The 56,576-nt window shown below is 63.8% G+C and carries 55 protein-coding genes and 3 tRNA genes (1 of these 58 only partly in view); 22 read left to right on the top strand and 36 right to left on the bottom strand.

The window, feature by feature from the left end; all coding sequences use genetic code 11:
- The 3 genes from CUTER_RS08200 to CUTER_RS08210 form a co-directional block, all read left to right on the top strand.
- Positions 1–1,102, top strand: the 3' portion of a protein-coding gene (locus CUTER_RS08200; protein ID WP_047260022.1) for an ABC transporter substrate-binding protein. The gene continues 176 nt to the left of window position 1, outside the view; only the last 1,102 of its 1,278 coding nucleotides appear in the window; the start codon falls outside the window, past its left edge; it ends in the stop codon at positions 1,100–1,102.
- 72 nt (positions 1,103–1,174) lie between these two features.
- Positions 1,175–2,176: a carbohydrate ABC transporter permease gene (locus tag CUTER_RS08205; RefSeq protein WP_047260716.1), complete on the top strand. Its 1,002-nt coding sequence runs from the start codon at positions 1,175–1,177 to the stop codon at positions 2,174–2,176.
- Entirely contained in the window at positions 2,173–3,009 is an 837-nt protein-coding gene (locus tag CUTER_RS08210; protein ID WP_047260023.1) for a carbohydrate ABC transporter permease, read from the top strand. Before CUTER_RS08205 ends, CUTER_RS08210 begins: the two co-directional genes overlap by 4 nt.
- On the opposite strand, the gene CUTER_RS08215 is transcribed toward CUTER_RS08210, so the two are convergent.
- The gene (locus tag CUTER_RS08215; protein ID WP_047260717.1) at positions 3,006–3,431 is read right to left on the bottom strand and encodes a pyridoxamine 5'-phosphate oxidase family protein; all 426 of its coding nucleotides are present in this window, start codon (positions 3,429–3,431) and stop codon (positions 3,006–3,008) included. The two genes, CUTER_RS08210 and CUTER_RS08215, sit on opposite strands and share 4 nt — an antisense overlap.
- Positions 3,432–3,600: 169 nt before the next feature.
- Here CUTER_RS08215 and uriH point away from each other — a divergent pair, with 169 nt between their 5' ends.
- Positions 3,601–4,539: a uridine-preferring nucleoside hydrolase UriH gene (uriH, locus tag CUTER_RS08220; RefSeq protein ID WP_047260024.1), complete on the top strand. Its 939-nt coding sequence runs from the start codon at positions 3,601–3,603 to the stop codon at positions 4,537–4,539.
- A 10-nt stretch (positions 4,540–4,549) separates the two neighbouring features.
- Here the strand turns inward: uriH and CUTER_RS08225 are convergent, their stop codons facing one another.
- Positions 4,550–5,203 carry a GntR family transcriptional regulator gene (locus tag CUTER_RS08225; protein ID WP_047260025.1) on the bottom strand — a complete coding sequence of 218 codons (654 nt, stop codon included), beginning with the start codon at positions 5,201–5,203 and terminating at the stop codon, positions 4,550–4,552.
- 118 nt (positions 5,204–5,321) lie between these two features.
- On the opposite strand from CUTER_RS08225, the gene CUTER_RS08230 reads away from it, so the two are divergent.
- Positions 5,322–6,758: an MFS transporter gene (locus CUTER_RS08230; RefSeq protein WP_082121322.1), complete on the top strand. Its 1,437-nt coding sequence runs from the start codon at positions 5,322–5,324 to the stop codon at positions 6,756–6,758.
- Positions 6,759–6,948: 190 nt separating this feature from the next.
- Entirely contained in the window at positions 6,949–8,247 is a 1,299-nt protein-coding gene (locus CUTER_RS08235) for an MFS transporter (protein WP_047260026.1), read from the top strand.
- 101 nt (positions 8,248–8,348) lie between these two features.
- Here CUTER_RS08235 and CUTER_RS08240 read toward each other — a convergent pair whose 3' ends face one another.
- The 11 genes from CUTER_RS08240 to CUTER_RS08290 form a co-directional block, all read right to left on the bottom strand.
- Complete coding sequence (locus CUTER_RS08240; protein WP_047260027.1) at positions 8,349–10,124, bottom strand: hypothetical protein; 1,776 nt, start codon at positions 10,122–10,124, stop codon at positions 8,349–8,351.
- Complete coding sequence (locus CUTER_RS11365) at positions 10,121–10,777, bottom strand: DUF3558 family protein (RefSeq protein WP_082121323.1); 657 nt, start codon at positions 10,775–10,777, stop codon at positions 10,121–10,123. Before CUTER_RS11365 ends, CUTER_RS08240 begins: the two co-directional genes overlap by 4 nt.
- A 928-nt stretch (positions 10,778–11,705) precedes the next feature.
- A complete protein-coding gene (locus CUTER_RS08250) occupies positions 11,706–11,999 on the bottom strand; it encodes a muconolactone Delta-isomerase (RefSeq protein WP_047260029.1) in 294 nt (97 codons plus the stop codon).
- An 86-nt stretch (positions 12,000–12,085) separates the two neighbouring features.
- Positions 12,086–12,709 carry an ATP-dependent Clp protease proteolytic subunit gene (locus CUTER_RS08255; protein ID WP_047260030.1) on the bottom strand — a complete coding sequence of 208 codons (624 nt, stop codon included), beginning with the start codon at positions 12,707–12,709 and terminating at the stop codon, positions 12,086–12,088.
- Positions 12,710–12,730: 21 nt separating this feature from the next.
- The gene (locus CUTER_RS08260) at positions 12,731–13,330 is read right to left on the bottom strand and encodes an ATP-dependent Clp protease proteolytic subunit (RefSeq protein WP_047260031.1); all 600 of its coding nucleotides are present in this window, start codon (positions 13,328–13,330) and stop codon (positions 12,731–12,733) included.
- A gap of 245 nt (positions 13,331–13,575) precedes the next feature.
- Complete coding sequence (gene tig / locus CUTER_RS08265) at positions 13,576–14,925, bottom strand: trigger factor (protein ID WP_047260032.1); 1,350 nt, start codon at positions 14,923–14,925, stop codon at positions 13,576–13,578.
- Between the two features lie 81 nt (positions 14,926–15,006).
- Positions 15,007–15,080: transfer RNA gene (locus CUTER_RS08270), tRNA-Pro, on the bottom strand.
- Between the two features lie 134 nt (positions 15,081–15,214).
- On the bottom strand, positions 15,215–16,000 hold the full coding sequence (locus tag CUTER_RS08275; RefSeq protein ID WP_082121324.1) for a heme ABC transporter ATP-binding protein: 786 nt from the start codon (positions 15,998–16,000) through the stop codon (positions 15,215–15,217).
- Positions 15,997–17,106, bottom strand: a complete 1,110-nt coding sequence (locus tag CUTER_RS08280; RefSeq protein WP_201775031.1) for a FecCD family ABC transporter permease — start codon at positions 17,104–17,106, stop codon at positions 15,997–15,999. The genes CUTER_RS08275 and CUTER_RS08280 overlap by 4 nt, the downstream gene beginning before the upstream one ends.
- 58 nt (positions 17,107–17,164) lie before the next feature.
- On the bottom strand, positions 17,165–18,148 hold the full coding sequence (locus tag CUTER_RS08285) for an ABC transporter substrate-binding protein (protein WP_047260033.1): 984 nt from the start codon (positions 18,146–18,148) through the stop codon (positions 17,165–17,167).
- A gap of 156 nt (positions 18,149–18,304) precedes the next feature.
- Positions 18,305–18,379 (bottom strand) — tRNA-Gly (locus CUTER_RS08290).
- Between the two features lie 152 nt (positions 18,380–18,531).
- Between CUTER_RS08290 and CUTER_RS08295 the strand changes: the two genes are divergently transcribed.
- Both CUTER_RS08295 and CUTER_RS08300 read left to right on the top strand, forming a co-directional pair.
- The gene (locus CUTER_RS08295; RefSeq protein WP_047260034.1) at positions 18,532–19,374 is read left to right on the top strand and encodes a hypothetical protein; all 843 of its coding nucleotides are present in this window, start codon (positions 18,532–18,534) and stop codon (positions 19,372–19,374) included.
- Positions 19,375–19,431: 57 nt separating this feature from the next.
- Positions 19,432–19,929, top strand: coding sequence for a hypothetical protein (locus CUTER_RS08300; protein WP_144412292.1), 498 nt, complete (start codon positions 19,432–19,434; stop codon positions 19,927–19,929).
- 12 nt (positions 19,930–19,941) lie between these two features.
- Here the strand turns inward: CUTER_RS08300 and CUTER_RS08305 are convergent, their stop codons facing one another.
- Positions 19,942–20,424 carry a ribose-5-phosphate isomerase gene (locus tag CUTER_RS08305; RefSeq protein ID WP_047260036.1) on the bottom strand — a complete coding sequence of 161 codons (483 nt, stop codon included), beginning with the start codon at positions 20,422–20,424 and terminating at the stop codon, positions 19,942–19,944.
- A 32-nt stretch (positions 20,425–20,456) separates the two neighbouring features.
- Here CUTER_RS08305 and CUTER_RS08310 point away from each other — a divergent pair, with 32 nt between their 5' ends.
- Entirely contained in the window at positions 20,457–21,881 is a 1,425-nt protein-coding gene (locus tag CUTER_RS08310; RefSeq protein WP_236684701.1) for an MFS transporter, read from the top strand.
- Here the strand turns inward: CUTER_RS08310 and CUTER_RS08315 are convergent.
- The gene (locus CUTER_RS08315; protein WP_047260037.1) at positions 21,865–22,119 is read right to left on the bottom strand and encodes a hypothetical protein; all 255 of its coding nucleotides are present in this window, start codon (positions 22,117–22,119) and stop codon (positions 21,865–21,867) included. The genes CUTER_RS08310 and CUTER_RS08315 overlap by 17 nt on opposite strands.
- Positions 22,120–22,156: 37 nt before the next feature.
- Positions 22,157–22,783 (bottom strand): mycothiol-dependent nitroreductase Rv2466c family protein, encoded by a 627-nt coding sequence (locus CUTER_RS08320; RefSeq protein WP_047260038.1) that lies wholly within the window; start codon positions 22,781–22,783, stop codon positions 22,157–22,159.
- Positions 22,784–22,871: 88 nt separating this feature from the next.
- On the opposite strand from CUTER_RS08320, the gene pepN reads away from it, so the two are divergent.
- The 4 genes from pepN (at position 22,872) to CUTER_RS08340 (ending at position 28,190) form a co-directional block, all read left to right on the top strand.
- Entirely contained in the window at positions 22,872–25,418 is a 2,547-nt protein-coding gene (pepN, locus tag CUTER_RS08325; RefSeq protein ID WP_047260039.1) for an aminopeptidase N, read from the top strand.
- A gap of 108 nt (positions 25,419–25,526) precedes the next feature.
- Complete coding sequence (locus CUTER_RS11750; RefSeq protein WP_047260040.1) at positions 25,527–25,994, top strand: hypothetical protein; 468 nt, start codon at positions 25,527–25,529, stop codon at positions 25,992–25,994.
- 70 nt (positions 25,995–26,064) lie between these two features.
- The gene (locus CUTER_RS08335) at positions 26,065–27,516 is read left to right on the top strand and encodes a sensor histidine kinase (RefSeq protein ID WP_047260722.1); all 1,452 of its coding nucleotides are present in this window, start codon (positions 26,065–26,067) and stop codon (positions 27,514–27,516) included.
- A complete protein-coding gene (locus CUTER_RS08340; RefSeq protein ID WP_047260041.1) occupies positions 27,513–28,190 on the top strand; it encodes a response regulator transcription factor in 678 nt (225 codons plus the stop codon). The genes CUTER_RS08335 and CUTER_RS08340 overlap by 4 nt, the downstream gene beginning before the upstream one ends.
- Here CUTER_RS08340 and CUTER_RS08345 read toward each other — a convergent pair.
- Positions 28,187–28,861: an ATP-binding cassette domain-containing protein gene (locus CUTER_RS08345; RefSeq protein WP_052844090.1), complete on the bottom strand. Its 675-nt coding sequence runs from the start codon at positions 28,859–28,861 to the stop codon at positions 28,187–28,189. The two genes, CUTER_RS08340 and CUTER_RS08345, sit on opposite strands and share 4 nt — an antisense overlap.
- Before the next feature lie 572 nt (positions 28,862–29,433).
- Complete coding sequence (locus tag CUTER_RS08350; protein ID WP_047260042.1) at positions 29,434–30,600, bottom strand: cystathionine gamma-synthase; 1,167 nt, start codon at positions 30,598–30,600, stop codon at positions 29,434–29,436.
- A 137-nt stretch (positions 30,601–30,737) separates the two neighbouring features.
- Between CUTER_RS08350 and CUTER_RS08355 the strand changes: the two genes are divergently transcribed.
- Positions 30,738–31,772, top strand: a complete 1,035-nt coding sequence (locus tag CUTER_RS08355; protein WP_047260043.1) for a mechanosensitive ion channel family protein — start codon at positions 30,738–30,740, stop codon at positions 31,770–31,772.
- A 21-nt stretch (positions 31,773–31,793) separates the two neighbouring features.
- Complete coding sequence (locus tag CUTER_RS08360; RefSeq protein WP_047260044.1) at positions 31,794–32,195, top strand: globin domain-containing protein; 402 nt, start codon at positions 31,794–31,796, stop codon at positions 32,193–32,195.
- Here the strand turns inward: CUTER_RS08360 and CUTER_RS08365 are convergent.
- From CUTER_RS08365 to CUTER_RS08385, 5 genes are all read right to left on the bottom strand, one after another.
- A complete protein-coding gene (locus tag CUTER_RS08365; protein WP_047260045.1) occupies positions 32,192–32,863 on the bottom strand; it encodes a hypothetical protein in 672 nt (223 codons plus the stop codon). The genes CUTER_RS08360 and CUTER_RS08365 overlap by 4 nt on opposite strands.
- Positions 32,864–32,871: 8 nt before the next feature.
- A complete protein-coding gene (locus CUTER_RS08370; RefSeq protein WP_236684702.1) occupies positions 32,872–33,321 on the bottom strand; it encodes an acyl-CoA thioesterase in 450 nt (149 codons plus the stop codon).
- 117 nt (positions 33,322–33,438) lie between these two features.
- Positions 33,439–35,109, bottom strand: coding sequence for an energy-dependent translational throttle protein EttA (gene ettA / locus CUTER_RS08375; RefSeq protein ID WP_047260047.1), 1,671 nt, complete (start codon positions 35,107–35,109; stop codon positions 33,439–33,441).
- A gap of 143 nt (positions 35,110–35,252) precedes the next feature.
- Entirely contained in the window at positions 35,253–35,762 is a 510-nt protein-coding gene (locus CUTER_RS08380; RefSeq protein WP_052844092.1) for a single-stranded DNA-binding protein, read from the bottom strand.
- Positions 35,763–35,975: 213 nt separating this feature from the next.
- Complete coding sequence (locus CUTER_RS08385) at positions 35,976–38,138, bottom strand: cytochrome c oxidase assembly protein (RefSeq protein WP_047260048.1); 2,163 nt, start codon at positions 38,136–38,138, stop codon at positions 35,976–35,978.
- A gap of 113 nt (positions 38,139–38,251) precedes the next feature.
- On the opposite strand from CUTER_RS08385, the gene CUTER_RS08390 reads away from it, so the two are divergent.
- Together CUTER_RS08390 and CUTER_RS11965 are read left to right on the top strand one after the other, a co-directional pair.
- Positions 38,252–38,325, top strand: a tRNA-Arg gene (locus CUTER_RS08390).
- Between the two features lie 408 nt (positions 38,326–38,733).
- Entirely contained in the window at positions 38,734–38,868 is a 135-nt protein-coding gene (locus CUTER_RS11965; protein WP_269079409.1) for a hypothetical protein, read from the top strand.
- A gap of 312 nt (positions 38,869–39,180) precedes the next feature.
- Here the strand turns inward: CUTER_RS11965 and CUTER_RS08395 are convergent, their stop codons facing one another.
- The 13 genes from CUTER_RS08395 to CUTER_RS08455 form a co-directional block, all read right to left on the bottom strand.
- Entirely contained in the window at positions 39,181–39,504 is a 324-nt protein-coding gene (locus tag CUTER_RS08395; protein WP_047260049.1) for a hypothetical protein, read from the bottom strand.
- Positions 39,485–39,934 carry a hypothetical protein gene (locus CUTER_RS11105; protein WP_144412294.1) on the bottom strand — a complete coding sequence of 150 codons (450 nt, stop codon included), beginning with the start codon at positions 39,932–39,934 and terminating at the stop codon, positions 39,485–39,487. Before CUTER_RS11105 ends, CUTER_RS08395 begins: the two co-directional genes overlap by 20 nt.
- A 336-nt stretch (positions 39,935–40,270) precedes the next feature.
- A complete protein-coding gene (locus CUTER_RS08405) occupies positions 40,271–40,801 on the bottom strand; it encodes a hypothetical protein (protein ID WP_047260050.1) in 531 nt (176 codons plus the stop codon).
- A gap of 242 nt (positions 40,802–41,043) precedes the next feature.
- The gene (locus CUTER_RS08410; protein WP_047260051.1) at positions 41,044–41,421 is read right to left on the bottom strand and encodes a hypothetical protein; all 378 of its coding nucleotides are present in this window, start codon (positions 41,419–41,421) and stop codon (positions 41,044–41,046) included.
- A gap of 314 nt (positions 41,422–41,735) precedes the next feature.
- Complete coding sequence (locus CUTER_RS08415; protein WP_047260052.1) at positions 41,736–41,993, bottom strand: hypothetical protein; 258 nt, start codon at positions 41,991–41,993, stop codon at positions 41,736–41,738.
- Positions 41,977–42,330: an EndoU domain-containing protein gene (locus tag CUTER_RS08420; protein WP_047260053.1), complete on the bottom strand. Its 354-nt coding sequence runs from the start codon at positions 42,328–42,330 to the stop codon at positions 41,977–41,979. The genes CUTER_RS08415 and CUTER_RS08420 overlap by 17 nt, the downstream gene beginning before the upstream one ends.
- A gap of 336 nt (positions 42,331–42,666) precedes the next feature.
- Positions 42,667–44,214: a polyamine aminopropyltransferase gene (locus tag CUTER_RS08425; RefSeq protein WP_047260054.1), complete on the bottom strand. Its 1,548-nt coding sequence runs from the start codon at positions 44,212–44,214 to the stop codon at positions 42,667–42,669.
- Positions 44,202–44,627 carry a DUF350 domain-containing protein gene (locus tag CUTER_RS08430; protein WP_047260726.1) on the bottom strand — a complete coding sequence of 142 codons (426 nt, stop codon included), beginning with the start codon at positions 44,625–44,627 and terminating at the stop codon, positions 44,202–44,204. The genes CUTER_RS08425 and CUTER_RS08430 overlap by 13 nt, the downstream gene beginning before the upstream one ends.
- A 44-nt stretch (positions 44,628–44,671) precedes the next feature.
- Positions 44,672–45,091 (bottom strand): DUF4247 domain-containing protein, encoded by a 420-nt coding sequence (locus tag CUTER_RS08435; protein WP_052844094.1) that lies wholly within the window; start codon positions 45,089–45,091, stop codon positions 44,672–44,674.
- A 41-nt stretch (positions 45,092–45,132) separates the two neighbouring features.
- Positions 45,133–45,684 (bottom strand): DUF2617 family protein, encoded by a 552-nt coding sequence (locus CUTER_RS08440; RefSeq protein ID WP_052844095.1) that lies wholly within the window; start codon positions 45,682–45,684, stop codon positions 45,133–45,135.
- Between the two features lie 2 nt (positions 45,685–45,686).
- The gene (locus CUTER_RS08445; RefSeq protein ID WP_082121327.1) at positions 45,687–46,322 is read right to left on the bottom strand and encodes a DUF4178 domain-containing protein; all 636 of its coding nucleotides are present in this window, start codon (positions 46,320–46,322) and stop codon (positions 45,687–45,689) included.
- A gap of 96 nt (positions 46,323–46,418) precedes the next feature.
- Entirely contained in the window at positions 46,419–47,204 is a 786-nt protein-coding gene (locus tag CUTER_RS08450) for a sulfite exporter TauE/SafE family protein (RefSeq protein ID WP_047260057.1), read from the bottom strand.
- 2 nt (positions 47,205–47,206) lie between these two features.
- Complete coding sequence (locus CUTER_RS08455; protein ID WP_047260058.1) at positions 47,207–48,166, bottom strand: sugar-binding transcriptional regulator; 960 nt, start codon at positions 48,164–48,166, stop codon at positions 47,207–47,209.
- Positions 48,167–48,348: 182 nt separating this feature from the next.
- Between CUTER_RS08455 and glpA the strand changes: the two genes are divergently transcribed.
- The 5 genes from glpA (at position 48,349) to glpK (ending at position 55,107) form a co-directional block, all read left to right on the top strand.
- Positions 48,349–49,968, top strand: coding sequence for an anaerobic glycerol-3-phosphate dehydrogenase subunit GlpA (gene glpA / locus CUTER_RS08460; RefSeq protein WP_047260059.1), 1,620 nt, complete (start codon positions 48,349–48,351; stop codon positions 49,966–49,968).
- Positions 49,965–51,203 carry a glycerol-3-phosphate dehydrogenase subunit GlpB gene (glpB, locus tag CUTER_RS08465; protein ID WP_047260060.1) on the top strand — a complete coding sequence of 413 codons (1,239 nt, stop codon included), beginning with the start codon at positions 49,965–49,967 and terminating at the stop codon, positions 51,201–51,203. The genes glpA and glpB overlap by 4 nt, the downstream gene beginning before the upstream one ends.
- Positions 51,196–52,437: an anaerobic glycerol-3-phosphate dehydrogenase subunit C gene (locus tag CUTER_RS08470; protein WP_047260061.1), complete on the top strand. Its 1,242-nt coding sequence runs from the start codon at positions 51,196–51,198 to the stop codon at positions 52,435–52,437. The genes glpB and CUTER_RS08470 overlap by 8 nt, the downstream gene beginning before the upstream one ends.
- Before the next feature lie 308 nt (positions 52,438–52,745).
- Positions 52,746–53,492 (top strand): MIP/aquaporin family protein, encoded by a 747-nt coding sequence (locus tag CUTER_RS08475; protein WP_047260062.1) that lies wholly within the window; start codon positions 52,746–52,748, stop codon positions 53,490–53,492.
- 67 nt (positions 53,493–53,559) lie between these two features.
- On the top strand, positions 53,560–55,107 hold the full coding sequence (gene glpK / locus CUTER_RS08480) for a glycerol kinase GlpK (RefSeq protein WP_047260063.1): 1,548 nt from the start codon (positions 53,560–53,562) through the stop codon (positions 55,105–55,107).
- The last annotated feature ends 1,469 nt before the right edge of the window (positions 55,108–56,576 follow it).

Raw genomic sequence — 56,576 nt, forward strand, 5'->3', positions numbered from 1 at the left:
CAAGCTGGAACCCGTCGTCGACGCGTGGAACGCTGAGCACCCCGAGGAAGTTGTCACCATCAAGGAGCTGCCCCAGGAGGCTGACGCCCAGCGGGAGATCCTCGTGCAATCCCTGCAGGCCGGCTCGGGCGACTACGACGTCATGGCGCTCGACGTGGTGTGGACCGCGGACTTCGCCGCCAATCAGTTCCTCGCCCCGCTCACCGAGGACCTCGCCGTCGACACCGAGGGCTTGCTCGACGCGACCGTCGAATCCGCCACCTACCGTGACACCCTCTACGCCCTGCCGCAGAACACCAACGGCCAGCTGCTCTTCCGCAACACGGAGATCATGCCCGAGGCCCCGGAGAACTTCGCGGACCTGGCACAGTCCTGCTCCGCGGCCGAGGCCGCCGGCGTTGGCTGCCTCACGACCCAGCTCAAGCAGTACGAGGGCCTCACCGTCAACACCGTCGGCTTCATCGAGGGCTGGGGTGGTAGCGTCCTCGGCGACGACGGCGCCGTGACCGTCGACTCCCCCGAGGCCCAGGAGGGACTGCAGGCGCTGGTCGACGCCTACGCCGACGGAGTCATCACCCCGGAGTCCACCGCCGCCACCGAGGAGGAGACCAACCAGGCCTTCACGCAAGGCGAGACCGCCTACGCCATCAACTGGCCGTACATGTACACGACCTCGCAGGACGACGCGTCGAAGGTGGCCGGCAAGGTGGAAGTCTCCCCGCTGGTAGGCAAGGACGGCGTGGGCGTATCCACGCTCGGTGGCTACAACAACGCCATCAACGCGTTCTCCGAGAATAAGGCGACTGCCCGGGATTTCATCCAGTTCATCGTCAGTGAGGATGTCCAGCGCGGCTTCGCCGAGGAGTCCTTCCCACCGGTGCTCGCCTCCCTCTACGAGGACGAGAAGCTCGTCGAACAATTCCCCTACCTGCCCGCGCTGAAGGAGTCGCTGGACAACGCCGCGCCGCGCCCCGTCACCCCCTTCTACACGGCCCTGTCCAAGGCGATCCAGGACAACGCCGCCGCCGCACTGTCCGGCAGCGTCAGCGTCGATGAGGCGAGCAGCAACATGAAGGCCGCCATCGAGGCCGCTTCTAATTAACTAGGAACTCGACCGCACCTACCGCTCGCCACCTCAAACCGGTAGGTGCCGTTGTGCGTCCAGGAGATGTACATGCTCACTAAAGCCCAACAAACGAAACGCGCGGTGCTACTTCTTGCCCCCGCGCTTAGTGTCCTCGCCATCGTCATCGGCTACCCGGTGATCCGGGCGATCGTACTGTCCTTCCAGGCTGGGCGTCGCCTCGATCCCGCCACCGGAGTCTTCGTCAACGGCGGGTTCGGCGGTTTCCAGCATTACCTGACCTGGCTGTCGCAGCGATGCATGACCCCCTCCGGCGAGGTGGGGGTGTGCCCACCCGGGACCCTACCCACCGACTTCTGGCCCGCGGTCGGCAATACCGTGTTCTTCGCCGTAACCAGCGTCGGCCTGGAAACGCTGCTGGGTCTGCTCATGGCGCTGATTATGGCCGGCGACTACCGAGGCCGCGGCCTCGTGCGCGCCGCCGTACTTATCCCCTGGGCCATCCCCACGGCCGTGACCGCCAAACTGTGGCAGTTCATGTTCGCCCCGCAGGGGATCGTGAACTCGCTGCTGGGGGCGAACATTATGTGGACAACGGACCCGTGGGCGGCCCGCTTCGCCGTCGTCATCGCCGACGTCTGGAAAACCGCTCCCTTCATGGCCCTACTCATTCTGGCCGGGCTGCAAATGATCCCCAAGGACACCTACGAAGCCGCCCGAGTGGACGGGGCCTCGCGGTGGCAGCAGTTTTGGCTAATCACCCTCCCCCTGGTCAAGCCGGCGTTGATGGTGGCTGTACTGTTTCGCACGCTCGACGCGCTACGTATGTATGACCTGCCGGTCATCATGATCTCGGCATCGTCGAACGCCCCCACAGCGGTCATCAGCCAGCTCGTCGTGGAGGACATGCGCCAGGGCAACTTCAGCTCCGCTTCGGCACTGTCCACGCTCATCTTCCTCTTTATCTTCCTCGTGGCGTTCCTGCTTATTCGCTTCCTCGGCGCCGACGTCACCGGCCGCGCCGAACAACGCGCAGAGCGTCGAGCCGCCCGTCGTCGTCACCGCGCCCAGCAACCGGAGGTATCCCGATGAGAAAGTCCCGCACCGAGACGATCCTGCACTACGTTGGTGTCGCCTTCATCCTCCTGTGGGGACTAGCCCCCTTCTACTGGATGCTCGTGGTGGCCTTCCGTGATCCCACCTTCACCTTTGACACCACGTTGTGGCCGACGCACGTCACCTTGGATAACTTCCGGGAGGCGATCGCCACCGACCGCGGCAACAACTTCTTGCGAGCCATCGCCAACTCGCTCATCATTTCCCTGACGACGACGGCGATTGCGGTGGTCATCGGCGTCGGCGCCGGCTATGCCCTGGCCCGATTCCGTTTCCCCGGTAAAGGCGTGGTCACAGCGATCATTCTGGCCGCCTCAATGTTCCCCAGCATCGCTTTGGTCACCCCGCTGTTCCAGCTGTTCAGCGAGATCGGGTGGATCGGCAGCTACCAGGCGATGGTGATCCCCAACATTTCGTTTGTGCTGCCGCTGACCATCTACACCCTCATATCGTTCTTCCAGCAACTGCCCTGGGATCTGGAGGAGGCGGCGCGCGTCGACGGGGCCACCCGCGGGCAGGCCTTCCGTCTCATCATGATGCCGCTGGCTATGCCGGCGCTATTCACGACGGCGATCCTCGCGTTCATCGCCGCGTGGAATGAGTACATGCTCGCCCAGCAGCTGTCGACCACCGCCACCGAGCCGGTGACGGTGGCCATCGCCCGTTTCGCCGGGCCGAGTTCCTTCCAATACCCCTACGCCGCCACCATGGCGGCCGGCGCCTTGGTCACCGTTCCGCTGATCCTCATGGTCCTGGCGTTCCAAAAGCGCATCGTCGCCGGGCTGACGGCCGGAGGCGTCAAGGGCTAGAAGCGGTCCGGCTCCTCGCCGAGCTGGAAGGACCGCCCGGAGACCACCTCCGGGGTGACCTCCACGAAGTTGTACTTCTGGGTGGGCAGCCACGGCTTGAGGGGGAAATCTTCGGCAGCGATGGCTTCGCCGTCGGAGAGGACTCGCGCCTCGCCCTTGATGACGACGGACCAGGCGGTCTGCGCATCGAGGTCGACGCTGTCGGCCTCGAAAAGAACGCGGCGGTTGAGGGTGACGCTGAAGAGCTTGGTGCCCTCGGCGGTGCGGAAGTAGACCTTGCCGTTGTTGACGATGTAGTTGACGGGGAAGAGGTCAATGTCGTCGGTGCGCCGCACCACCAGGCGGCCGAAGCTCGAGGAGGCCAGCAGCTCCAGGGATTCTTCGCGGTTTAGCTCTTGAATGTATTCAGTATTAGCGGACATGCTCACCATTGTGTCAGGATTTCTTTTCGCTTGCACCCTCCCTTTCCAGGGCGGTCGCGCCTTCGCGCTCACGGTGCGCGCCTTTCGGCCATGGGGTGGATCTCGGGCGCCGCCCACCCCTGGAATACAGTGGATATAACAAGTCTTTCCCTGCAACCTGGAGGTTCCCGTGCCATCCACCATCATTCTCGACTGCGACCCCGGGCACGACGACGCCGTCGCCATCCTCCTCGCCGCCGGCAATCCGGAGATCGACCTGGCAGGCATCACCACGGTGGGTGGTAACCACACCATCGACAAGGTGACCCACAACGCTCAGGTCATCGCCACCATCGCCGGCCTCGATGTCCCCATTTACCCCGGCGCCACCCGGCCGCTGGTCCGCCCCGTCGAGGTCGCCGACGCCGTCCACGGCGATACCGGCATGGAGATCCACAACTTCGAGTTGCCGGAACCCACCGTGGCAACCGAGGCCACCCACGCCGTCGATTTCATCATCGACACGATCATGACCCGCGATCCCCACACCGTTACCCTTGTGCCCACGGGTCCGCTGACTAACATCGCCCTCGCTGTGCGCAAGGAGCCTCGTATCGCCGAGCGGGTCAAGGAAGTTGTGCTCATGGGCGGCGGCTACCACGTGGGCAACTGGTCGGCGGTCGCCGAGTTCAACATCAAGATCGACCCGGAGGCGGCGCACATCGTGTTCCACGAGCCCTGGCCGCTGACGATGGTCGGGTTGGATCTCACTCACCAGGCGCTGGCCACTCCCGCCGTCGAGCGCCGCCTGGCCGAGCTCGGTACAACGACCGCCGATCTCGTCGTCGCCCTCTTCGACGCCTTCCGCACCAACTACCGGGACAACCAAGGCTTCGACAATCCGCCGGTCCACGATCCCTGCGCGGTCGCCTACGTCATCGACAACACCGTGATGAGCACCCGGCGGGTGCCGCTCGACGTCGAGCTCCACGGCGGCATCACGACGGGCATGACGGTGGCCGACTTCCGCTTCCCGGCACCGCCAGACTGCCGCACCCAGGTGGCAGTCGATCTCGATGTGGAGAAGTTCTGGGGTCTCGTCGTCGACGCCGTCGAGCGCCTCGGCTAGGGCCGGGACGCTACGCCCCCGGATTGCGGTGCGCGTTCGAGAAACCGTGCCGGTGACGCCGGACGAGCAGCTCCAGATAGTCCTCCCCGGCACCGGCCTCGATGAGATTGAGGATCCGATCATGCTCCGCCACGGAGATCGACGCCTGCGCCGGCAGCTTGCCGACGATCGTTTCGCGAAAGTATTCCAGGCGGTTGAACTCGTCGACGACCAGGTCACGTAGGCGTCGGTTGGGACAGCGCCGGCACAGCACACGATGGAACCGGTCGTTGAGGGCCGCCATTTCGGCGGCGTCGCCTCCGTCGAGCAGGGCACGCATCCGCTCGTTAATCTCCCGGGCCTCGGCGAGGTCCTCCGGCTTGAGATGCGCCGCGGAAGCCGCCGTCGCCCGCCCCTCTAGCAGGGCCTGGGTCTCCATGGCGTCGAAGTAGTCGCTGCGGTCCCGGGTGGACACCCGGGCGCCGACGTTCCTTTCGTACGTCACATACTCTTCCGCCTCCAGCTGGCGGATTGCCTCCCGGACCGGCACCGGCGACATGCCTAGTTCCTCCGCGATGGCGGCCAGGACGAGCCGGTGGCCAGGGGCGTATTCCCGCGAGTGGATCTTGGAAAGTAGGTGCTCATAGGCGCGCGCGGCCTTGCTGGGGGTGGGGTGAGTGCTCATGGCCGGCGCTCCTGGTTCATACCTTCTGTTATCTCATGTGGCGCCAGAAAAGGCTTATCGTATATGATCCCTGAGGTTGCACAATCAGTGCCGACGATCTCGACCAGGAGTTACCCCCATGACCCACTCCCCCAGCAGTACGAAATACCGCGCCGAACAGCGAAGAGTCATTGCTGGCACCACCATCGGTACCGCCATCGAGTGGTACGATTTTTTCCTCTACGCACAGGTCGCCGGGATCGTATTCAATACGATCATGTTCAGCGAGGACATGCCTGCCGGGGTTCGCACCATCATCGCCTTCCTCACCGTCGGCATCTCCTTCCTCTTCCGCCCGCTCGGCGCCTTCCTCGCCGGTCACTTCGCTGACCGCCTCGGCCGCCGCGTCGTACTCATGATCACGCTTATGACCATGGGTCTGGCCACCACGCTCATCGGCCTGCTACCGACCTACGAAACGATCGGCATCGGCGCTCCGATCCTGCTGCTGGCGCTGCGCATCATCCAAGGCATCTCCGCCGGCGGCGAGTGGGGCTCCGCTGTTCTCCTCGCCGTCGAACACGCCCCGGCTCACCGACGCGGCCTTTTTGGCGCCGGGCCGCAGATCGGTACCCCGGCCGGACTGCTGCTCGCCTCGGGTGCGATGACCATCATGAACCTCATTGCCCCCGGCGATGCGTTCGTCGAATGGGGTTGGCGCGTGCCCTTCCTCTTCTCCTTCGTGCTCGTCCTCGTCGGCGTCTTCATTCGCCACGGTGTAGAGGAATCCCCCATCTACGCTGAGATGACCGACCGGCCCGACGTCGTCAAGGATCCCCGTCCCGTCGCCACCCTCTTTGGCCGCTACGGCGCCGTCCTCGTCGCCGCCGCCTTCATCATTGCCGGTAACGGCGCTGTGGGATACATGACCGTCGGCGGCTTTATCCAAGCCCACGCCATCCAGCCCGAAGGCCTGGCAATGGACCGTGGCCAGGTCCTCGCCGCCGTCACCCTGTCCGCCTTCACCTGGCTGATGACGACCCTGGCCACCGGCTGGTTCTCTGACCTATTTGGGCGACGAAACGTCACCATCGTCGGCTTCCTCGTCCAGGCCATCGGCGTCGTCGCCCTGTTCCCCCTCGTCGACACCGGCTCGCTGCGCTGGCTCACCGTCGCCCTCGTCTTCCTCACCTTGGGGTTGGGCATGACCTACGGCCAGCTGTCTTCGCTGTACGCCGAGGTCTTCCCCGCATCGATCCGCGGCTCCGGTACCTCTATCACCTACGCCGTGGGCTCCATCCTCGGCGGTGCCTTCGCCCCCATGATCGCCGCTGCCCTCGTCAACGCCACCGGCGGTACCCGCGCCGTGACTGCCTACCTCCTCGGCATGACCTTCCTGGGACTTATCGGTGCGACGGTCCTTCGCGACCGCACCCGCATCCCCTTAGGCTCCGACTACGAAGCCATCCAACGCGGCAGCCACTTCCTGTGGCAGCCGGACTGGCGCCCCGCCGCCGCCCAGCTCGCGGCGGAGCTCGACGAGAAGAACAAGGTCCTCGTCGGCGACCGAGCCTAAGGAGCATCACCGCGCGGGTGAATAAAATACCGGTGGCCCGGCACGCACCTGTGTTAGCTTCGAACCTCGACGCCGCAGCGCACGAGAGCCCTCACATCCTCGGCGTCTGAGATCCCCCGTTCGACGTTTCTGCGCTGCTCCGGAGCCCCGGAAAGCTGGCTAGCAGGAATCCACCGAGAGAAAGTTCCTGATGGATATCCGAAGCCGCATCGATTCCTCCCCCATGTCCACCCGCCAATGGCTCATCATCGCCGTCGCTGCCTTCGTCAACGCCCTCGACGGATATGACATCGTAGCCATGGCCTTTAGCTCCACAGCCGTGGTCGAAGAATTTGGTCTCAGCGGGACCCACCTCGGCTGGCTTCTGTCCTCAGCGCTGGTCAGTATCGGCGTCGGCTCCGTGGCACTGGCGCCACTCGCTGACCGTTTCGGCCGCCGACGCTTGGTCCTCATCTCCCTAACGCTCACCCTGGCAGGTCTTCTGCTCACCGCTGTTGCGTCCTCGACAGCCGCGCTCTTCGCCTACCGACTGCTCACTGGCGTCGGCGTCGGCGGCATTCTCACGTGCATGACCGTTGTCGCCAGCGAATACTCAAACCGCCGCTACCGCGGCCTGGCCGTCGCCATCTACGCTTCCGGCTACGGGCTTGGCGCTACCCTCTGCGGCCTCATCGCTGCCCGCTTCATCCCCCGCTTCGGCTGGGAGGCGGTCTTTTACTCCGGGGCATTGCTCACGCTGGCGGCCATGATCCTCGTCGCCCTTGTTATGCCGGCCTCCCCGGCCTCACTTATCGCAAACGGTCAGGAAAGCGACGCGACGGCACCACTCACCACCCCGACGCGCTCGGCCGCCTCCTCACCTGCTGCCATTCTCACGCCACAATTCCGCCGAACCACCCTGCTGCTGTGGCTCGGGTTCGCCGTCATCACCTTCGCCTTCAACTTCGCCAACCAATGGACTCCCAAGCTGCTCACCGAAGCAGGCCTATCCGCTCAGCAAGGAATCCTCGGCGGCATCATGCTCAGCTTTGGCGGCACCCTCGGCTCTCTCATCTTCGGCGCGTTGACGATCCGATTCAGCGCCCGCACCGTGCTCTTCTCCTACGCACTCGCCGGTGCGGGAATGCTCGTGGCCTTCATCTCCACGGCCGGAACATCGGTGCTCATGTTCGCCGCCGGAGTGGCGGTGGGAATGCTCCTGAACGGCTGCGTCACCGGAATGTACACCGTCACGCCGCTCGCTTACCCCGAAAACTTGCGGGCGACGGGTGTGGGTACCGCAATTGGTATCTCCCGGGCCGGAGCTATCCTTGGCCCAGTTCTCGTAGGGTATCTCGTCGATGCCGGATGGAGCCCGGCCGCGCTCTACGGTGGAGCATCCACCGTGTTGCTCCTCGCCGCCGCAGCCGCCTTCGCCCTACCGGCACCATTCTCCGCGGCCACAACTCCGGCAGCGAAGCGTGCTGATTCTTCGGTCCTCGTCGGCTAAAAGCGCAGCTGAGTGAGGGCCTTTCCGGTTCTGTGCCCACCTGCTCGCCGCGATGCCTCATCAGAGCGCAGGGCGCTGCTAGGTGCTTGGGGGCTTACTGGTTAGATCTTGTTGGGATACGTGCCGTTCGGGTCATCCGGATCCTCATAAATCCACTCCCCAATCACCCCAGGCAACACCTTGCGCGGCTCACCCAACAACGCCAACCGATTCGCATCCCGCTCCACCTCAGTAATCATGATCTTCGGCGGACGCTTCTTACGCCCCTGCCCACGACCCGCGCCGGCGCCGGCGCCCATGCCACCAAACATGGGTGAAGAAGACTGTGAGGCCGGGGAGGCTGATGCCGGGGACCCGGATAGCGACGAGCCACCCGGGCCAGCAGGAGCACCGTACCCGGAACCGCCCGAAGAATACGGGGCAGACGGGGCGCGCCCCGACCCCACACCACGGCTAGTGCCATCAAGCGACGCCCACGACCCACCAGCCCGACCGGCGGCACCTTTAGCAGCAGCGCCGCCGCCGGCACCACTGGCGCCTCTTACCCTGGTCACCCCACGACCAATCACACCCGTACCATCCGTCAACGGCCCACCCACACGAGGAACACCACTCGTTAGCATCCTCGCCGCCGGAGACAACCCACCAGCATCAATACTGCGCCCATTGACCAACACCCCACCCGGCGAAGTCATCGACGCGCCGTGTCCCGTGGTGGCCGCTGGGGTGGTCGTGGCCGTGACCGGGGCGGGTGGGTCCCACACAGACACTGTTGACGGATGCGTCCCCAACACCTCCGGGGTAACAAGCCCCGCATTATCGCCGAGCCCTGCGTGGCGGGCCATCTCCCTACTAATCGCATTCACCCCCGCCACCTTCTCAGGGTGAGCATCAGCAAAACCCAACACCGCATCCACCAATCCCTGCGGAGCGAGAAACCTCGTGCCATCAAACCCCACCCCAGCCCCATCAGCACTCGTAAACGACGTTGTCGGGGACGGCATGCTCGACCACACCGGAGAGGTGAGACTTATCACCCTCGGGGTGATCGCTGACAGGGTTGCCTGGGTGGTCACCGCATTATGTGCCAGTGCGACTCGTTCGATCATGTCCGCAACCCCAGCGGCCTCCGGGCCACCGGCGGCCATAGCCGTCAGCTCTGCCTTCAGTGCTTGCATGGCTGTGAGGTTGGCTAGACGTGCTGGCTCTAGCTCGGCGAGGGTGGTTTCAAAGTGAGTGGCGTTGGTAGCAATCGTTGTGCTCGCTGTGGCGGAGCGTTGGAGGCGGTTGATGATCGCATCGGTGGTCTCGCCGTAGTTGTTGGCGCCGATGTAGTTGGAGACGTCGATGAGGCCTTCACCGATGTTGGTAGCTGCCAGGGTGATGTCCGCCCAGATGGGTAGCGATTGGGCAACCGCGCCAGCATTCGACGCGGCCAAGGCGGCAATCAACTGATCGAGGCTGGCGGCGGGGGTGACGAGTACTTCTTGGTGGTGCATGCCCGCCACCTGCTCTAGCCCGCCGTGGGTGAAAGAACCCAGGGTGGCAGTACCAGCATCGCCGGTGTCTGCTCTGCGCAGGATACGGGCGAAGAGGTCGTCTTGGTCTTCGTAAGCACGACGGGTGGTGATGAGATCGTCGGCGAGGGCTGATAATTCTTGAGCTACCTGGTTCATGACCATCTGTGCGGACCCGGGTGCGGTGTTCAGCGATAGGCCGTGGATGGTGCCGAGTTGGTCGTAACCCGAGGCGGTGGAGTAGGTCGAATTGATCGAGGCAAATCGTGCGTTTGTGGAGGTTCGCTCAGCAAACGGGATGTTGCCGTCAACTCCTCGGGCTGCGGCGTTGAATGATTCGGGTTCGATGATGAAGTTCATTTCTGCTCCCTGAGCTCGTTGTAGAGGCGGTAAAAGCTCTTGGTTGCGACCTCACAAAGCTCATCACCAGAGAAAACCCCGAGACGACTGCTAGCGTTCACCACAAATAGTCCACGCTTAGTATCAACAGACAGACCGCATTCCTCTTCGTTCCTGAGGACAAGAACTCCTGGAACGTCCTCGAGAAAGTCATCGCTGGTAAATTCTGGATGAGCCAAAAATTGCTGATTTAAAGTCGGTCCGGCCGTCATGCTTTGAACAATCCTACTTACCGGATATTCCTTGCCATCCGTTAGTTTCTTGCTGACGGGGCCCGAGCATCCATTCATACCGAAGGACGTGCCGCCTGACCTTGTGCCTCGTTTCATGCCGATGTCTTCGAGGATCTCTTCGGGGATTTCGTTGCAGGGGTCGATCCATTCTGGGTCTGGGGCGTTGGGGTCGCGTGGGCCGAGTTCGACGAATTCGCCGCTGAGGTAGAACCCTGGTGGCAGCTCGGTGTTGGTGACTCTGGTGTAGGACGCGTTTGAACAGCTAGAAAGCGGCAGCAGGGACGCTGCCAACAGGACACCGAAAACTCGTCGGCGTAGTCGTCGGCCTTGCTGCCATGAAGCAGTGCTGCCTGGTCGTGGCATGGTCATTGGTGCTGTCATAATTTCCCCCGGGTGAGTATGGTTGGCACACTCTCTTAGACTCGCTTCGCTCCCGATCGGTTCCCGCCTCGTGGAGTTTCCGCCGTACAGCTACTGCGAGCTAGAAACCATTATCGCACCTAGGCTGCTTCGCCGCTGAGTAACTCGATCACTCGGCCGGGGATCCGCGGGGCGGCACCCCTTGTGGTGGCTACACGTGTAGCCGGTGGATTTCGCCCTTCGCTGTCACCGAAAACCCAGTGCTGCGCCAGGCGATGCTCCCGGTGAGCGTGAAGGGCGAATCGCACCCCGTCAGACCCCAATGCCAGGTCCCCAGCCCGAGCACGTCGCATTCGCCACCATCCCGGGCCGCAACCCAAAGCCACACCGCCCGCTATGCTCCGCATAGTCACTCACAGGAACTACCCAGCACGCAGCGAGGATCAGCGGATCCATAAGGCTACGGCAATAGTGGCTACACGTGTAGCCGGCGGATTTCGCCCTTCGCTGTCACCGAAGACCCAGTGCTGCGCCAGGCGATACTCCCGGTGAGCCTGAAGGGCGAATCGCACCCCGCCAGACCCCAATGCCAGGCTCCAGCCCGGCCCCTTCCCCCTACGCTCGGCATAGTCTCTCGTTGGAATCGCCCAGCCGGCTGCAGCGCCATCGGATCCATAAGGCCACGGCAATAGTGGCTACGGCAATAGTGGCTACGGCAATAGTGGCTACACGTGTAGCCGCTCACCCCTCTCGGAGCAATGACACTCAGCCATCCTGCGGGCAAGGAGCCGAACCGGCTTCTGTATCAAACACAAATCCACGAAACCCAACTGCGATTACCTCGGAGCACACACCACACACCGCCCCAAACATGATCCAGCCTTCGAGGCATCCTATGCGCCTCACCCCTTATGCGGACTCGGGGCCCCAAGGCGCTACCTCACTCTGCCTATTCGTTGAGGTAATACGCCAAAGCGTCCGGATGTTGCGCCAGCGGCGTAAGTGTGTGAGCCAGGAAGGCAAACATCGGGCTGCCTTCGAGAATGGAATGCAAGCGGTCGAGATCGTCGGTGTCATAGATCGAGTACTGGGATCGTTCACCAACGACTTGCCACAGCGCTTTAATGACACCCGTATGTTGGAGGTTTGTCACATAGTCGCGTTCGCGTTGAAGAAAATCGGCGCGGATTTCCGGGTCCATGTCGGCGGGCAGAGCCACGTCGGTTCGGATGAGAAACAGCATTGAATTCCTTTCCGAGGATCGCTCGACGCCGCCGCGGGCGTCGCCGAGCGACACGGACGGCGACGCCCCCTCAGTGCTATAAGCAGTTACCCGCGCAGCTTGCGGTACTCGTAGACCTGGTCCACGATGCCGTATTCCACGGCTTCCTCCGCGGTGAGGATCTTGTCGCGGTCGGTGTCTTCGCGAACCTGCTCCGCGGTGCGATTGGTGTGCTTTGCCAGCGTGGTTTCCATCAGCCGGCGCATACGTTCAATTTCCTTAGCCTGGATTTCCAGGTCAGAGACCTGGCCCTGGGTGCCCTGAGTGGCGGGCTGGTGAATGAGCACGCGGCTGTTGGGCAGCACGCCTCGCTTGCCGGGGGCGCCGGCGGCGAGCAGCACAGCTGCGGCAGAGGCGGCCTGGCCCAGGCAGACGGTCTGGACATCGGGCCGCACGTACTGCATGGTGTCGTAGATCGCCATGAGTGCGGTGAAGGACCCGCCCGGGGAGTTGATGTACATGGTGATGTCACGGTCCGGGTCCTGGGACTCCAGAACCAGCAGCTGGGCCATGATGTCATTGGCCGACGTGTCGTCCACCTGGGTGCCCAGGAAGATGATGCGCTCTTCGAAGAGCTTCGAGTACGGGTTCGTTTCCTTGGTGCCGTAGCTGGAGTGCTCGATAAAGGACGGCAGAACGTAACGGGACTGCGGAAGTGCAAAGTTGTTCATCGTGAAAGTCCTCCCCTGATGCTAGTTAGTGATCTGGCCGTTGCTGGCGTGGGTAATGACGTGGTCGACGATGCCGTATTCCTTTGCCTCGGCGGCGGTGAACCAGCGGTCGCGGTCGGAGTCCTTCGTAATCTGTTCGAAGGTCTGCCCGGTGTGTTCCGCAATGAGCTGGGCCATCTCTCGCTTCGTCTGGGCGAATTGCTCAGCCTGGATGGAGATGTCCGCCGCAGTACCGCCGATGCCGGCGGAGGGCTGGTGCATCATGATGCGGGCGTGGGGAAGGGCGAAGCGCTTGCCCTTCGTGCCGCCGGACAGCAGGAACTGCCCCATGGAGGCCGCCAGTCCCATGCCGTAGGTGGCGATGTCGCAGGGCGAGTACTTCATGGTGTCGTAAATCGCCATGCCGGCGGTCACCGATCCGCCGGGAGAGTTGATGTAGAGCGAGATGTCCCGGGTCGGGTCTTCGGCGCTGAGGAGCAGGATCTGTGCGCACAGCTTGTTGGCGATGTCGTCGTCGACCTGCTGGCCCAGGAAAATGATGCGCTCGCGCAGGAGGCGCTCATATACCGAGTCGCCGAGGTTCATTCCGCCGGGTGCGGACATGGTGAGCTTGTCAGTCATGAAAAAGCCACTCCTTAGATATCTGTTGTGGTCACCTCATCGGCTACCACCCTACTAGCCGGGTTGCTTCATCCACCGCCGTGTTCGCTGAGAGCGTTGCCGAAGCTCCGCAGCAGCCGGACAGCGGCATCAACGCGGCCCCGCAGCGGCCCCACGACGGCGACGAAAGGCATGAAAAGGCCGTGAAAGGTATAGCAAGGCCCTCCCCACTATCTCGCGGGGAGGGCTCGCACGAAGGCTAGGTGTTAGGCCTCGGCCTCGTCGGTCTTGTCTTCCTCATCCTCACCGAAGAACTCGGACGGATCGATGGAGTTGCCGTCCTCATCCTTGACGGTGACGCGGCAGATCGCGGCGGCGAGGGCCTTGCCGCGGCGGACGTCGGCGAAGAGGTTACCGAGCTGACCAGCCTGCTGCAGCTGCTGGACGAACTGGTTCGGGTCCATGCCGTAGGAGCTGGCGGTGAACAGGATCTGATCCGACAGCTCCTGCTGGGTGACCTGCGGGTTCTCCTGGTCGGCCACGGCGTCGAGGAAGAGCTGAGTGCGCACGGACTCCTCGGCCTGCTGACGGGTCTGGGCGTCGAACTCCTCGCGGGTGGTGCCCTGGGCTTCCAGGATCTTGGCGAAGACGGTCTCATCGTGGGCGAGCTGACCCATGAGGGCGTGCAGCTGCTGGTGGGCCTGCTCCTCCACCACGGACTCCGGCAGGGAGAACTCGGTGGCCTCGAGGGCCTTCTTGAGCACCTCGTCGCGAATGGCGGTGGCCTGGGTGGTCTTGGCGGCCTCGGCGAGCTTCTCGCGGGTGGAGTTGCGCAGCTCCTCGATGCTGTCGAACTCGCTGGCCTCCTGGGCGAACTCATCGGTGAGTTCGGGAAGGACCCGCTCCTTTACCTGGTGGACGTGGACCTTCACGTTCATGACCGGGTCATCCTCAGCCGGCCCTTGATGGGACTCGAACTGGGCATCGTCGCCGGCCTTGAGACCGATGAGGGCCTCATCCAGGCCCGGAACCATGTCGTCGGTGCCCACCGTGTAGGACAGGCCTTCGGCGGTGGCGTAGTCGATGACCTCGCCGTCCTCTTCGCCTTCGATATCGATGATGGCGACGTCGCCGTCGGCCAGCTCACGATCGGTGTCCTTGAGCTCCGCGAAGCGGCGCTGCAGGTCCTCAAGGTCGGCGTCGACCGCGGCGTCTTCGATCTTGATGGCCGGGACGGTGACCTCGAAGGTGGAGAAGTCCGGGACCTCGATCTCCGGGCGGACGTCCACCTCGGCCTCGAACTCGACGAACTCCTTGTCTTCGATCTTCTTAATATCGACCTGCGGCTGGCCGATGACCTTCAGCTCGTTTTCCTCGCAGGCCTGCTGATACTTCACGGGCAGCATATCGTTAATGACCTGCTCGAGGATCGGACCACGGCCAAAGCGCGCGTCGATCAGCTGCCGCGGGGCCTTGCCCTTGCGGAAGCCCGGGATGCTCACCTGCGAGGCGATCGCATGGTACGCGTTGTCGATCTCAGTGCTGAGTTCGTCAAAGGGAACAACAACGTTCAGCTTGACGCGGGTGTCGCTGAGCTTCTCGACGGAAGTCTTCACGCTTTAGTCTCCTGTGTCATCAAAGTCTGTGTCAGTAATTATTGTGAGTGCTGGTACCCGGCTTACCCGGGTACCGCCACGTCGGGGCGACAGGATTTGAACCTGCGACCCCCTGCTCCCAAAGCAGGTGCGCTACCAAGCTGCGCCACGCCCCGTGTGAATTTCTCTGGACGAATCCAACGCCATGCAGTCTAGCCGGACGCGTTCATAGCCGGCGGCATCGGGGGCGGTTATTCCGCTCCCCGGTCGACGCCGACCCGGCGCGCGACGCGCCCGAGCCTAGAAGCAGCTAGGCAGCGTCGGTGGGAAGTACCAGGCACGTACCGCGGGTGGGATGCTTGGTGACGATGACCGCCTGGCGATAGACCTCACTGACGCGCTGCGAGGTCAGCACGTCGTCCGGCCGACCGTCGGCGACGAGGCGCCCGGCAGCCATCATGACGATGCGGTCCGCGTAGGCCGCAGCCAGGTTAAGGTCGTGAACCACCACGATGACGGTGGCGCCAGCGTCGCGCAGTGCCCGAGCCTGCCCCATAACCAGCTCCTGGTGGCGCAGGTCCAACGCCGCGGTGGGTTCATCCAAGAAGACGACGGGCGTGGTTTGGGCCAGGACACGAGCGAAGGCTACGCGAGCCATTTCACCGCCGGAGAGGGTTTGAACGTCGCGTCGCCGAAACGCCACCATCTCGGCGGCGGTGAGGGCGTCGTTGATGATGACCTTGTCCTCATCGGGTGAGGTGGTATGCGCGAGCCGTGCCAGTTCGACGACTTCCTCGACCGCGTAGCTGAAGCGGACGATGTGGTCCTGCGGAAGCACTGCTCGACGCGTCGCGAGCTCTTTTGCCTTATACGAGCGGACGTCACGGCCATCGAGGGTGACCTCGCCGCTAGTAGCCGGCTGGTCTCCTGACAAGACGCTGAAGAGCGTTGACTTGCCAGCACCGTTGGGACCGACGAGGGCAGTCATCTCGCCGGGGCGGAATTCGACATTCATACCGGCGATGATGGTGCGGCCGCCGAGTACGACGTCGACGTCGCGGGCGCTGAGCACCGTCTGGTTGTTGGGCGGGGTCATGAACGTGCCTTTCCGCTGCGGTACAGCAGCCAGAGGAAGAACGGGCCGCCAACCATGCCGGTGAACAGGCCGATGGGAACCTCCGAGGGAGGATTCGCTATTCGAGCGCCGATGTCGGCGGCGACGAGCATGAAGGCGCCGCCGACGAGGCTGATCGGCAGGAGCCACCGGTGCCCCGGGCCCACCACGGTGCGGACGATGTGCGGAACCACGAGGCCGACGAAACCAATGGATCCCGATGCCGCGACGGCGGCGGCCACAACCACGGCGGTGGACACCACGAGCAGGATGCGTGTCCGCCCGATATTGAGGCCGACGTGGTGAGCCTGCTTCTCGCCGAGTGAGAGCACGTCGAGCGCTTTGGCCAGGCTGAGCATGATTGCCGTTCCGACGACGAAGAAGGGAAGAGACACCGCGACGGTCTCCCAGCTGGCGCGGTTGAGCGAACCCATGGACCAGAACACGGCCGTTTCCAGCTCCGTGGAGTCCGCGAGGTAGGTAAAGAAGCCATTGATCGAGCCGGTGATGGCGGTGATCGCGATGCCCACCAGCAACAGCTGAGCCGTTCCGCACCTACTACCGGGGCGGGCCAGCACGTAGATCAGAGCCGTTGTTCCCGTGCCAAAGAAGAAGCTCATCAAGGGGACGGTCCAGGTGCCAAAGGTGGTCAGCCCGAGCACGATGGCCATGATGGCACCAAGCGACGCGCCGGAGGACACGCCAACGATGCCGGGATCGGCAAGCGGGTTTCCGAACAACCCCTGCAAAGCGGCGCCGGCGACGGCCAGTGATGCTCCTACGATCGCCGCCTGGAGGACGCGAGGGATGCGCAGTTCCCACACCACGTGCACGTGAGTGGCTGCCACGGTATCCGGGTGGACGACCGCGGCTAGCACCTCCGCCGGGGATAGCCGAAGAGGGCCGAGCCCGATGGCGAGGACCATGAGGACGGTGAGCACGACCGTGAGCACCGTAAAGACCACCTGACCAGGCGGGCGGGAGACGGTGAACCGGCGATCATTGTCCGTGGTGGTCCGGGCGTCGTCGACGCCTGATGATGGCGGGGCGGGGGGTTGGTTGGGGGTGGAGGTGGCGACTGTACTCACGAGGGTCCTAGGAGGTGGTTTAAGGGGTGCTGCTCACTACAAGGTGCGCTCGACGGTGTTAGAACGCGTCCGGGTACATGGTTTCTGCCAGGGCCGCGGCACCGTCGACGGCACTGAGCCCGCCGATGCGGATGGCGCTATTGGGCAGCACGAGCAGCGACTTAGAGGCAGCAGCCGGGGTGGCAGCCAGACCAGGAACCTTCTCCCAGATGCCTTCCTCGCCACCGAGGCCTTCCAGTTCCGTGTCGGCAACGACGATGAGGTCCGGCTGAGCGGCGGCGACGCCTTCCGGGGTCAGCGCCGAGAAGCGCTTGATGCCGGCTTCGGCACCGGCGTTGATGCCGCCGGCGGCCTTAATAATGAAGTCAGCCGGGGTCTGGGTGCCGCCGCCGGAGATGTTGCCGCCGGCGCCGCTCGTAGAGACCACGAGGACGCGCTGGCGATCTGCTTCGGGGACGTCGGCAACGGCCGCGGAGATGCGATCGAAGCTGGCGCGGATGTCCTTAGCCATCGCCTCACCATCGGACTTCACGCCGAAGACGGTGGCGACATTGGCGACGATGTCGGCGGGGTGCTGGTCCCGGTCAATGAGGGTGGCGGGGATACCGGCAGCTTGCAGGCCCTTGACGATCTCCTCGTGACGACGGTTGGTCGCCACCACCAAGTCCGGGTTGAGCGCGATGACGCCCTCAACGGTCAACGATCCCTTTCCGGCGGTATTCACACCCTCAGCCTTGGGCGCCAGCTCCGGCACGTCGGAGGACTTGGGAATGAAGGCGATGCGATCCGCCACGCCGAGGGCATCGGCGATCTCGATGACCGAGTCTTCCAGGGCGAAGATCTTCTGGGGATTATCGACGGTGATCTCCGCTCCGTCGTCACCGGTGAACGTGATCGGTTCCGCGGCGGCGTTGGTCGCTTCGGCGGAGCTGCTGGCGCCGGAGGTGGTGTTCTCGGAATCAGACGTGGCCGGGTTGCAGGCGGTGAGCAGTGCGACGCAGGCCAGGGTGGCGATGGCGGTGACACGGCGGCGGTGGATCATGGGATCTCCTTAACGTAGGCGAGGCTTACAAAAGGTTAGCCTGTCCTTAAATTAGCGTGGGTGGGGTCAAATCACCAACCTCACCACGCGCCGATCCCCCTAGCCCACATCGGCAACAAAAACGCCGCCGATCTTTCGACCGGCGGCGCTGTCACATGGAGGGGATGACGGGAATCGAACCCGCGTCTTCAGCTTGGAAGGCTGAGGTATTAGCCACTATACGACATCCCCAGAGCCTGCTTCGAGGCACTGACGTTGAGCGTACCCGAAACCCGCCAGGGCGCCCAAACCACGAAGCACACGGCGGGTATCACCGGTTTGGGTACGATGTTTTCCAAGAAACCCCTAACCGACCTCGGTCGAGAAAGCAGACACGTCCTGTCATGGGAGCACTTCTCCTCATCCTCGTTGTGGTCGTCGCCGCGGTGGTCGTCGCCGTCGGCGTGTCCCAGTCCAACAAGAAGAAAGCGGCCGTGCTGGAGCAACAGCGCGCCCACGACGCGCAGGTCGACGCCGAGCGCTGGACCCAACGCCTCGGCAGCCAGGTATTGAGCATCTCCGGAACCGACGTCGCCTCCACCCAGGCCATGGCCGACGCTTCCGAGCGTTTCACCGCCGCAAACGGCGCTCTCTCCACAGCCCGCACCACCAAGGAATTCCTGGCGGCCCGCGAGTCGGCCCTCGAGGGCCTTCATTATGTCAATGCCGCCCGTGAAATCATGGGCATGCCCGCCGGTCCCGCCCTCCCCGAGCTGGAAGGTCAACGCCGTGCCGGCAAGGTGACCGAACAACGCACTATCGAGCACGACGGGCAGACCATCACCGCCTCCCCGCACGCCACCAACGCCGCGCCTCACTACTATCCCGGCGGTACCGTTGCGGGCCGGCCGGTCCCCGCCGGGTGGTATTCCTCCCCGTGGTGGGCCGACGCTTTGTCCACCGGCTTGTGGTCGGTGACCTCAATGATGCTGTTCTCCTCTATGTTCTCTGGCATGTCCGGCGTGCCCAGTGCCGAGGCATTCGAGGCTGGTTACGCGGAGGGCCTGGCCGACGCCGGTCAGGACGCCGACGCCGTCGATGCTGCCGACACTGATTCGGGTGACGCGGGTGACGCTGGTGACGCGGGCATGGACAGCGGGGACGGCGACGGCGGCGGGTTCTTCGACGGCCTCTTCGGTGGAGATGGTGGCGACGGCGGCGGGTTCGACTTCGATTTCGACTTCTAAATAAATTCTCACCCTCGCTTCATCACCTCTTCATCCAGGGCGCACACACTGGAAATCATGAAACGAGTGACGGAGCGCATCACGGCGGTGTGGCTGATTGCCGGCTTGTTGCTCGGCACCGTGACGTGCATCTTCTGGGCCGTCCGCACGATCGACGCCTACGCCCGCGTCGAAGAACGGGTCTCTGAGGTGACATGGCTGGCCCGCCACAGCCCCGGGAAGGACGTCCATAGCGTCGTCGAAGCCTACCTGAGCAGCCACGTTCCCAATTCGGATGAGCTCCTCGCAGGAATGATCGACGGCGAGGTCATCCATATGACGGGCGCCGGCCTGGAGTACCCGCCCCCGCCCTCGACGTTGCTTCACGTGGAACGGGTGGCCGTGGTCGCGTCGGATGGTTCCCGCGGTGAGATCCTCGCCGGTGTGGACATGGAGCACCAGGCACAAAAAGATCGCCTAGCGCTGGCGGCGCTGGCGATCATCGTGGTGTTGGTGGCCGGCACGCTCACATGCGCGCTGGCGGCAGGTGCCGGGACAGGATCCCGGGACGAGTAGGTCTCGGTCCGCTTAAGCCTCAGGCGCGACGGGCGGCTCCGGCGGAACGCCGGTCTCTTCGAAGGCCGAGAGGATGTCGATGCGCCGCTGGTGGCGCTCCTCCTCCGACCATTCCTGCTCAACGAAAGCATCGACGATGGCCAGCACTTCGTCAATGTCGTGCATCCGGCCACCGATAGCGATGAGCTGGGCGTTGTTGTGCTCACGGGCCAGGCGGGCAGTATCGACGTTCCAGGCCAGGCCGCACCGAGCGCCCTTGACCTTATTCACAGCAATCTGCTCGCCGTTGCCGGAACCGCCGAGCACAATGCCCAGCGAGCCCTCGTCGGCAAGGGTCCGCAGAGCGGCGTCGATGCAGACGGCCGGGTAATCGTCGGAGGGATCGTATTCATAAGCTCCGCAGTCAACGGGCTCGTGGCCTTCACGGTCAAGGTGCTCGATGATGGCATTCTTGGTTTCGAATCCGGCGTGATCCGCCGCAAGGTAAACGCGCATGCTCACGACTTTACTAGAGCTCAGCGAAGGACATGCCCGATTCCGCTGGTCAACACCCCACTAACGGGGTATCGATCACCGCCTACAATGGCGCGCACACCGTCGCGGCCTCCCCGCGGCTCCCCAACCCAGGGAAGGACCTCTCCGTGTCCCCTGTTCTCACCCGTCGTCACCGCTCCATGGCTATCGCCGCCTTCGGAACCATCGTTGAGTGGTATGACTTTTCCATCTTCTTCTACGTCGCTACCTCGTTAACCACGGTGTACTTCGGCGGCGACTCCACTAACCTGCTGTTTACCCTCGGCATAGCGGCCGTCGGCTTTCTCTTTCGCCCCATCGGGGCCATGGTCTTCGGGCACCTCGGAGACCGGATTGGGCGAAGAAACTCGCTGGTCATCTCTACTTCGCTCATGGCTTTAGCCATGATCGGCATCGCCGCTGTTCCCGGGGCGGACACCATCGGCGCCTGGGGCGGCGTAGCGGTGATCCTGCTGCGCTGCCTGGCCGGATTCTCGGTGGGGGCGGAGTACACGGGGATCATGGTCTATCTCATGGAATCAGCCACCGCCCGCAATCGAGGCTTCGCCGCCTCCTTAGCGGTCGTCTCCTCCGAAGTGGGATCGTTACTCGCTGTCGGCCTCGGAGCGGGGATGTCTCGCTCGTTGTCTCCCGAGCAGATGGATGCGTGGGGATGGCGGGTGCTGTTCCTCGTCGGCGGACTCATGGCACTGAGCATGATCCCGTTGCGTGGGCAGATGGAGGAGACCCACACCTTCGAACGTTCCCGAAACATCCAGCGACGAACGGGACGCTCACCACTGGTGGCGGTGCTCACCGAGCATCCGAGATCGGTCCTGCTCGCCTTTCTCATCTCCGCCACCGGGTCGGTGACCTACTTCCTCAACATCACCCACGTGCCCACCTACCTGGAGATCACGATGGGGCTGGACAGCGCCGTGTCGCTGTGGCTCGGCACTGTCGCAGCCCTCGCGGCGATCATCGCCACTCCCCTCGTCGGGCTCGCGGCGGACCGGGTGGGGCGACGGCGACTGTTCGTCCTCATCCTCGCGGTGGTGGTGTTAGGGACGGTTCCCGCCTATCAGGTGCTCGCGGCCCACGGCTCGACCGTGGCACTCATCGGTGTGACGGCGCTGGCCGTGCCGGCCGCTGCGTGGTCGGCGGTGGCGGCGTCGGCGGTGCCAGAGCAATTCACCGCAGTGGGCCGATTCTCCGGCATGGCGATCGGTTATAACGCGGCCACCGCGGTCTTCGGCGGCGGCGCCCCCTTAATCGCCACCTGGCTGCAAAATGTCAGCGGTTCCCCCCTTGCGCCCGCGCTCTTCGCCACCGTAGTGGCGGTCTGTGCCGGCGGCGCGGCGGTCGTGCTCATGCGAGACATGACCGGCCGCCCGCTCGTCGAACTAGACGAGGAAACCTCCGCTACTGCTTCGGAGTAGAGCTGTGTGAGCGGAACATCGTGTACACCCACCACGCTCCGAGGATCATGAGGAGGATGGGCAACAGCTTGAAGATGAGCCCCAGGGCGTGGAAGAACGCCCCGACGGCGCCCACGGTGCCAGCGAGCATGGTGACGATGCCCAGGATCATAGACAGCGGCTTGTTGTTATTCCAGGAGTAGTAGCTGCCGATGCCGGCCAGCACGGCCACGACGATGGAAGTAGCGGTGATTCCCATGATGACGATGTCCTTCCTTGAGACTTCCGCGTAGATACTAAGCCTGGGCGGGCAGCTGCGGCATCTCGAAGCGGTTGCGCTTGAGCTCGAAGAAGTAGGGGTATGCCGCGAGGGTCTCGTAGGCGTCGAACAGCTTTCCGGCGTCCTCGCCGGCCGGGTAGCGGGTGATGACCGGCCCGAAGAAGGCGTTGTCGCCGATCTGGACGATGGGGGTTCCGGAGTCGGAGCCCACGGCATCCTGCCCGGCCTGGTGGTAGACGCGCAGCTGCGCATCGACGTCCTCGTTGTGGGCGGCGGCCGCGTAGTCGGCGTCGAGGCCGGCGGCGTCGAGCGCCTGAGCGATAATGGCGTCGTACGCGCCGAAGCCCTCCTTGCCGCCGTTGCCCTGCTCATGGATGAGCTCACCCATGATGGTGTAAAGCTCGCCGACCTTCTCGGGGGCCTCCTGCTTGACCTTGGCAAAGACGCGGGCCGGGCCCCAGTTGGCTTCCATCTTCCGGGCGTAGGCGGCGGGGATGTCCGCGCCCTCGTTGAGAATGGACAAAGACATCGGAGTCCACTCGATGGCGAGGTCTCGGACCGTCGCGACTTCCTTAATCCAGCGCGAGGTCTTCCAGGCGAAGGGGCACGAGACGTCGAAGTAGAAGGTCACGGCAGTGGCCATGATTGTTGAGCCTTTCGTTGATATTTCACTGACTCCCCCACTGTAACCGAAGTGAGCGCGGCGATGACCGGTGTCTACGCTGGGGACCATGACTTCTTTGAACCTCACCGAGGCGGAGGCCGCCGCCCGCTCCGCCCTCGTCTATGGGGTGCATTACCGCATCCACGTGGACCTCACCCGCTCCGAGGAGCGCTTCCCCGCTGAGACCGTCGTCACCTTTAGCACCCGCGAGCCGGGCACGACCTTCATCGACTTGAGCACTGACGTCGCGCCGATCGTGGTCCTCGACGGCGCTTTGCTGGACACCTCGGGATACGTCGCCGAGCGTGGCATCGAGCTTCCCGAGCTCGCCGCCGGTGAGCACCGCCTCGAGGTCAAGGCGGACATTCCCTTCTCCCGGACGGGCCAAGGCCTGCACCGGGCCGTCGATCACGCCGACGGGCGCCCGTACTTCTATACGCAGTTCGAAACCGCGGATGCCAAGCGGATGTTTGCCTGCTTTGACCAGCCGGATATTAAGGCGACGTACGACCTCAGCGTCGTCGCCCGACCGGAGTGGAAGGTGATCCTCAACGAGGTTGCTGAGGTCACCCACGACGGCGACCGGGCCGTTCACCGCACCCAGATCGGCTATCCGCTGTCCACGTACCTGGTGGCAGTATGCGCCGGCGAGTACGCCGAGTTCCGTGACGTATGGCGCGGTCAGCTCACCCACCACCCCGAGACCCCGGAAGGTCAACCCACCGACATGGAGGTGCCGTTGGGGTTGTACTGCCGGGCGTCGCTCGCCGAGCACCTCGACGTCGACCGCCTCATGACGGAGACGAAACAGGGCTTCGATTTCTATCATCGACACTTCGGCTACGCGTACCCCTTCGGCAAGTATGACCAGATTTTTGTCCCTGAGTTCAACGCCGGAGCCATGGAAAATGCCGGCTGTGTCACCATCCGCGACGAGTACGTCTTCCGCTCCAAAGAGACCCACTACAAGTACGAACGTCGGGCCGAGACCATCCTCCACGAGCTCGCCCACATGTGGTTCGGCGACCTGGTGACGATGCGCTGGTGGGGAGACCTGTGGCTCAACGAGTCCTTCGCGACGTTCTCCGCCGCCATCTCCCAGTCTGAGGAAACCGCCTACGACACCGCCTGGGTCACGTTCGCCAACGTCGAGAAGGCCTGGGCGTACGGCCAGGATCAGTTGCCCACTACGCACCCGATCTCGACCGCGGCAGATGACATCGAGACAGTGGAGCAGAACTTCGACGGCATCACGTACGCGAAGGGAGCCAGCGTCCTAAAGCAGCTCCAGGCCTACGTGGGCCGGGACGCGTTCTTCGCCGGGGTGCGCGCCCACTTCGCCCAGCACGCGTTCGGCAACGCTACGTTCGACGATCTGCTCGCCGCCCTTGAGCAGGCCTCCGGCCGGGATTTGAGTTTCTGGGCGGATCAGTGGCTCAAGACCACCGGCATCAACCGCCTTGAGGTGGAGGCGGAAGTGTCCGAGGACGGGACGTACTCGCGCCTCGACATCGTGCAATCCGAACAGCCACTGCGCACGCACCGGGCGGCGGTAGGCGTCTACGACCTGCGCGATGGCCGCGTAACGCGCATTTCCCGCGCGGAATTGGACCTCACCGGCGAACGTACTGCCGTCGACGAGCTTGTTGGCACGCCCGCCGGCCGGCTCATCCTGCCCAACGACGACGACCTCACCTACGCCCTGTTCAGCCTGCACCCGGACGAGATCGACTTCGTCATCGCCAACATCGCCGCCTTCGACGATCCGATGGCACGCACGTTGTGCTGGTCGGCGGCGTGGCAGATGACCCGCGACGGTAAGCTGCGGGCACGCGACTTCATCGAGCTCGTGGCCCGCGGTGCCGAGTATGAGACGGAACTGGCGGTCACCGAACGCGTCTTGAACCAGGCCGCCACTGCCTGGCGACGCTTCGCCGATCCGGCCTGGGCCGAAAGCTCCACGGTGCTCGTCGACGCCCTGCTGCGGGGCGCACAGTCCGCCGACCCCGACGTGGCCATCATCTTCGAGCGGGTGTTGGCTGAGGTCGAACTCACTGATGCTGCGGCCGACCACTTGCGTAGTCTGCTGGATAGTGACGACGCCGATCAGCGGTGGCGCGCCCTCATCGCCCTCGTCGCCCGCGGGGAACTCAGCGAGGAGGATATCGCAGCCCATGCCGACCGCGATCACTCCTCCACGGGCGTACTCCAGGCGCTCAAGGCCCGCGCCGCCCGCCCTGACCCGGAGGTCAAGGCAAAGGTGTGGCAGAGGCTGTGCGCCCCGGGCCTGAGCAATCTGGAAACCCGGTACCTGCTCGAAGGTCTGGTCGCTCCGGGCGCCAAGCCGCACCTGGAGCAGTTCTCCGAGAGCTACTACGACACGGTACGCGGCGTCTGGGATGCACTGCCGCCGGAGTCCGCCCGCACCGTCGTGGCGGACACCTTCCCGCGCTGGGACCTCACCGAGGAAGGCCTTGCCCGAGGTCAGCGATTCCTGGACACGGATCTACCCGCGGCCCTCCGGCGCTTGCTGGCCGAGGAGGTCGATGCTCAAGCGCGGGCACTTCGGCTGCGCGCCGTCGATGCCGGGGCTACGGTAGAGACAATGAGATGATGAAAGAACTCTCATGGCGGCTTCATCAGGGATTCACTGCCCGGATCCATACTGAGTGAGTACCCCAGTATTCAATTCTGCGCCGCGAACGACCCAGAGGGATTGCACATGAGCTCCTTAAAGTCCGCCGCTCCGATCATCGCCATCGGGGCACTGATCGTCATCATTGGCTTGGGCGGCCTGGCTCTGGCCAATAACACGTCGAGCCCGGAGGTATCCGGGCCCGACGCGACCGTGAGCATCGCCCCAGCCACCGAGACGACCACGCCGTCTACGTCATCCTCCGAGGAGACGACGACCACGTCTTCGTCCTCGTCGCCATCCACCGAGCCCTCGGCTAGCAAGGATGCGAAGGCCACCACAGGTGAGAAGGCCAGCGGGCGCGCAGGCTCGGCAGGCTCGGCCTCTGGCGGCTCCGGCGGTTCAGGCTCTGGCGGCTCCGGCGGTTCAGGCTCGGGTGGCGGCGCCGTCCGGCCCGCCCCGGCACCGGCACCAGCACCAGCCCCGCAGATCAACCACCAGCCCTATGTCGACGACGACTACGACGATTGGGACGACGACTACGACGATGACTAAAACCTCTTCCCCGGCACCCTCGGGCGCTACCGCTGCGTCGGCCAGCACATCTCGACTGCGCCCGGCCTCCCTGGCAGAGTTCCTCCCACACCGTTCGCTGCGTTGGCGCATCGTGTGGTGGATCGTCGCCGTGGTCACGGTCGCGCTCTTTTCGGTGATTTTCATGTCCCGCTCGCTGCTGATCTCCGAGGTCAGCGACAACGCCAACGCCGCCGTCGAGCAGGAGTTGGAGGAGTTCCGCCGCTTCGCCACGGAGGGCATCGACCCGGCGACGCAGCAGCCGTTCACCTCGTCGGCGCGGCTCATCGAGACCTTCATGTCCCGGCAGTGGCCCGACGACGACGAGCTGTTCATCGGCCGGGCCGAAGGAAACCTCATCACCTTCGACTACACCGGTTGGTCCGGGTCCGTGCCGCCGCCGGTGGATACCCGTGGGGTGTTCGCCCGCGAGATCTTCGAGGCACCTCACGACTCGGGCGTTTTCCACGATCCTGACTTCGGTGACATCCACTGGGGTCGCGTGTCGGTGGCCGACGACCAACCGGCCAGTCTCGTGGTGGCCTACTTCACCGAGGAAGACCGCGGGGAGGTGGCCAGCCAGGTGCGGGTGATTGTCCTGGTGGGGTTGGCCGCTCTCATCGCCTCGGTGCTCATCGCCTATTTCATCGCCGGCCCCATCATCGCGCCGCTGCGCTCGGTACGCCACGTGGCACACAGCATCACCAACGCCGACCTGAGTCAGCGCGTGCCGGTGACGGGCAACGATGAGATCACCAAGCTGGCATTGACGTTCAACGAGATGCTCGACCGCTTGGAAAAGGCGTACCGGGAACAGCGTCAGTTCGTCGACGACGCCGGCCACGAGCTACGCACGCCCATCACCGTGGTGCGAGGTCAGCTGGAGTTGCTCGAATCCACGCCGCCGGAGCAGCGAGCTCGTTCCATTCAGCTCGCCATCGCCGAATTGGACCGGATGTCGCGCATGGTGACGGACATGCTCACTCTGGCGTTGGCCGACTCGGGCAATCTGGTGTCTACCGCCCCGCACGACGTCGCCGAGCTCATGATCGACATTGAGGACAAGGCCACGACGCTATCGGATCGGGTGTCCCTCGTCGACGTCGCCGAGGGCGTCGTTAACCTGGATGAAAACCGCGTCACCGAGGCCATCCTCGAACTCTATGGCAATGCTCTGCGCTACAGCGACGACGAGATTGTCATCGGCTCCGAGTACATCGGAGAGGGCGCGGACCGGATGCTGCAGATCTGGGTCCGGGACCGTGGGCCGGGCATCAGCTGGGACAAGCAGTCGACCATCTTCGATCGCTTCACCCGCGCGGAACGCAATGGCAACGCCCGCCCCACCGGCGGGGCCGGGCTGGGCCTCTCCATTGTCGCCGCCATCGCCGAGGGCCACGGCGGCCGGGCGTTTGTCGACTCGACAAGGGGCCTGGGCTCTATCTTCGGCATCGAGATCCCGGCCCTGGTCACCCACCGTGAGCCCCGAGAGGATCACGCATGAGCCGCGTCTTGATCGCTGAGGATGACCCCGGAATCGCCGACTTCATCGAACGTGGACTCACCGCGGCCGGCTACGCCTGCGATGTCGTCGATTCCGGCCCCGGCGCATACGCCATGGCCCGCACCGGGGATTTTGACCTCATGATCCTCGATCTGGGGCTACCGCACATGGACGGCGCGCAGGTACTAGAGGAATTGCGGGCCGTCGGCTCCGCTATGCCTGTCATCGTGCTCAGCGCCCGGACGAGCGTTGCGGATCGGGTGCGTTCCCTCGAAGGCGGCGCCGACGACTACATGCCCAAGCCCTTCCAATTCGCCGAGCTCTTGGCCCGGGTGCGCCTGCGCCTGGCGGCCAGTGCGGCGTCGAAGCAGGCTAGTTCAGCCGTCGACGCCGCGCGCCTCACCCACCGCGGCCTGGTGCTCGACCTGCGGGAGCACCGGGTGCGTGTGGGCGAGAAGTGGAAGGACCTGTCCCGGCGCGAGATGGGCTTGTTGGAGACGTTCATGCGCCACCCGGGGCAAATCCTGTCGAGAGTCCAGCTTCTCAGCATGGTGTGGGGCATGGATTTCGACCCGGGTTCCAACGTGGTTGACGTCTACATCCGCACTCTGCGCAAGAAGATCGGAGCCGACAAGATCGAAACGATCCGCGGCTCCGGGTACCGGCTGGTCTAGCCGCGCGTCGCCTGTAGTGTCTCCCAGGTGTCCTTCTCGACGTCGCCGACAGCGTCGATGACGGTGTCATTGCGACCCACCGACAGCGATACCAGAGTGCCGACCGGCATCGTCTCCGCCAAGTGCGTGGCCATGTCGAGGCGCAGGATGCCCTTGGACAGCGTGCCCTCGACGATGACGGAGGTGTAGATGCCGCGCAGCTGGCGATCGACCACCGCGTAGCGCCCGGCGGGGTCGACGGTGGCGAGCAGCTGCTCGGGTCGCAGCAGCGCCGAGGCGATCTCACCGACGTTCGGGGCCGACTCACGGTTGACGACCTTGAGCCGGGTGTCCAGCACGAGGATCTCCTCCGGGGAGATCATCTCACCGACCACCCGGTTGGCGATGCCGACGCTTTGTTGAATGCGACGGATTTCGTCACGCAGCTGGCCGCGCACCTTCGCGTCGAGAGCAGAAAGTGGCTCGTCGAGCAGCAACACGTCCGGCTCGATCGCCAAGGCGCGGGCCAGAGCGACGCGCTGCTGCTGACCGCCGGACATCTGACTCGGCAGCTTGGCGACGTGCTCGTGCAGGCCGACCAATTCCAGCAGCTCCTGCGCGCGCTTGGTGCGCTTGGCCTTGTCCAAGCCGCGGATCTTCAGCCCGTAAGCCACGTTGTCGGTGGCGTTCATGTGGGGTGCGGGGTGCCCAGTTTTCAGGACCAGGCTGGATTAGAGTCGCTGACAATCGACGTACCCACCACAGCATGGAGGGCACGCCCAACAACGTCGGAGCAGTTGGCCCAACGCCAAGGAAGTTGATACTGGAGTTCTATCCGAGCGATAGCTCGCGGCACAACGTCACCGAGTTCTTGCCGTCGATCATGCTGGCCACCGAGCTGGCGTTCGACAGGGCGTTTTCGACTTATTCCTTCTCGAAGCCCTCGCTCGCGCTGCATCCTGGGGAAATAGCGTCGGGAATCTCCGCCCGTGGTGGAACAATTACTTTAATTCCAGCACTTCCTAGCCGGCTTACGATGTGGTTATCACGCCGAGTTCAAGCGAGATTACCCACATCGCCTCTCTAACCTTCCCCCAACTCTTCACAACTGAAGACGGGACGCTGAGCGCTCACTCATGGGGCCTGCCTCACTGCGCGGCGCTGTTCTTCCTACTAGCCAACACACAGCCGCGGTGGGCTGGCGCCACCATCGAAGCGATTCCTCGCTTCGCCTAGCCCGCGCCGTCACGGCTCGGTTGAGACCCTAGCGCCGCGCGACAGCCGCCAGCGCCTGCTCGACATCGGCGAGAAGGTCGCCTACGTCTTCAATGCCCACGGAAATGCGCACGAGTTCTCGCGGTACCTCCAGCTGGGAACCGGTGGCGGACTGGTGCGTCATGCTCGCCGGATGTTCAAGCAGAGACTCAACACCTCCTAAGGACTCGGCCAGGCAGATGAGCGAGGTGGAGGTACAGAAAGTCTTCGCGTCATCCTCGCTGTGGAAGCTCACCGAGACCATCCCGCCGTAGCGCCGCATCTGCCGGGTGGCCACATCATGGCCCGGGTGGCTGGCAAGACCGGGATAGTGCACCGCCGCCACTACGTCGCCGCGGGAAGGCTCCGCGAGGTGATGCGCCAGCGCCTCGGCGTTGTCGCAGTGGCGATCCATCCGCACGCCGAGGGTCTTGATCCCCCGGGTGGTGAGGTAGGCGTCGAAGGGACTGAGGATAGCGCCGGCGCCGCCCTGATAAAACCGCAGCCGCTCGTCGAGGGCGGCGTCGCTGGTGACGACGAGTCCGCCGATGACGTCGGAGTGCCCGCCAAGATACTTGGTGGCGGAGTGCACGACGACGTCGGCGCCGAGTGCGAGCGGCGTCTGCAGGTACGGGGAGGCGAAGGTATTGTCCACCACGAGCAGGGCGTCGCCCTTGACCGCCGCGACCGCTGCGATGTCCGTGACGTTGAGCAGCGGGTTCGTCGGGGTTTCTAGCCAGATGAGCCGAGTATTGGTGGTAACCGCCGCCGCCACGGCGTCGGCATCCGTGGTGTCGACGACGGTGTAGTCAACGCCCCAGCGACCGAAGACGGTGTCGATGAGCCGCCAGGTGCCGCCGTAGGCATCATTGCCGAGTACCAGGTGCGCTCCCGGTTCCAGCAGGATACGCAGCAGCGTATCGGTGGCAGCCATTCCGGACCCGAAAGCGACGGCGAAGTCCGCCCCTTCCAAGGCGGCGACGGTGCGTTCCAGACTGGCCACCGTGGGGTTGGCGACCCGGCCGTACTCGTACCCGCCGCGCAGCTCGTTGGGGCCGTTTTGGGCAAAGGTGGTGGAGGCGTAGATGGGAACGTTGATGGGCCCCAAGTAGGGATCGGGTTCGTAGCCCGCGTGGATGGAGTGGGTGGAAAAGCCGTGGTTGGGGTTGAGGCTCACGGGGGCACGCTCCTTGTTAGCTAGCTGAACATCATTGTCTACGATTTATATCAAAAACTAGACTAAGCAGTCCACTGAAGGGTGCTGGCTGCGCTTCCACTAGTCCGCCCCTGGCATCGTGACTACTGTGTAGAGCGATGAATATGATTTTTGCCCAAGAAAATGGCGCGACGAGCTCCGTCGAGGAGTCCGTGAACGCCGTCAATTCCTGGTGGGATGACCCCACCACCCGCGAATGGCTGGTAGCCAAACCTCTACACATCCTCGCCGTCATCCTCATTGCGCTCATCCTGCAGTGGGTGCTGCGGCGCGTCATCAACCGGTTCGCATCCCACTACATCGAAAACGGCGGCGGCCCTGCGCTGTCGACGAAACTGCGCAACCGCATCATCGGCCAACCCGCCGCGAGCAGCGAGGCTGATTCCCAGGAGCAGGAACGCCGGCTCGACCACATCGATCAGGCCCGGGAGACCCGCCGCCGGTCCCGGGTGCGCACCCTCGCCAGGGTGTTGAGCTCGACCGGAGCGATCATCATCTGGGCCTGGGTGGTCCTCGACGTACTCAGCACCCTCGGTATCAACGTCGGGCCCATCATTGCCTCCGCCGGTGTCGTCGGCTTGGCCGTCGGTTTCGGCGCGCAGTCGCTCATCAAGGACTACATCGCCGGCATCTTCATGCTGTTGGAAGACCAGTACGGCGTGGGCGACGAGGTGGTCTTGGATAACGGCGTGTCCGGCACTGTCGAGGACATCACCCTGCGCATCACCAGCGTGCGCGACATTGACGGCACCCTGTGGTACGTCCGCAACGGTGAGGTGCTCTACATGGGCAACAATTCCGCCGGCTACGGCATCGCCCGAATGCAGATTCCGGTGGGGTTGACCGCCGACGCCACCGAAGCCTGGCAGGTCGTCCACGACGCTGCTCTCGCTGCCGCACAGTCGGAGACCATCCGCAACGCGGTTATCGAGGAACCTGCCACCCTCGGTGTCTCCGAGTTCAATCCGGATCACTTGTCCTACCGGGTCACCATCAAAACCATGCCGGGCGAGCAGTGGCGCGTGCAGCGCCACGTCCAGGGCTACATCCTCGACGAGATGAACAAGAAGGGCATCCCCACCCCCTACCCCTACGGCATTCCCCGTGCCGGCATTCCCCAGACCGGCAAGTAGGAACCAGTAGGCTCGTCACCTATGACGCAGCCCCCAGAGAAAAACGACACCAGCCTCTACGACGCCGTCGGCGGCGAGCCGACGTTCCGGAGGCTGGTGTCCGGCTTTTATGACCGCATAAAGACTGACGACCTGCTCAGCCCCATGTACCCCGAGGACGACCTCGCCGGCGCCGAAGACCGCCTGTTGTGGTTTCTCACCCAATACTGGGGTGGGCCCCGCACTTACCAGGAGCGCCGGGGCCACCCCATGCTCCGGCGGCGTCACTTCCCCTTCCACATCGATAACGCTGCCGCCGAGCGATGGCTGGAGCTCATGAGCGCCGCGCTGGCGGACATTGACGCCGACACCATCGATGACGACGCCCGCGCGGCAATGTGGAACCACATGCAGCGGGTGGCCTACATGATGATTAACGCCTAAATTGGCAGGATCCCGCCCACCGAGGAGTTTCGGTAGACGCTGCCGAACGGCGCGTCGAGGCGCACCCACCGGCCCCGTCGGGACACCCGCAGATGACGTGGAACGTCCATGGCCGCGCTGAGCCCCGGAATAAGCCCCAGGGAGGTGCAGGCAAAGATCATCCGCATGGGAACCTCCACGCTCGCCGGTGCTTCTGCGGTAGGTCCGGTGGCAGTCCCGGGAGCATCGGCGGTGACGGTGAGCACCGCCTGATCGAGCAACTTCGCCGGCGGTCCCATCGGCCCCGAGAATTGCCGGGTGAGCGCCTGGCCCGCGTCGGCCAGCTGTCGCACGACGCTAGCAGGAACCTCGTCGAGCAGCTGGAAACCGGACACCGGCGGCAGCGCCCCGGGCCAGTTCGGATCCCGGGCTGGGCCGATCTCCTGGCGCCCAGAGTTGAGTGCGTCGAGCAGATCGGTCGCCGCCACCACTGCCCCATCGCGGGAAATGGCGCCCTCGATGCGCCGCGCAGCCACGACCGACATCGGGGTGGTCACGAAGACGTCGAGCCTGCCAGCGCCGAGGTCGCGAAAACGCACCGATGCCGTCGCATCCATCCCCGCAGCCCGGCTGACGAGAGCGAGCAGACCGGGCAGCCCGGAGCGAACTATCAGCGTTTCAATAGGCATGTGGTGGGTTAGGCCTCGTCATCAACAGCGGCGTCGAGGGCCGGAGGTTGGGGCGCTCGGGTGAGGATCATGACCTCCTTCTCCGTCAACGACCGGGGCGCCTGCGTGGCTAAATCCATGGTGACCTGCACGCACGTCACCACACAGGTGGTTTTTCCCTGGCGGTCTTTAATCTCCTGCCGAGTGGTGAAGGACGTGTCCCCAACGTCGGCGACGAACGTCTCAACGGTGACCTCGCGGGTGTCGGGTTGAATGGGACGGAAGAAATCCACCTCCAACCGGCGGACATAGGCCGCGAAGGGGTGACCCTGGTTGTAGAAGTGCTCCTGCGCGAAAGCCAACCTGGCTTCCTGGGCGAACTCAATGTAATTGGCGTTCATGACGTGGCCGTAACGGTCGAAATCAGACCAGCGGACCGGCACTGTCATGGTATGGACGTTGCGAGGGTGGGTAGACACGACGCGACACCTCGTTTTCCTTATCGAAGCTTTTCGGTTATGGGTGCCCATTATAGGAAAATGCCCCGGCCTCGGCCAGGGCACGTGCGCAGAAGCTATGAATACAGCCGCGCGGCGTTAACGAGTCAGCTTGCGGTGCGACGAGGCCTTCGGGCCCACCGCATCCGCGCCGAAGCGCTCCACCTTGTTCTTCTCATAGTCGCCGAAGTTACCCTCGAACCAGAACCACGAGCCCTCCTCATGGTCGCCCTCCCAGGCGAGGATGTGGGTACACGTGCGGTCGAGGAACCAACGGTCGTGGGAAATGACCACGGCGCAACCCGGGAAGTTCGTCAAGGCGTTTTCCAGCGAGCCGAGGGTCTCAACGTCCAGGTCGTTAGTCGGCTCGTCGAGCAGAATCAGGTTTCCGCCCTGCTTCAGCGTCAACGCCAGGTTGAGGCGGTTGCGCTCACCGCCGGACAGCACCTTCGACGGTTTCTGCTGATCAGCTCCCTTGAAGCCGAAGGCGGACAGGTACGCCCGCGACGGCATCTCGTTCTGGCCCACGTGGATGTAGTCCAGGCCACCGGACACGACCTCCCACACGGTCAGCTCGGGGTCGATGTTCTCGCGGTTCTGATCCACGTAGGACAGGCGCACGGTGTCGCCTACCTCGACGGTGCCGGAATCCGGTTCCTCCAGGCCAACGATGGTCTTAAACAGCGTGGTCTTGCCCACACCGTTCGGGCCGATGACGCCGACGATGCCGTTACGCGGCAGGGTGAAGGACAAGTCCTTGATAAGAAGCCGCCCGTCGAAGCCCTTGTACAGGTCCTCCACCTCGACGACCTTGTTGCCCAGGCGGGGCGGGGTCGGGATTTGGATCTCTTCGAAATCGAGCTTCTTGTACTTCTCGGCCTCGGCGGCCATCTCCTCGTAGCGCTCCAGGCGGGCCTTGTTCTTGGCCTGCCGGGCCTTCGGCGACGACCGCACCCACGCCAGCTCGCTCTTAAGGCGCTTCTGCAGCTTCTGGTCCTTTCGGCCTGCCACTTCGAGACGCTCGGCCTTCTTCTCCAGGTAGGTGGAGTAGTTGCCCTCGTACGGGTAGAGCTGGCCACGGTCCACTTCGCAGATCCACTCGGCAACATTGTCGAGGAAGTAGCGGTCGTGAGTCACGGCGAGCACGGCGCCGGGGTAATCCTTGAGGTGCTTCTCCAGCCACAACACGCTCTCCGCGTCTAGGTGGTTGGTGGGCTCGTCGAGCAGCAGCAGATCCGGCTGAGTGAGCAGGAGCTTGGCCAGCGCGACGCGGCGCCGCTCGCCACCGGAGAGGTGAGTGACCGGGGAATCGGCCGGCGGGCAACGCAGAGCCTCCAGGGCCTGGTCAATCTTGGAGTCGACCTCCCAGGCATCCGCGGCGTCGAGAGCTTCCTGCAGCTTGCCCATCTCTTCCATGAGCTCATCTGAGTAATTGGTCGCCATTTCCTCGGCGATCTCCTCGAAGCGCTGCTTCTTGACCATGATGTCGCCGAGGCCTTCCTCGACGTTCTCCCGCACGGTCTTCTCCTCGTTGAGCGGCGGCTCCTGCAGCAGGATGCCGACGCTGGCGCCGGGATCCAGGAAGGCCTCGCCGTTGTTCGGCTCATCGATGCCCGCCATGATCTTCAGCAGGGAGGACTTACCAGCACCGTTCGGGCCGACGACACCAATCTTGGCGCCCGGGTAGAACGCCATGGTCACATTGTCCAAAATGACCTTATCCCCGATGGCCCGGCGAACGTTTTTCATCGTGTAGATGAATTCAGCCACAAAAACCCCTTAGTGCATCAGTTCCAGTAGTTAGGTTCTTCCAAAGGGTACATGATCCGCCGGCCGGATCCGGCCACCCCGACGCCCCGAACGGTGTCTGCCCGGCGCTACCCCGCCGGGGCTATCGGCGATGGTGCGCACACCTAGAACGGTGCCGTCGGCGATTGTTCCTCCTGCTTGTCACGGTTCATCGGCGCCGGGTCAACCCGGCGTTGGTGCGTCGGATCAGGAAGATCGGGAAGATCAACTCCTTCGGCCTGGTGACTCAATGAGTCCGTACGCCGCGAAGAGGCGACATGCCGGGACAGGTCGAGCCCCAACCGGTCCACCTTAAGCACGGTGCGGCTGCGCCGCTTCTTATCGTCACCGGGAGCCTCGGTGTCGACCTCCCATTCCTGGGTTACCAGCCGGCCGGTGGCGATGACGCACATGCCCTTGCTCAGTGAGGCTTTGGCGTTGAGAGCCAGCTGGCCCCACAATTCGCCAGAGACGTAGAGGTGGTCGACTTCGCGCCAGCCCGACGGCTGGGACTCATCCCGGGTTGAGCGACTAGCCGCAATCCGGATTTCGCCGACAGTGTGGCCGCCGGGGACGTCGCGGACGTCCGGGTCTTTCGTGAGATTGCCGACAATGGTGATAGGGAAATTCGCCATGATGAGGAGTCCTTTCTACAAGCGGGTGATCCATGGCGTGCGGTGGTGGGGCTGCTTAGGATGACTCCGCATCCCCCGAGCGCACTGGCTTCACTTTCCCTTGGCGGTCCGCACCGGGCAATGGCCAGGCCCGGGGTGACCGGTTTTTCTGTGGATAGTCGCCTTTATCCACAGCCGCTCCTCATCTCCGGTCGCGAGGGCGACTCCGTGGTGCTAGCGCTGCGTGAATTCGGCCCCGTAGTAGTCGTCGAGCTGACTGCCGCTGCCCTCGTGATAGCGGCGCAGCATCTCGTTGTAGGCGCTGAACTCGTCGAGTTCCTCGGAGTCCGTTGCTGCCTCGCCTCGCTTCTCGACTGACTCTGCACTGCGTTCGCGCTCGGCAGCGTCGAGCCGAGCGTCCACCCGACGACCTTCCGCAGCGTCGTCGCGGCGCCATTCCAGTAACAACACGGCCATGACATAGGTGATGGGGAATGACCCAAAAGCCCACGCAATACCGCCGCCTTCCTTCTGGTCTTGGAGCAGATCCGGGTTCCAGGGCAGCTCCAAGGAGCGGTAAAACTCCTCGCCCATGACTACGTTGAGCTGCATGAGATAGACGCCAAAGAAGAGGTGCACCGGCATGGCGACAGCCAGCCAAAACAGCCGGATCGACGCCGGGCGACGATGCGGGATCCTATCGGGACCTACCAGTTCCCAAAAGTAGAAGTAGCCCGACAGGATGAAGGACCAGTTCATGAGGAGGTGGCCAGCGTGCTCGGAGATCGCTAGTTCATACAGAGGGATGCTGAGATAAAGCACGTAGAAGAAAACGAGAAACTGCAGCAGATTCACCCACGGAGTGGTCACTACCCGCAGGAAGCGAGAGTGAATAAAGGCGTTGGCCCAATCGTGGGGCGTGGCTTTGCCAGGTTCGCCGGCGTCCCACACAGTCATCACAAGGGTCAGCGGCGCCCCCAAAGTCATCACGAGCGGAACGACCATACTCAAAACCATGTGACCAACCATGTGCATCGAGTAAGCCGCCGGCATATATAGGCCGATTCCTGAGCTGGTAGTGACGAGCAACGACGCGCAGCCAGCCAACCACCACAGCGTGTACGACCTCTTCCACGGCTTTCCTTGCCGCTTCACGCTGCGCACCCCTGCGAGATAGAAGCCAGCCAGGAGCACGGCGATGGCACCAAACATGACATCGAAGCGCCACACCGTGAACACTCCAAAGAACGTCGGTTCCTTCGTCAGCTCATAGCCGATCTGAATGTCCATGCTGGTCAGGTTCGGATCCCGCGGCGGGGGCGGCGGGGTGCGCCCCATTGTCACCGCCACACCCGCCACGACGGCCATGAGTACTACCTCACCGACTGCCAACCGCAAGAAAGCCGATGGCTGCGTGGCCAGCCGCGGAATGGTAATGCTGCGATGAGCGAAGCCGAGCAGGGCCAATCCCACCGTACCCACAATTTTGGCGACGATAATGAGCCCGTAACGGGTGGTGAACAGGTCAGTAATCTCGATGCGGATGAGCGCCGAAATCACCCCGGAGGCCGCCACCGCGAGCAGTGAGAACAACGCCACAGAACTATAGCGGCGCACTGCTACCTCTAGCTCCGGGCCGAGGCGCCGACCGTGTGCAATGAGCGCCATGAGCCCACCTATCCATATCGCCATGAACACCAGGTGCCACAGATAGGCGTTGGTGCCGTAGTCATGGTCACCGCCGGTGGCGGCGTGCCCCTCCATTCCCAGGGGGACGATCATCACGATCGCACCCAAAAACAGTGCCGGTTGGGAACTCCAACGGTGCTGAATCAATCCAGCCGCCCCCACGGCGCCGGCGAACATCGCTGAGAGTAGCCACACCCCGCTGGCCGCCACCTGTTCCAATGCCAGGTTCCAACTCGCCACGTTGAGGGAAGCGACCAAGGTCTGCCCCGAGGTATCTGAGAACACCATAGGCACCATCACAATGCCGATGGCGGCAAAAGCCAGTGCCGCCCACGCGCCGGTACGAGCTGCCAGGAGACCGTCGACGCTCAGCTCAGCGTGCCCGAGGTGCGTTGCCTCAGCGGAGTCTTTAGCCGTGGAGCGCTGCGGCAACGGTGAGATGTAGAACGCGGAAAACATGAACGACCCGATGGCCAAGGCCGCGCATAACCATGCCGCCGCGCGAAGGAAGGGCAACCCAAAGGTGGTGATGATTCCGGGGTCGGGGATGCCCAAGACGGCGAGTGACTCGCCCAGGAACGAGTAGCCGATCGTGCCGCCCACCAGGCCGGCAACGAGCGCGGCACCGACGTAGAGCAGCCAGGACGAACGAGGCTCAGGGGGACTCGATGAGGACTGAGGGGAGGCGGTACGAGCTTGGGAAGCCATAGGGCTAGCTTAAGGCTTGCCGATCGTGGCCTGGAAACCCAACGAGTCCGCAAAAGAAGGCCAGGGCCAATGCTCCGACGCTTGGCTGGGTTGGGCTACACTGTCTGTTCAATGCCTCCATAGCTCAGTGGATTAGAGCAGCCGGTTTCTACCCGGTCGGTCGCGGGTTCGAGTCCTGCTGGGGGCGCTTTTTTGCGCCTTCGTTGACCAGTGTTTTTGCAGGTCACAGGCGGTTGCCACTTGTTGCAGACTTGGTTACATACGGTAAGTTACGAGCACTTTTGGTTACGTATGTCGTGGATTTGTCGTGCCCGGTCGTGGCGTGAAACCGCACCACAACGCCCCAAAATTCCCCCACCCTAGACACGCACGACACACCAGCACGACACGCACGACAGGCCAGGCGGGCCGGCTACCGAGGCCCCGGGGCGGTTTAGGTGACAGGGGGGATGAAAATCATCTCGAACCACCAGATCGAAATGAAGAAAATCGCCATCGAATCCCGCAAGCCCCCCAGCACCAACTAGACCCTCGGAGCTAGCCACACCCTAGCTCCGGGGGCAACCCCAACCCTACCAACACATAAGGAACAAACATGTCCACCATTGCAATCCTCGCATTCACCATTGCCTACCTCACCATCACCACCCACCCAGTCACCTGGCTCCTACTCGCAGCAACCCTCGCAGCCCTCGCACGCGAGACCCACGCCATCCTCACCAACCACTAAACCCATCATGTCCGCCACCTACACCCCCATCATCATCGACCGCGCCACCCAGAAAGAACTCTGGCGCGCCGTCGACTGCGCCGCCCACTGTCACCTATCCACCAGCGCTTGGCGTAGCTACGCCTCCTCAGGCCGCGCCCCGCCCCCGTCGCCCACTTGGACAAGCGCACTCCCTTGTGGGACGCCACGCAGGTCGCACCCTGGCACGCGTCGAGACCAAGCACCACACGCCACACCTCACCCCGGGCATAAGAAAAAGGCCTCCTCCCCTAGGAACACACACGTCCCACAAGGGAGGGGGCCTCACCCCACCTAACCGCCTAGCTTGTCCAGCAGCTCAGCATTGATCTTCCGCAACTGCGCATTCTCTATCCGTAGCGCCTGATTCTCAGCCCGCAAGGCCTCCAAATCACCACGAACCTCCTCCAGCTGAGACTCCAACCCAGACACCCGACGCTGCCAATGAGCCTCAACTTGCTCGGCAAACTCAGCCCAGCTCGGCAACGCCTCAGTCTCCCGCCGACTCTCAGCAATCGACTGATCCGAATGGACCTTCAACCACACCTGCCACAGGCCGAACACGGCGACACACACCGTGGACCCCAAAGACAGCAGATCAGTGGCGCCCAAGTGCATCTTCTAGTTCCTTCGTTGGCAATCTCGGTTTCAGCCGCTCCAGGGCGCGCGTCCGCCACGTCAACCACAACGTGATAAACGCCACCGACCCGAACCCCACACTGGTAACCCACGCCCGGTCGTAGCCGGGGCGTTCCATGCTGGCCAGCAGGAACGACAACCCCCACAACAAGTGCAGGGCGACCCCGAAACCTAGAGCCACAGCCGCCGGGAACGTTGATGGTTTCACCGACGTGCCCAGCAGCCCGCCACCGACCACGACCCACACCACAGCCCACGCCCCTAAGGGCAGTAGCCGCTCAGCAGGATGCTCGGTGAGACCACCCACCAGGTAGGACACGCCCCGCAGCGTGATGGCAGCACCGAGGATGACCAACAACGGCCCGTCGCTCAGGCACCAGTCCCTCAGCCGCCGGGCGGCTGGTTTCATCCCGGCCGGTAAGTGTTCTATCGGCATACTCACGCCCCATTCCACGGCACAGTCTGCTCAGGGCGGCGACCTCCACGATGTGGCCCGCCCGGTACACCATCACATGCCCGCCCTTAGGACAGTCATGCGCCGGCACACCGAACACCACGGCGTTAGCGCCGGCGGGCTTGACGACCGGGTTCCGGCCGTCGATATCCGCCGATACCTGAACGAACGTGCCGGCGGTGAGTGCCTCACCTGCCTTCACGGTCGGGTTCTGGGCGGGGGTGTAGTGAACAACAGTGTTAGCCACGTGAACTTTCTCCTTCTTGCGTTACTCGTGGTTCCTGCGTGGGTTTAGGCGAACGGTCCGTTTACTGGCCAGTCTTCAGGGAAGGAATCATCCTTATCCTCCGGGCCGTCAGACGCCCCGGAATGCAGGGACTCCAATGGCACCTCCGACGGGGGGCCGTGCCGCTTCGCCTGCGCCTGCTGTAACGCCGCGATTTTCTCGGCATTCGCCTCAAACTTCTCGGGATCATCCCCGAGCAGGTCAAGGTTGTCCTCGGCGATACCGAATCGGGACACGACCAGCAAGCGCTGCTTGTCCGCTTCCAGGGCCTTAATCCGGGCCTCTGAGGCGGCAAGCTTTTCTACCGTCTTTTCCAGGTCTGTCTTCTCATCCTCCCTGGCCTGGCGGTACTTCTCAGCATCGCCGCGTAGCTCGTTGCGTTCGGTGCGGTACTTCGCCGCTTCCTTACGCACCTTCGCCAGCTCTGCCTTGTAGTCCTCCAGGGTTAACTCACCACCCTTAGCCTCAGCCGCCGCATCGGCGGCGGTTTCCGGCTCCTCGGCCGGGGTGGGGGTGGCGGTGGTTTCATCCGACATGCTTGCCTCCTGGGCATACTTGACTTGGATATGACGAAACCCCACCACCCACCAGGGGCAATGGGGTCAGCTTCCCGCCCGGGAATCGAACCCAGGACACACACCACGCGGGAACAAGAAAACAGCCACCGGCTGGTGCCCGATGGCTGCTAGAGCAACTGTTTGACTAACCTCACAGTCGAGGCGCTGGTTATCAAGGTCGTCGTGGAGGCTATCCACGACGCGGTGGCAAGGATCCTCAGCTAGTACGCGGGCTCGGGATCAGCCCCGATAGCTTCCCGCACCTCCGGAGAGACATCATTAACGTCAGCACACTGGACTACCAAATCAGGCTCGCCGAATCGTTGGCGCACCAGCTCAATAGCGTCCTGGGGCGGGATGTCCCGCTCAGCACAGTCAACGATGTACTTCTGCACGACACCGCTTGCGTGCCAGTCGTTGACGTCTTCCAAGCGCTTCGACGTCGCTGTCAGAATCTTCTCGCCGTCGAACTTCACAACGGTCACGCCCTTGGGCGCGTGGTACACCCACGCAGTCCCAGGAGCCTTATCCTGGCGCCGAACATTGTAGTGCTTCGAAGGAAGCATTTCCAGGCCCATGGCCTTGTACCGATCATGCATCCTGCCCGATCACCTCCGCGTAGATCACCGTAAGCCCTTTTTCCTTGTCTACCTCATTGATTTTATACCTGATCTGCCGGCCCAAGAGCAGTTCTTCCTTATCAGGTGGCCACTACTCGAGGGTAACCCCAACACTCTCTGCCGGCGGCGGTTTCCGGCTCCTCGGCCGGGGTAGGGATGGCGGTGGTTTCATCGGACAAAACTAGCCTCCTGGGCGTACTTGACTTGGGTATGGCAAAACCCCACCACCCACCAGGGGCAATGGGGTCTCGCAGTGCGCCGACCGGGACTCGAACCCGGCAATGGTTACCTACCTAGGCGACGCCATTCTTCTGCTCATCCAGCATTCGGAGGGCCTCGAGCATCTCAATCACGGGGCCAGAGTCGTAGTTGGATTCAGCCAGCGCAATCATCTCGGGCGTTAGCTTTCCAACCAGATAAGCGTCATCCAGTAAGAACGCAGTTGCATGCTCAGGCTCACCCGCATCGAAATTAGACAGAGCACCCGCAATATCAACCGAAGGGTGCGCCAGCGATTTCATTCTGAGGAATATCTCATCGTCGTCTAACATCTTTGCCCCACTCCTTCCTGTCTTTGTATTCAGGGTAAGCTGTGTTGAACGTAACCACCCTATCCAGCCTCACATTATAATCTACCTGAATGATTAGGCCATCGACTTCACCCCAGACCACGCGCTTCACATTCTTTTTCTGGTAGAAATCCGGCTTCTCCAAGGTGTCTCGCACTGCGTCGACGATCTTCTGGTCCGTCCAGTCCTTCGGGAACTTGGAAGCATTCTTACGCTCGCTGTCCCAACAATGACCATCGGCGAGGCTCTCATCATGCGGCCTGCCCTCGCCGTCCTTAGTGGGTTTGTCACGCCACCCATGCAACACATGGCCCGGCATCCGCGCCTACGGGGGTAACCTCTCCCGACCCCACGGACGTTCAACGCGAAGAGATCGAACGCGCGGCCCAAGCAGTGCTCGGTTCTCGCAGCCAGTAGCCCGGCGCCACGCTCACGGACCTCTACGTCCCGGATAACGCGTGGTTGTATCCGCTGCTCGAGCAAGGGCACGCACTCCTCGATCGGGCTATCGACGCAGCTTGCGGTATTGACTACTCCGGTCCGGACTGCACCGAGCGCGAGCGGCAATCGTGGCCTACCTCTTCGAGCTGTATGCCACTGCTGTGGCCACGCGTACGGTACTGGATCCCGGTGGTCTACAAGTACAGAACAACACCTACGCGTCGCGGTAACCAGCCCGCACATCGTCCAGGATCCGGGGCTCGATGATCGTCGACGGCTCCACCACCTTGGGGACGTTATCTCTCCCAAACACTCCAGCCGCAGCGAGGGTGGCGTCGTCAAGAAAATGCAAACTGCCAGCCCGCTCCGGAACGTCCAGCGGCGTTCCGGCCGGTGCGCAGAGCGTGAAACCCCAATCCCCGAACGTGGGTACGTGCACGTGATAGGGAGTAGTCTGCGCGCAGCCAGCGGCGGCTACGGTGGACACGATCCGGGAGTAGACCTTCGGCGTGGCAAACGGACTGGAGGATTGCACCACCATGCGGCCCTTCGGGGTCAGCTGCTGGCGGGCAAGCGTGTAGAACTCCTGGGAGTACAAGCGGGCGAGCACCGGCGAATCGGGGTCGGGCAGGTCGACAATGACGGCGTCGAAACGGCCCTGCCCCGAATGCCCCGAGTGTTCACGCAGCCAGGTCAGCGCGTCGTCGATGATGACCGTGACCCTGGGGTCCTGCAGTGCACCGGCGTTGTCCTCTCGCAACAGCGTTGATGCCACGTCGATCATGAGAGGATCCAGTTCCACCATGGTGACGTCGATGTCCATGCGTACCAGCTCGCGGGCGGCGAGGCCGTCGCCGCCGCCGATAATGAGCACGGAGGAGGTCTCGGCGGTGATCGCCGGATAGACGAGGGCCTCGGTGTAGCGGTACTCGTCGCGGGTGGAGTATTGCAGGCCACCGTCGAGAAAGAGTCGCCGGTCGTGGCCTCGCTGGGTCACGACGATGGATTGGTAGTCACTTTGCTGGGAGTAGATGATCGGGTCGGCGTAGAGGCGTTGCTGGGCCGCATTCGTCAAACTCGGGCTGACGACGACGAGTCCCGCCAGCACCACCCCAGCGCCTAGCAAGGCCGCCACACAGCCACGTAACCAGCGACGCGGAAGTGAGCCATTAAGCAGAACGAGGGCTGCGAAGAGTGCGGCGGCAATGTTGACGAACCCGGCTGCGAGGGTGCCTCGCACCATGCCGAGGACCGGCAGGAGTAGAAACGGCCAGGCGAGACCGCCGATGAGTGCCCCCAGGTAGTCGGCGAAGTTGAGGGTGGACAGCAGGGAGCCGGTCCCTCGGGCGTCGGTGACACGCCCGGCCTGGATGAGAGTCATGAGCAGCGGAACTTCCGCGCCTACGAGTAGCCCAATCGCGATGGTGAGGCCCACCGTGATGGCGGTGGCGTTGCCGGCGGACACGAACACTTCGTACATCACGAGAGCACTGGTGCCACCGACCAGTCCGAGGGCGGCTTCCACGAGCAGGAAGGTCGACGCCGGGCGGTCGAGGAAAGGTTTAGCGGCCAGGGCACCGAGCCCGAGTGCGGCAACGTACCCTGCGACAATGAGCGAGGTTTCGACGACCGATCCGCCGTTGACGCTTGTAGACAGGGTGAGCAGGGCCAGCTCATAGATCAACCCGCAGGCTGCGCAAATCGCTACCGAGATGAGCAGCAGCCAAGTCCACCGCCGTGGGATGGGAACTAGATCAGACATGCGGCGTTAATGGCGCCCACCACGACGAGGATGACAGCGACGACGCGGGCAGAAAAACGCGGCTTAGGATCCTCTACGATGTTGCGGAAGCGCCCCGGTATGAGCGCTTCGAGGATGACTAAACCGACGGCCTGCAAGACGATGCCGAGCAGCCCGTAGATGAAGAACTCGAGCAATCCCTGCCAGAGGACCAGGTCAACGGAGTGGTAGATCGTCGTGATGAGAACCAGGCCGATGGCAACTTGCTGCCCGGCGGCGATGGTTCCGGCATTGGGGTTATGGTCCAGGAACACGAGTGCGTAGAGCTTGCCTGGAGTTAAAACGTCTAGGAGGGCGAACCCGAGCAGGAGCAGTACGGCTGCGAGGCCGAAATAAGCCAGGGTTGAGGTTATTTCGAATAGCACGGTGGACATCATGGGCAGCGAACCCTTCTTCTCATCGTCTCATTGGTGTTGGATTATTTCACGCCGGAGGAGGAACTCCCCGAGCCAACGCCGGAACCTCCACTGCCGCTCGACGCGCCGGAACTGCCGCCTGATGATCCGGATGGGGCTGGTGGCGCGAAGCCCGGGCCTAGGAAGATGAAGCCACCGTTGTGGTAGCGGCCAAGGTCCTCCACCCGAATCTGACAGTCGCTGGCGGTGCCGCTAATGGACACGATCCGATCCTTGGCGCGCAAGTACACGGTGCCGGTGGCGTCGTCGGTGGAACGCGCGCGCACGGTGAACTTCTTCTCCAGGTCGTCGGCGACCTTGCTGGGGGTGTCGTGGCAGCGGTAGGTGTTGGCCGCGATCCGCTCGTAGTTCGACGAGACAGCGGCCTCCGCTCGGGGCTTCGTTCCGGCAGCGAGGCCGAAGATGATGAGCAGCACGCCCATTATCAGACAGATAATGGCGGCAATGTTATAGCTCCTGGGGTTCACCGGTCCTCGTCTCCCGCTTGGCCACCCGATTCGGGCTCAAATGCGTGCTTGAACAGCTGGTTGGAATGAGTCTCCACTGCCACGCGCTGCGCTGGGTACAGGTGCCAGGTTTCCCAGGACCACCCGTAAATGGACGCCGCGGCACGTAGCGCTGTGAGGTGGCCGGGGCCGTCACCGGGGAACTCGACCACGACGCTGAACCCGTCGTCCTCCCAGGCCGATAGTCTGGAGACCAGCTCGGCAAAGGCTTCCTCGTTAAATAGCTTCACCGCGGATGTGAAGTCGTACATGTACCCAATGGCACCCTCCGGAAGATCTATCGCCTTTGGCCGCGGGCGGCCGGACACCTCCTCGGTCATGGTCACTTCGGGACCGGAGACGGTGGCGATATGAGAGGCTCCGATAACTGCCAGGCGCAAGAAGTTGCCTGGGAAATCGGGGTGTTCTATCTCGACGCTCGCCAACGCTTCGACGTCGGCCGGCTCGTGAGAAAGCTTCAGCTGTTCGGGGCGGGTATCGACGGGGGTGATGTCGAGGCGCTGGATCACGACTATTCGGCCCCCGGCTTCGCGTAGACGGTGAGCTCGCCGGGCAGGATCCGTCGACCGGTGGAGACCTCCCACGCCGCCGACGTGTCGTCGTCACGCTCGCCGAAGGACTCCAGGCCGAGGAAATTCTCGCCGCTGGCGTCCTCGAAATCAATGAAACGAACGACGCCGCTCTCGGCGATCCCTTCGGTGGTTTGGCGGGTGTACTGCGCGTGGCCGCGTTCTTCTTCGTGGTAGGTGACGCCGTCAACCTCGACGGTCGCGGCCGGGGTCACTCGCAGTGCCTTGCGCGTGGTCCACCACACGAGGGTGAACTCGCCTTCGTCGACCTCTGTGGACAGCCAGCTGGCACCGTTGCCACCGTCAAGGCGATGCTCATACCAGCGGTACGGACCCTGGGAGTAGCTCAGCGTTTCGCGAACGATGTAGTCCGTGGCCCCGTAGCTCACGATGGAACCGGGGCCGAAGCGGGCGGGGCTGAAGGCGGCTGCACCATCAACTTCATCGAAGTCATCGCCGAAGCGCTGCGGCGTCGCCGCCGGCGATGGCTGGCGATCCTTGGAGGTGTTAGCCAGGTAAAACAGCGCGACGGCCACCAAAACGAGGGCTATTCCAATAATGACTGTCAAGGTTGACACGGGGATTCCTTAGAGTGCGTCGGTATCGGGTGAGCTCCTTCTTTCCCCGCACGATACCACCGAGCGCACTCTCGCTGCGGCAGCTAGCTCAAGCGGCTAAAGAAGCTGTTTCACCAGGGCGACGAGCGCCACGACGACGATGAGCACCCTGAACACGCCAGCGGGCAAGCGCTTGGCCACGAAGGCCCCCGCGTAACCGCCGATCAGCCCGCCGACAGCGATGATGGCCGTCGCCGCCCAGCGGACGTCGGCGTCGAAGCAGAAGTGGGCGATGAGGTAGACGAGTGTCGCGGTGAGGTTGACGAACATGGCCAGAAATACCTTGACCGGGTTGACATCCTTGTAAGACCGGTTGGTGCCTACCCCCATGATCGCCATGTACAGGATGCCCTGGGCGGCGGTGAAGTAGCCTCCGTAGACCGCCGCCGCGGACATGGCAACGACGAGTGGGGGCTTGCGGTAGGCCGGCCCGACTATGCCGGACGCCTCCGTGGCGTGCTTCGCGGCCAGCCAACGCGATAGGCGGGGCTGGCCCAGGACCAGAACGAGCGCGACGACGATCAGCACCGGGATGACGACATCGAGCGTCGACGACGGAGACACGAGCAGCAGCAGCGACCCTGCCGCGGAGGCGAGGACGGTGGTGGTCACCAGCGGGCCGAGATAGGGCAGCTCTTTGGCGACTTCGGTGCGAAAGCCCACTGCTGAACCGATGGAGGCGAAAGTCATACCGATGGTGTTGGTACGCACAGCCGTACCCGGTGGGACGCCCAAGGCCAGCAGGACAGGCAGGGTCAGCAACGAGCCTGACCCCACCGCAGCGTTAATCATTCCGGCCAGGATTCCCATGAGGAACAGCACGCCCGAGCTGAGTAGGTCCATGATTAGCGCACGCCGTCGGCTAGTGCGAGCAGGTCTTGCGCCGCCCGGTCGGACAGCACCAGGTCGGTGGCCACCCCGGCGCGCAGGGCGGCGAGCGTCGCCGATGCCTTGGACGGGTCGGATACCACGCAGATCCGTCGCGGGATGCGGCGCAGCTCTTCGGGGGTGGGCCCGGAGGCGCGACGGTTGATGTCGAGGCCGTCCCACGTGCCGTCGGCGCGGAGCATGACGGTACACACGTCTCCGACCACGCCGTCGTTTTTCAACTGGGCGAGCTCGGTGTCCGTGAAGTATCCGGAAGTGTAGACGTGGGAACGCACTGCAGAATTGAGCGAGCCGACCCCGAAGACGGCAATGTCGCAGCCGAGCTGGCGTTCGCGCACCCGGGAGACGGAGCTTTCGCGCCACATGGCCTCGCGGGTTTCTGGGTAATCGAAGAACGCCGGTACCGGGAAATGGATGGCGCTACACCCGAAAACCTCCACGAAATCCGCCATGATGGCGCCGGCGTAGGGCACCCCGAAGCTGCGCGGGTTCGCGGCACCGTTGAGCTGCACCACCGACGCCCGGGCGACGGGTTTACGCACCAGTTGCGTGCCGACCGCTGAGAGGGTGTTTCCCCAGGCCACGCCGATAGCAGCGTCGTCATGCATCGCCTCAGAGACCACCACCCCGGCGACACGGGCGACGGAGTGCATGGCCCGAAGGGAATTCGCCGACGAGGGCACGCTGACAATGTGCGGGGTGACGTTGAAGTACTCGGCGATGCTTCGCGACGCCGCGGTGGTCGTGCTTTTGGGCTTGGAGAGCACGATCTGCACGTACCCCTGCTCCCGGGCCTCCCGGATCAACCGGGAGACAGTGGACCGGGAGACGTTGAGCCGTTGGGCAATGGAGTTCATGGTCTCCTCGCCCACGTAGTACATCACCGCGGCCTGGTATGCCATTTCTTCCCGCCGCATGGGAACCGAGCTCTCCCTTCGTGCTGCCGTTGCACATCCGCCCATATAGTACGACACACATGTGCACCTTTGACCAAGGCGGCCATCGATGCGTCCGTCGGCGCGCGGCACGCGACGCGAGGCCATAGTCTGAGTTCAACGCTAGACACAACTGTTTCGACACGAAGAACGGGAGCTCCCCTATGGTGCACTTTGAGTGCGACGTTGTCGTGATCGGTGGCGGTTCCACCGGTGCTGGGTGCGTGCGAGACGTGGCAATGCGCGGCTTGCGCGCCATTCTCGTCGAGCGCGCGGACCTTGCCCAGGGAACCAGCGGACGGTTCCACGGTCTGCTGCACTCCGGCGGCCGGTACGTGGTGTCCGATCCCCAATCAGCGACCGAATGCGCGGAAGAAAACGAGATCCTGCGCCGTATCCACCCCGACGCCGTGGAAGATACCGGCGGTTTGTTTGTTGTCACCCCGGAGGACGACGACGCCTACGGGGATCAATTCCTCGCTGGCTGCCACGCCACCGGTGTTCCTGTCGAGGAAATCAGCCCGGCAGAGGCGCTGCGACGCGAGCCTCGTCTTAACCCTGGCCTCACCCGGGCTTTCGCGGTCCGCGACGGCAGCGTCGACGGCTGGGCGATGGTCCGCGGATGCGTGCGCTCAGCCGAACAGTACGGCGCCACCACCTTGACCTACCACCGCGCTGAGGAGATCCTGCGCGAGGGCGACCACGTCACGGGGGTACGGTGCACAAACGAGAAAACAGGCGAGGAGGTGCTCATCAGCTGCCGCGGGGTCATTAACGCCGGCGGGCCGTGGGCCGGCACCATCGCCGACTCCGCCGGATGCCCCGGCCTGGAGGTGGTCTCCGGCCGCGGGATCATGGTGGCGATGAACCACCGGCTCGTCAACACCGTCATCAACCGCTGCATCTACCCTTCCGACGGCGACATCCTCGTTCCCGCCCACACGGTGTCCATCATCGGGACGACGGACCAGGAGGCCGACGACCCCGACTATCTGGAGATCCCGAGCAAGGAAATCCAGCAGATGCTCGACGCCGGTGAGATCCTCGTCCCCGGTTTCCGGCAGTCCCGCGCGGTGCACGCCTGGGCCGGCGCCCGCCCGCTGGTGAAGGACTCCCGAGTCGACGCCCACGACACCCGGCACATGTCCCGCGGAATGCTCATCGTGGACCACTCCCGGCGCGACGGACTCCGCGGCTTCTTCTCCATCATCGGCGGCAAGCTCACCACCTACCGGCTCATGGCGGAGAAGGTGGTGGACCAGCTGTGCGAGCAGATGGGGCACGACGCCCCGTGTCGCACCGCCACCGAGGCCGTGCCCACTGCCCACAGCGAGGAATTACACAAGATCACCGATCGCCTCGCCGACCGGGAGGACGACCGCCTCGCCGAGCAGACCCTGTGCGAGTGTGAGCTCGTCACTCGACCCATGATCGAAAAAGCCCTGGCCATGCAGCCTCACGCGAACCTGGACGACATCCGCCGCGAGGTCCGCCTAGGCATGGGCCCGTGTCAAGGCACGTTCTGCGGGGCGCGCGCGGCCGGCGTCGTCCACGAACAGCAGCCCGACGCCGACCGCACCACCACGCTGCTGCGGCTGTTCTTCAAAAACCGCGGTCAGGGCCTGGCGCCGCTGCTGACCGGCCAGCAGCTGCACGAGGCTGCGTTGAACCGATGGGTGATCTCTGGGTTGCTCGACGTCGATCATCTGCCCGCTTCCTCCGACGCCGCCAAACGCGCCACCGGAGATCTGTACTACTTGCACAAGGAAGGTTCTCAGGCATGAGCCGCATCATCGTCATCGGCGCCGGTCTCGCCGGCCTCTCCGCCGCGCTCATGGCCGCCGAGCGCGGCCACCGCGTAGACGTCATCGCCAAAGGCTACGGCGGTACTTTGCTGTCCCACGGCAGCCTCGACGTGTACGGGTGGCGCGCCGACGGCACCCTGGTGACCGATCCCTTCGCCGAGGTCGACGCAGCCGAGCCGACCCACCCCTACGCAGCGATCGGCTCCGCCAACGTTCGGGCCGGGCTGTCGTGGCTGGCTGAGGGCCCGGCCCGGCCGTTGGGCTTCGACTTCGCCGACGCCAACCGGCTCGTGCCCACCTCCGTCGGCGCCGCCCGCCCCACGTACGGCGTTCCGGCGAGCCTGCGCAGCTCGGTCCTCGTCGACGGGGCCAGCTACGTCGTCGTTGGCCTTTCTGTCTTTAAGGACCTGCCAGCGTCCCTCGTGGCCGATAACCTCGCGCGCAGCCCGCACGTGTCCGTCACCGTTCGCTCCGAGGTGATAGACGTAGCCGCCCGCGGCGGCGAACGTGACGCGACCGCCACCACCTTGGCCCGGATGTGGGACGATCACGCCGAAGAGCTCGTCACCGCCCTGTCGAGTGTCGGCCGCGGCGAGGAGATCCTGCTTGTTCCCGCCGCCCTCGGCCTTGACCCGGCCACCGCGCCGGCGATCGCCAGGCGGGTGGGTCGCGGCGTCGGCGAAGTACTCGTTCCGCCGCCGGCTATCGGCGGCCGGCGGCTGCATGACCTCTTGGTCAATGCCTGCCGAGCCGCCCGGGTGGACATTCACCTCAATGCTCGGGCGGTCGGTGCCGTCGTCGACGGCGACGCCATCACTGCGGTGCGTGTGCAGCGCGCCGGGCGTGTGACAGCGTCGCGGGTGGACGCCGTCATCCACGCTCCTGGCGGCTTCGAGTCTGGTGGGCTGGCTCGCGATTCCTACGGCGTCATCACGGAACCAGTCTTCCACCTGCCCATCGCGATTCCTGGCGGGAAGGATCCGGCGGAGTTGTCGTCGTTGGAGGAGATCCTGCGCTGTGGCGTGCGCGTCGACGAGCGGATGCGCCCCGTCGGCGCGGACGGCGCGCATGTCTACCGGAATCTTCACGCCGCCGGCGATGTTCTCGGCGGCGCCCTGCCCTTCAGCGAACTCAGTGGCGAGGGAATCTGCCTGGGTGCTGCCTGGGCGGCCGTCACTGCCATCAGCGAGAACGAGGAGCTCACTCATGAATAACGTCTCCGCCATCGAACATGCCCAGGCCTCGCTCACCCGAGCCTCACTCGATGCCTGCGTTAAGTGCACCATCTGCGAGACCCAGTGCCCCGTGGCCAAGGTCACGGAGTTGTTCCCCGGACCGAAGTACGTGGGCCCCCAGGCGGAGCGGTTCCGCAACGGCGAGAGCGTCGACCACTCGCTCGACTACTGCTCCGGGTGCGCGATCTGCACCACCGTATGCCCCCAGGGGGTCAAGATCGCCGAGATCAACGGACAGGCGCGCGCGGTCATGAAGCAGGACCACATGCCGCTGCGGGATCGGCTCATCACCCAAACTGAGCTAGAAGGCCGCCTGCTCACCCCCTTCGCCCCGATCGCCAACGCGGCGCTGAAGCAGATGCCGGTGCGCAAGCTTGTTGAGGTCGTCGTCGGTGTTCATGCCGAGGCGCCGATCCCCGTTGCCCAGCCGCGGACCTTCATGAGCTGGTTCAAGGAACACCGCAAGTCCGTCACCGGGCCCTTCCCCCGCGGCCCGGTGATCTTCTTCCACGGCTGCGCCGGCGGATACTTCGAGGTACAAACCTCCAAGGCGACCGTCGAGGTGCTGGAGCACCTAGGCTACGAAGTGCTTGTTCCCAAGCAGGGCTGCTGCGGCCTGGCCTCGCAGTCCAACGGCATGTTCGACGACGCAACGAAGAAGGTTCTCAAGCTCGCCGGACAGCTGCGCACCGCCCCGCGGCATCTGCCCATCATCTCCTCGTCGGGGTCGTGCGGCGGAATGCTGCGCCACGAGGCGCAGGAGATCATGGGCGTTGACGACCCGTCGCTCGACGACGTGGCCGGGCGCACGGAAGACATCAACGAGTTTCTGCTCCGGCTTATCGACGACGGCGAGTTCCCCGTCGACGAGCTGCAGCGCCTCGACGTCACCATCCCCTATCACCAGCCATGCCAGGTCAAGAGCCAGGGCCTGGGCAAGCCGGCCATTCGGGTGATGGAGACGATTCCCGGGGTGACCGTGGTGGAGTCTGGCGAGGCCTGCTGCGGCATTGCCGGAACCTATGGTTTGAAGAAGGAGAAGTACGACATCGCCCAGAAGGTGGGGGCGCAGCTCTTCCGTAAGGTCCAGGACGTCAACCCCGAGTTGGCTGCCTGTGACACGGAGACGTGCCGCTGGCAGATCCGCAAGGGCACCGGCGCTGAGGTGGTCCATCCCATCGAGATCATCCACCGCGCCCTCGGACTCTCCTAAGCGCTACCCCCGCTCGCTACCCCTTCTGGCGGCGACGAAGCAGGCGGCGGCGACGGCGTAACGGCGCCGTACCGCCGTCAACCTCGCCGTGCCGCCATGCCCGACCTTCCCAGCAAGGTCGGGCCTTTTCTTATCCAGGTGATGAACATGTGTGCAGCCGCCCACCTCGGCCGATGCACCGTATCTCATAGTGAAGCCCGGACGCGGCAAACAAACATTTCTGCCAACGTGGATGTGGCAAAGTTAGGCATCGACCAGGAAGTCACACCCCACGTCCTACCCCCAATTTTTTCAGAAAGGCTGATTATATGAGCCTCATGCATGTGTTCCTTGCCGAACTGGTGGGAACCACCTTCCTGTTGCTCCTCGGCGTCGGCGTCGTGGCCACCAACCTCCTCAACAAGTCCAAGGGCCAGGGCGGCGGCTGGCTGCTCATCAACTTCGGTTGGGGTCTCGCTGTGTTCATCGGCGTGTACATCGCCTGGCAGTCCGGCGGACACCTCAATCCGGCCGTCACCCTCGGCGTCCTGGCCTCCGGCGCGGAGGAATTCGTCCCCGGCGTAGCGGTCAACCTCGCCAGCGTCCTCACCTACCTCAGCGCCCAGTTCCTCGGCGCCTTCCTCGGCGCAGTGCTGGCGTGGGCCGCTTACAAGCAGCACTACGACGAGCACCCCGACCAGGGCGAAATCCTCGGCACCTTCGCCACCGGTCCCGCTATCCGCAACGGACTGGCCAACACCATCACCGAGATCATCGGCACCTTCGTCCTCGTCGCGTGGGTGCTGGTCTCCGGGCACACCGAGTCGGCCGTCGGCCCGCTGGCCGTTGCCCTCGTCGTCGTCTCCATCGGCGCCTCCCTCGGCGGCCCCACCGGCTACGCCATCAACCCGGCCCGTGACCTTGGCCCCCGCATCGCTCACGCCGTGCTGCCCATCAAGGGCAAGGGCGGCTCCGACTGGGGCTACGCCTGGGTCCCCATCGTCGGACCGATCATCGGCGGCGTCCTCGCCGGGCTCGTCTTCGGCGAGAACATGCTGGGCCTGGTCGCCGGGTAGCCCCGCCGGATAGCCTCATCGATAACCCCCTCTTTCGCGTAAGACCACAAGATTCCAAGGAGTCACCATGACCGAGAAGAAGTTCGTCCTCGCCATCGACCAGGGCACCACCTCGTCGCGCGCCATCGTCTTCGACAAGACCGGCACCATCCAGGGCATCGGACAGAAGGAGTTCACCCAGATCTTCCCCAAGGCGGGCTGGGTGGAGCATGATCCGAAGGAGATCTGGTCCTCCGTCCGCGACGTCGTCGGCCTGGCCTTAAGCGACGCCGAAATCAACCGCCACGCCCTCGCCGCGGTGGGCATCACCAACCAGCGTGAAACCACCATTGTGTGGGACAAGAACACCGGCGAGCCCGTGTACAACGCCATCGTGTGGCAGGATTCCCGCACCGCCGGCTTCATCCGGGAGCTTGCCGAGGACGGCGGCGTGGACCGCTTCCAGAAGGACACCGGCCTGCGGCTGTCTCCCTACTTCTCCGGTTCGAAGATCCGGTGGATCCTCGACAACGTAGAGGGCGCCCGGGAGCGCGCCGAGGCCGGCGACCTGATCTTCGGCACCCCGGACACGTGGGTGCTGTGGAATCTCACCGGCGGAGTCAACGGCGGCGTCCACGTCACCGACGTCACCAACGCGTCGCGCACCCTGCTCATGGACATCAACACCTGCCAGTGGCGCGAGGACATCTGCGAGATCTTCGGCGTGCCCATGTCCATGCTTCCGGAGATCAAATCCTCCTCCGAAATCTACGGCTACGGCCGCAAGAACGGGCTGCTGGTGGACACCCCGATCTCCGGTATCCTCGGCGACCAGCAGGCCGCCACCTTCGCCCAGGCCTGCTTCGAGAAGGGCATGGCCAAGAACACCTACGGCACCGGCTGTTTCATGCTTATGAACACCGGCGAGACCCCCATGTTCAGCGACAACGGGCTCATCACCACGGTCGCGTACAAGCTCGGCGACGGCAAGCCCACCTACGCCCTGGAGGGATCCATCGCCGTGACCGGCTCCCTCATCCAGTGGCTGCGCGACAACCTCGGCATCATCAAGACCTCCGCCGAGGTGGAGAAGCTGGCTGAAACCGTCGACGACAACGGCGGCGTCTACTTCGTTCCCGCCTTCTCAGGGCTGTTCGCCCCGCACTGGCGCGACGACGCCCGCGGCGCCATCGTCGGCCTGACCCGCTTCAACAATGCCGGCCACATCGCCCGCGCCGCCTTGGAGGCCACCGCCTTCCAGACCGCGGAAGTCCTTGACGCGATGAACGCGGACTCCGGCGTGGAGCTTAAAGAACTGCGCGTCGACGGCGGCATGACCGCCAACGCCCAGCTCATGCAGTTCCAGGCCAACGTGCTTGGCGTCGACGCCGTCAAGCCTCAGGTCGCGGAAACCACCGCCCTGGGTGCGGCCTACGCTGCCGGCCTCGCCGTCGGCTACTGGGACAGCCTCGACGACATCGTCGCCAACTGGCAGGAGTCCGAGCGCTTCTCCCCGAACATCGACGTCAACAAGCGCGAGCGCCGCATGCGCCTGTGGAAGAAGGCCGTCACCCGGACCCTTGACTGGGTGGATGAGGACACCGAGGTCGAAGAGCCCACCACCACCGAGGAATAGGCGTTCCGTAGCGGTGCCGGTGTTGCCGGTCCGGCGTTGGTGAGGCGCCGGTACTGCCCGGGCGGGCTGGGGCTCTAGCGCCACGGCACTACGCGCTGCGACGGTCCAGGCATAACGACGGCCATACGTTGCCGAGGAGACGGCTCCCGTACACGCCATCTTCGGCAACGTCATCGTCCACGGCCTCCGAGTCCATTCAACTGGCCCGAGGGCACACGAGGTTGGAGCCGGTCCAGGCATCCCTCAAAGTCGCCGCAACCCTCCTCGTATCCCTGACTGCCGCGAGGCTGGCCGGGTTGAAGGAACCCCCGGGATGGTGCTCCTTCTCCAGCCACGGGTTGATGACCCGCATCCGTTGGCCGCCCCAATCCTGACACATCACTGCGAGCAGGTCCTGACAGGTCTCCCAGCTGAGCGGTCGTTTACCTGTTTGCAGGCCTGCTATGTTGGCCCCGGGGAGTGGACGTCCCATACCTCGTCTTCCTTTGTTAGCTCCTCTGTGGTGAACTCGAGCAGTGCCGGGTCGAAGGGTCGCACTGTTGTCCCCCTATGCGGCCAGGGGGATTTCGGGTCGTTACGCCGATCATTGTGTGGTTCCCCTCAGCATTGCAACGAAGATTCATTTCAGCACAATCAACATTGCGACTCACGGAACCCCAGTCGGCAGAACGCCTGTCGAGCGAGTTTGAACACAGCCCCCTAGGGCAACCTCGATTCCCGGATATACGCTCCTACCTGCGTCAATGGTCGCCATTAATGCGAGCAAGTCTTCTGAGAGATCCCCTCACTCCGGCCCCAGTCAGCATGCAGTCAAAGTTGATTGCAACGCAACGAAGATAGAATGCAAGTGCAATGCATCTGCAATATACTTTCGGGCGTGGGAACCATCAACATAGCTGAGCTCGTCAACACGCTTCGCGACCATGGGACGGACACCTGAGATATCGAGGCCAAGGCCGCCCGCCACAAGCTCAGAAAGAAGAGCCAGTTTACTGCTATGATTGTCCCATCTTAATTCCCGAAGGCTCCAACAACGATGAGACCTCGGGACGGGGTCCCCCTGGCGGCCATCGGGGGTTCATTCTTTCGAGAAGTGTAAGAGTTGATTCGAAAGGAACTGCGGTGGCCGCCCTCATAAGATCGTCGGGGCGACTACCGGCAGCTATAGACACGCAACGCCCATGGGCCCAGTCATACGGAAAAATTATATCCGCCAGGAAGAAGATTGCCTCAATCCCGTTCAGCCCAATCCAAGAGAGAACCGTTTACTCCGACAAAGAGGTAAGCAATAATAGGGAATAGCAAAGTTGGCACCGATAAAACTCCCTGCCACCACCCCACCGTTGCTGGAATATAGGTGAGAAATAGTGGCACAAAGGATCGACCAAGGAACATTCTAGATTTCATGACATTATATCGGGGGGCAAAATATAGTAAAGTTCCAAACAGTATCAGCACTGAGGTCAGCC

Origin of the sequence: Corynebacterium uterequi (assembly GCF_001021065.1) — a bacterium.
Lineage (GTDB): Bacteria > Actinomycetota > Actinomycetes > Mycobacteriales > Mycobacteriaceae > Corynebacterium > Corynebacterium uterequi.

Coding starts and splice junctions, on each gene's coding strand:
- CUTER_RS08205 (WP_047260716.1), top strand. CDS start 1,175: ATGCTCACTAAAGCCCAACAAACGAAACGCGCGGTGCTACTTCTTGCC.
- CUTER_RS08210 (WP_047260023.1), top strand. CDS start 2,173: ATGAGAAAGTCCCGCACCGAGACGATCCTGCACTACGTTGGTGTCGCC.
- CUTER_RS08215 (WP_047260717.1), bottom strand. CDS start 3,431: ATGTCCGCTAATACTGAATACATTCAAGAGCTAAACCGCGAAGAATCC.
- CUTER_RS08225 (WP_047260025.1), bottom strand. CDS start 5,203: ATGAGCACTCACCCCACCCCCAGCAAGGCCGCGCGCGCCTATGAGCAC.
- CUTER_RS08230 (WP_082121322.1), top strand. CDS start 5,322: ATGACCCACTCCCCCAGCAGTACGAAATACCGCGCCGAACAGCGAAGA.
- CUTER_RS08235 (WP_047260026.1), top strand. CDS start 6,949: ATGGATATCCGAAGCCGCATCGATTCCTCCCCCATGTCCACCCGCCAA.
- CUTER_RS08240 (WP_047260027.1), bottom strand. CDS start 10,124: ATGAACTTCATCATCGAACCCGAATCATTCAACGCCGCAGCCCGAGGA.
- CUTER_RS11365 (WP_082121323.1), bottom strand. CDS start 10,777: ATGACAGCACCAATGACCATGCCACGACCAGGCAGCACTGCTTCATGG.
- CUTER_RS08250 (WP_047260029.1), bottom strand. CDS start 11,999: ATGCTGTTTCTCATCCGAACCGACGTGGCTCTGCCCGCCGACATGGAC.
- CUTER_RS08255 (WP_047260030.1), bottom strand. CDS start 12,709: ATGAACAACTTTGCACTTCCGCAGTCCCGTTACGTTCTGCCGTCCTTT.
- CUTER_RS08260 (WP_047260031.1), bottom strand. CDS start 13,330: ATGACTGACAAGCTCACCATGTCCGCACCCGGCGGAATGAACCTCGGC.
- CUTER_RS08275 (WP_082121324.1), bottom strand. CDS start 16,000: ATGACCCCGCCCAACAACCAGACGGTGCTCAGCGCCCGCGACGTCGAC.
- CUTER_RS08285 (WP_047260033.1), bottom strand. CDS start 18,148: ATGATCCACCGCCGCCGTGTCACCGCCATCGCCACCCTGGCCTGCGTC.
- CUTER_RS08295 (WP_047260034.1), top strand. CDS start 18,532: ATGGGAGCACTTCTCCTCATCCTCGTTGTGGTCGTCGCCGCGGTGGTC.
- CUTER_RS08300 (WP_144412292.1), top strand. CDS start 19,432: ATGAAACGAGTGACGGAGCGCATCACGGCGGTGTGGCTGATTGCCGGC.
- CUTER_RS08305 (WP_047260036.1), bottom strand. CDS start 20,424: ATGCGCGTTTACCTTGCGGCGGATCACGCCGGATTCGAAACCAAGAAT.
- CUTER_RS08310 (WP_236684701.1), top strand. CDS start 20,457: ATGCCCGATTCCGCTGGTCAACACCCCACTAACGGGGTATCGATCACC.
- CUTER_RS08315 (WP_047260037.1), bottom strand. CDS start 22,119: ATGGGAATCACCGCTACTTCCATCGTCGTGGCCGTGCTGGCCGGCATC.
- CUTER_RS08320 (WP_047260038.1), bottom strand. CDS start 22,783: ATGGCCACTGCCGTGACCTTCTACTTCGACGTCTCGTGCCCCTTCGCC.
- pepN (WP_047260039.1), top strand. CDS start 22,872: ATGACTTCTTTGAACCTCACCGAGGCGGAGGCCGCCGCCCGCTCCGCC.
- CUTER_RS11750 (WP_047260040.1), top strand. CDS start 25,527: ATGAGCTCCTTAAAGTCCGCCGCTCCGATCATCGCCATCGGGGCACTG.
- CUTER_RS08340 (WP_047260041.1), top strand. CDS start 27,513: ATGAGCCGCGTCTTGATCGCTGAGGATGACCCCGGAATCGCCGACTTC.
- CUTER_RS08345 (WP_052844090.1), bottom strand. CDS start 28,861: ATGAACGCCACCGACAACGTGGCTTACGGGCTGAAGATCCGCGGCTTG.
- CUTER_RS08355 (WP_047260043.1), top strand. CDS start 30,738: ATGAATATGATTTTTGCCCAAGAAAATGGCGCGACGAGCTCCGTCGAG.
- CUTER_RS08360 (WP_047260044.1), top strand. CDS start 31,794: ATGACGCAGCCCCCAGAGAAAAACGACACCAGCCTCTACGACGCCGTC.
- CUTER_RS08365 (WP_047260045.1), bottom strand. CDS start 32,863: ATGCCTATTGAAACGCTGATAGTTCGCTCCGGGCTGCCCGGTCTGCTC.
- CUTER_RS08380 (WP_052844092.1), bottom strand. CDS start 35,762: ATGGCGAATTTCCCTATCACCATTGTCGGCAATCTCACGAAAGACCCG.
- CUTER_RS08385 (WP_047260048.1), bottom strand. CDS start 38,138: ATGGCTTCCCAAGCTCGTACCGCCTCCCCTCAGTCCTCATCGAGTCCC.
- CUTER_RS11965 (WP_269079409.1), top strand. CDS start 38,734: ATGTCCACCATTGCAATCCTCGCATTCACCATTGCCTACCTCACCATC.
- CUTER_RS08395 (WP_047260049.1), bottom strand. CDS start 39,504: ATGCACTTGGGCGCCACTGATCTGCTGTCTTTGGGGTCCACGGTGTGT.
- CUTER_RS11105 (WP_144412294.1), bottom strand. CDS start 39,934: ATGAAACCAGCCGCCCGGCGGCTGAGGGACTGGTGCCTGAGCGACGGG.
- CUTER_RS08405 (WP_047260050.1), bottom strand. CDS start 40,801: ATGTCGGATGAAACCACCGCCACCCCCACCCCGGCCGAGGAGCCGGAA.
- CUTER_RS08410 (WP_047260051.1), bottom strand. CDS start 41,421: ATGCATGATCGGTACAAGGCCATGGGCCTGGAAATGCTTCCTTCGAAG.
- CUTER_RS08415 (WP_047260052.1), bottom strand. CDS start 41,993: ATGTTAGACGACGATGAGATATTCCTCAGAATGAAATCGCTGGCGCAC.
- CUTER_RS08420 (WP_047260053.1), bottom strand. CDS start 42,330: ATGCCGGGCCATGTGTTGCATGGGTGGCGTGACAAACCCACTAAGGAC.
- CUTER_RS08425 (WP_047260054.1), bottom strand. CDS start 44,214: ATGTCTGATCTAGTTCCCATCCCACGGCGGTGGACTTGGCTGCTGCTC.
- CUTER_RS08430 (WP_047260726.1), bottom strand. CDS start 44,627: ATGTCCACCGTGCTATTCGAAATAACCTCAACCCTGGCTTATTTCGGC.
- CUTER_RS08435 (WP_052844094.1), bottom strand. CDS start 45,091: ATGGGCGTGCTGCTCATCATCTTCGGCCTCGCTGCCGGAACGAAGCCC.
- CUTER_RS08450 (WP_047260057.1), bottom strand. CDS start 47,204: ATGGACCTACTCAGCTCGGGCGTGCTGTTCCTCATGGGAATCCTGGCC.
- CUTER_RS08455 (WP_047260058.1), bottom strand. CDS start 48,166: ATGCGGCGGGAAGAAATGGCATACCAGGCCGCGGTGATGTACTACGTG.
- glpA (WP_047260059.1), top strand. CDS start 48,349: ATGGTGCACTTTGAGTGCGACGTTGTCGTGATCGGTGGCGGTTCCACC.
- glpB (WP_047260060.1), top strand. CDS start 49,965: ATGAGCCGCATCATCGTCATCGGCGCCGGTCTCGCCGGCCTCTCCGCC.
- CUTER_RS08470 (WP_047260061.1), top strand. CDS start 51,196: ATGAATAACGTCTCCGCCATCGAACATGCCCAGGCCTCGCTCACCCGA.
- CUTER_RS08475 (WP_047260062.1), top strand. CDS start 52,746: ATGAGCCTCATGCATGTGTTCCTTGCCGAACTGGTGGGAACCACCTTC.
- glpK (WP_047260063.1), top strand. CDS start 53,560: ATGACCGAGAAGAAGTTCGTCCTCGCCATCGACCAGGGCACCACCTCG.